49 protein-coding genes (1 of these 49 only partly in view) are annotated in these 56,711 nt (G+C 71.7%); 23 read left to right on the top strand and 26 right to left on the bottom strand.

Annotation, left to right across the window (positions count from 1 at the left end):
* Positions 1 to 84: 84 nt before the first annotated feature.
* The 5 genes from DES41_RS16005 to DES41_RS15985 all read right to left on the bottom strand — a co-directional run bounded on the left by DES41_RS16005 (position 85) and on the right by DES41_RS15985 (position 2,541).
* Positions 85 to 330, bottom strand: coding sequence for a hypothetical protein (locus DES41_RS16005; protein WP_147282868.1), 246 nt, complete (start codon positions 328 to 330; stop codon positions 85 to 87).
* 5 nt (positions 331 to 335) lie between these two features.
* Positions 336 to 1,088: a Crp/Fnr family transcriptional regulator gene (locus tag DES41_RS16000; protein ID WP_114469006.1), complete on the bottom strand. Its 753-nt coding sequence runs from the start codon at positions 1,086 to 1,088 to the stop codon at positions 336 to 338.
* A gap of 91 nt (positions 1,089 to 1,179) precedes the next feature.
* Entirely contained in the window at positions 1,180 to 1,593 is a 414-nt protein-coding gene (locus tag DES41_RS15995; protein WP_114468660.1) for a surface-adhesin E family protein, read from the bottom strand.
* Positions 1,590 to 1,796 carry a hypothetical protein gene (locus tag DES41_RS15990; protein WP_114468659.1) on the bottom strand — a complete coding sequence of 69 codons (207 nt, stop codon included), beginning with the start codon at positions 1,794 to 1,796 and terminating at the stop codon, positions 1,590 to 1,592. The genes DES41_RS15995 and DES41_RS15990 overlap by 4 nt, the downstream gene beginning before the upstream one ends.
* The gene (locus DES41_RS15985; protein ID WP_114468658.1) at positions 1,786 to 2,541 is read right to left on the bottom strand and encodes a Crp/Fnr family transcriptional regulator; all 756 of its coding nucleotides are present in this window, start codon (positions 2,539 to 2,541) and stop codon (positions 1,786 to 1,788) included. Before DES41_RS15985 ends, DES41_RS15990 begins: the two co-directional genes overlap by 11 nt.
* A 311-nt stretch (positions 2,542 to 2,852) precedes the next feature.
* On the opposite strand from DES41_RS15985, the gene DES41_RS39575 reads away from it, so the two are divergent.
* Positions 2,853 to 2,978, top strand: coding sequence for a hypothetical protein (locus DES41_RS39575; protein WP_281277206.1), 126 nt, complete (start codon positions 2,853 to 2,855; stop codon positions 2,976 to 2,978).
* A 6-nt stretch (positions 2,979 to 2,984) separates the two neighbouring features.
* Here DES41_RS39575 and DES41_RS15980 read toward each other — a convergent pair whose 3' ends face one another.
* On the bottom strand, positions 2,985 to 3,278 hold the full coding sequence (locus tag DES41_RS15980; RefSeq protein ID WP_114468657.1) for a thiamine-binding protein: 294 nt from the start codon (positions 3,276 to 3,278) through the stop codon (positions 2,985 to 2,987).
* Positions 3,279 to 3,515: 237 nt separating this feature from the next.
* Between DES41_RS15980 and yccS the strand changes: the two genes are divergently transcribed.
* Positions 3,516 to 5,648 carry a YccS family putative transporter gene (yccS, locus tag DES41_RS15975; protein ID WP_245965733.1) on the top strand — a complete coding sequence of 711 codons (2,133 nt, stop codon included), beginning with the start codon at positions 3,516 to 3,518 and terminating at the stop codon, positions 5,646 to 5,648.
* Between the two features lie 41 nt (positions 5,649 to 5,689).
* On the opposite strand, the gene DES41_RS15970 is transcribed toward yccS, so the two are convergent.
* The gene (locus tag DES41_RS15970) at positions 5,690 to 5,896 is read right to left on the bottom strand and encodes a dodecin (RefSeq protein WP_114468656.1); all 207 of its coding nucleotides are present in this window, start codon (positions 5,894 to 5,896) and stop codon (positions 5,690 to 5,692) included.
* A gap of 179 nt (positions 5,897 to 6,075) precedes the next feature.
* The gene (locus DES41_RS15965; protein ID WP_114468655.1) at positions 6,076 to 7,065 is read right to left on the bottom strand and encodes a LysR family transcriptional regulator; all 990 of its coding nucleotides are present in this window, start codon (positions 7,063 to 7,065) and stop codon (positions 6,076 to 6,078) included.
* A 122-nt stretch (positions 7,066 to 7,187) separates the two neighbouring features.
* On the opposite strand from DES41_RS15965, the gene DES41_RS15960 reads away from it, so the two are divergent.
* The 3 genes from DES41_RS15960 to DES41_RS15950 all read left to right on the top strand — a co-directional run bounded on the left by DES41_RS15960 (position 7,188) and on the right by DES41_RS15950 (position 9,021).
* Positions 7,188 to 7,577 (top strand): RidA family protein, encoded by a 390-nt coding sequence (locus DES41_RS15960; protein ID WP_114468654.1) that lies wholly within the window; start codon positions 7,188 to 7,190, stop codon positions 7,575 to 7,577.
* Positions 7,578 to 7,669: 92 nt separating this feature from the next.
* Positions 7,670 to 8,458 (top strand): SDR family NAD(P)-dependent oxidoreductase, encoded by a 789-nt coding sequence (locus tag DES41_RS15955; protein WP_114468653.1) that lies wholly within the window; start codon positions 7,670 to 7,672, stop codon positions 8,456 to 8,458.
* Between the two features lie 62 nt (positions 8,459 to 8,520).
* A complete protein-coding gene (locus DES41_RS15950; RefSeq protein WP_147282867.1) occupies positions 8,521 to 9,021 on the top strand; it encodes a GAF domain-containing protein in 501 nt (166 codons plus the stop codon).
* 63 nt (positions 9,022 to 9,084) lie between these two features.
* On the opposite strand, the gene DES41_RS15945 is transcribed toward DES41_RS15950, so the two are convergent.
* The 6 genes from DES41_RS15945 to msuE all read right to left on the bottom strand — a co-directional run bounded on the left by DES41_RS15945 (position 9,085) and on the right by msuE (position 14,127).
* The gene (locus tag DES41_RS15945) at positions 9,085 to 9,876 is read right to left on the bottom strand and encodes an alpha/beta hydrolase (protein WP_245965732.1); all 792 of its coding nucleotides are present in this window, start codon (positions 9,874 to 9,876) and stop codon (positions 9,085 to 9,087) included.
* Positions 9,877 to 9,967: 91 nt separating this feature from the next.
* A complete protein-coding gene (locus DES41_RS15940; RefSeq protein WP_114468651.1) occupies positions 9,968 to 10,624 on the bottom strand; it encodes a methionine ABC transporter permease in 657 nt (218 codons plus the stop codon).
* On the bottom strand, positions 10,605 to 11,684 hold the full coding sequence (locus tag DES41_RS15935; protein ID WP_114468650.1) for a methionine ABC transporter ATP-binding protein: 1,080 nt from the start codon (positions 11,682 to 11,684) through the stop codon (positions 10,605 to 10,607). Before DES41_RS15935 ends, DES41_RS15940 begins: the two co-directional genes overlap by 20 nt.
* Before the next feature lie 4 nt (positions 11,685 to 11,688).
* Positions 11,689 to 12,525 (bottom strand): MetQ/NlpA family ABC transporter substrate-binding protein, encoded by an 837-nt coding sequence (locus DES41_RS15930; protein WP_114468649.1) that lies wholly within the window; start codon positions 12,523 to 12,525, stop codon positions 11,689 to 11,691.
* Between the two features lie 9 nt (positions 12,526 to 12,534).
* Positions 12,535 to 13,350: a MetQ/NlpA family ABC transporter substrate-binding protein gene (locus tag DES41_RS15925; protein WP_114468648.1), complete on the bottom strand. Its 816-nt coding sequence runs from the start codon at positions 13,348 to 13,350 to the stop codon at positions 12,535 to 12,537.
* Between the two features lie 210 nt (positions 13,351 to 13,560).
* Complete coding sequence (gene msuE / locus DES41_RS15920; protein WP_114468647.1) at positions 13,561 to 14,127, bottom strand: FMN reductase; 567 nt, start codon at positions 14,125 to 14,127, stop codon at positions 13,561 to 13,563.
* A 213-nt stretch (positions 14,128 to 14,340) separates the two neighbouring features.
* Between msuE and DES41_RS15915 the strand changes: the two genes are divergently transcribed.
* The 6 genes from DES41_RS15915 (at position 14,341) to DES41_RS15890 (ending at position 20,241) form a co-directional block, all read left to right on the top strand.
* Complete coding sequence (locus DES41_RS15915) at positions 14,341 to 15,189, top strand: methionine ABC transporter ATP-binding protein (RefSeq protein ID WP_114468646.1); 849 nt, start codon at positions 14,341 to 14,343, stop codon at positions 15,187 to 15,189.
* Positions 15,182 to 15,844, top strand: a complete 663-nt coding sequence (locus DES41_RS15910) for a methionine ABC transporter permease (protein ID WP_114469003.1) — start codon at positions 15,182 to 15,184, stop codon at positions 15,842 to 15,844. Before DES41_RS15915 ends, DES41_RS15910 begins: the two co-directional genes overlap by 8 nt.
* Positions 15,845 to 15,867: 23 nt before the next feature.
* The gene (locus DES41_RS15905) at positions 15,868 to 16,050 is read left to right on the top strand and encodes a hypothetical protein (RefSeq protein WP_147282866.1); all 183 of its coding nucleotides are present in this window, start codon (positions 15,868 to 15,870) and stop codon (positions 16,048 to 16,050) included.
* A 16-nt stretch (positions 16,051 to 16,066) separates the two neighbouring features.
* Positions 16,067 to 16,651, top strand: a complete 585-nt coding sequence (locus tag DES41_RS15900; RefSeq protein WP_114468644.1) for a hypothetical protein — start codon at positions 16,067 to 16,069, stop codon at positions 16,649 to 16,651.
* Between the two features lie 286 nt (positions 16,652 to 16,937).
* Entirely contained in the window at positions 16,938 to 18,473 is a 1,536-nt protein-coding gene (locus DES41_RS15895) for an FAD/NAD(P)-binding protein (RefSeq protein ID WP_170168194.1), read from the top strand.
* Positions 18,474 to 18,621: 148 nt separating this feature from the next.
* Positions 18,622 to 20,241, top strand: a complete 1,620-nt coding sequence (locus DES41_RS15890) for a tetratricopeptide repeat protein (protein WP_114468642.1) — start codon at positions 18,622 to 18,624, stop codon at positions 20,239 to 20,241.
* A gap of 154 nt (positions 20,242 to 20,395) precedes the next feature.
* Here the strand turns inward: DES41_RS15890 and DES41_RS15880 are convergent, their stop codons facing one another.
* On the bottom strand, positions 20,396 to 21,370 hold the full coding sequence (locus tag DES41_RS15880; protein ID WP_114468641.1) for a LysR family transcriptional regulator: 975 nt from the start codon (positions 21,368 to 21,370) through the stop codon (positions 20,396 to 20,398).
* 113 nt (positions 21,371 to 21,483) lie between these two features.
* On the opposite strand from DES41_RS15880, the gene DES41_RS15875 reads away from it, so the two are divergent.
* The 9 genes from DES41_RS15875 (at position 21,484) to DES41_RS15835 (ending at position 29,910) form a co-directional block, all read left to right on the top strand.
* Complete coding sequence (locus tag DES41_RS15875) at positions 21,484 to 22,683, top strand: serine hydrolase domain-containing protein (RefSeq protein ID WP_114468640.1); 1,200 nt, start codon at positions 21,484 to 21,486, stop codon at positions 22,681 to 22,683.
* A complete protein-coding gene (locus tag DES41_RS15870) occupies positions 22,680 to 23,876 on the top strand; it encodes an MFS transporter (protein ID WP_114468639.1) in 1,197 nt (398 codons plus the stop codon). The genes DES41_RS15875 and DES41_RS15870 overlap by 4 nt, the downstream gene beginning before the upstream one ends.
* 334 nt (positions 23,877 to 24,210) lie before the next feature.
* On the top strand, positions 24,211 to 24,534 hold the full coding sequence (locus DES41_RS15865) for a hypothetical protein (protein WP_114468638.1): 324 nt from the start codon (positions 24,211 to 24,213) through the stop codon (positions 24,532 to 24,534).
* A gap of 10 nt (positions 24,535 to 24,544) precedes the next feature.
* Positions 24,545 to 25,549 carry an acyl-CoA dehydrogenase family protein gene (locus DES41_RS15860; protein WP_114468637.1) on the top strand — a complete coding sequence of 335 codons (1,005 nt, stop codon included), beginning with the start codon at positions 24,545 to 24,547 and terminating at the stop codon, positions 25,547 to 25,549.
* Positions 25,546 to 26,298 carry a PIG-L deacetylase family protein gene (locus tag DES41_RS15855; protein WP_245965756.1) on the top strand — a complete coding sequence of 251 codons (753 nt, stop codon included), beginning with the start codon at positions 25,546 to 25,548 and terminating at the stop codon, positions 26,296 to 26,298. Before DES41_RS15860 ends, DES41_RS15855 begins: the two co-directional genes overlap by 4 nt.
* A gap of 161 nt (positions 26,299 to 26,459) precedes the next feature.
* Positions 26,460 to 27,050, top strand: coding sequence for a class I SAM-dependent DNA methyltransferase (locus DES41_RS15850; protein ID WP_114468635.1), 591 nt, complete (start codon positions 26,460 to 26,462; stop codon positions 27,048 to 27,050).
* A 5-nt stretch (positions 27,051 to 27,055) separates the two neighbouring features.
* Entirely contained in the window at positions 27,056 to 27,751 is a 696-nt protein-coding gene (locus tag DES41_RS15845; protein WP_342769662.1) for a glycosyltransferase family 2 protein, read from the top strand.
* Positions 27,752 to 27,850: 99 nt separating this feature from the next.
* The gene (locus DES41_RS15840) at positions 27,851 to 28,156 is read left to right on the top strand and encodes a plasmid stabilization protein (RefSeq protein ID WP_114468633.1); all 306 of its coding nucleotides are present in this window, start codon (positions 27,851 to 27,853) and stop codon (positions 28,154 to 28,156) included.
* Positions 28,157 to 28,263: 107 nt separating this feature from the next.
* The gene (locus tag DES41_RS15835) at positions 28,264 to 29,910 is read left to right on the top strand and encodes a RecQ family ATP-dependent DNA helicase (RefSeq protein WP_114468632.1); all 1,647 of its coding nucleotides are present in this window, start codon (positions 28,264 to 28,266) and stop codon (positions 29,908 to 29,910) included.
* A 27-nt stretch (positions 29,911 to 29,937) separates the two neighbouring features.
* On the opposite strand, the gene DES41_RS15830 is transcribed toward DES41_RS15835, so the two are convergent.
* The 4 genes from DES41_RS15830 to DES41_RS15815 form a co-directional block, all read right to left on the bottom strand.
* Entirely contained in the window at positions 29,938 to 33,012 is a 3,075-nt protein-coding gene (locus DES41_RS15830; RefSeq protein WP_114468631.1) for an HD family phosphohydrolase, read from the bottom strand.
* 85 nt (positions 33,013 to 33,097) lie between these two features.
* Positions 33,098 to 35,260, bottom strand: coding sequence for a CHASE2 domain-containing protein (locus tag DES41_RS15825; protein WP_245965731.1), 2,163 nt, complete (start codon positions 35,258 to 35,260; stop codon positions 33,098 to 33,100).
* Positions 35,261 to 35,271: 11 nt separating this feature from the next.
* On the bottom strand, positions 35,272 to 37,098 hold the full coding sequence (locus DES41_RS39570) for a FecR family protein (protein WP_114468629.1): 1,827 nt from the start codon (positions 37,096 to 37,098) through the stop codon (positions 35,272 to 35,274).
* Positions 37,099 to 37,110: 12 nt separating this feature from the next.
* Positions 37,111 to 38,589, bottom strand: a complete 1,479-nt coding sequence (locus tag DES41_RS15815) for a surface lipoprotein assembly modifier (protein WP_147282865.1) — start codon at positions 38,587 to 38,589, stop codon at positions 37,111 to 37,113.
* A gap of 660 nt (positions 38,590 to 39,249) precedes the next feature.
* Between DES41_RS15815 and DES41_RS39565 the strand changes: the two genes are divergently transcribed.
* Entirely contained in the window at positions 39,250 to 39,381 is a 132-nt protein-coding gene (locus tag DES41_RS39565; protein ID WP_281277205.1) for a hypothetical protein, read from the top strand.
* 25 nt (positions 39,382 to 39,406) lie between these two features.
* On the opposite strand, the gene DES41_RS39090 is transcribed toward DES41_RS39565, so the two are convergent.
* From DES41_RS39090 to DES41_RS15800, 3 genes are all read right to left on the bottom strand, one after another.
* Positions 39,407 to 40,072, bottom strand: a complete 666-nt coding sequence (locus tag DES41_RS39090; protein WP_245965730.1) for a CsbD family protein — start codon at positions 40,070 to 40,072, stop codon at positions 39,407 to 39,409.
* Between the two features lie 92 nt (positions 40,073 to 40,164).
* Complete coding sequence (locus DES41_RS15805) at positions 40,165 to 40,701, bottom strand: PEP-CTERM sorting domain-containing protein (protein WP_114468627.1); 537 nt, start codon at positions 40,699 to 40,701, stop codon at positions 40,165 to 40,167.
* Positions 40,702 to 40,798: 97 nt separating this feature from the next.
* Complete coding sequence (locus DES41_RS15800; protein ID WP_170168193.1) at positions 40,799 to 41,923, bottom strand: SPOR domain-containing protein; 1,125 nt, start codon at positions 41,921 to 41,923, stop codon at positions 40,799 to 40,801.
* Between the two features lie 74 nt (positions 41,924 to 41,997).
* Here DES41_RS15800 and DES41_RS15795 point away from each other — a divergent pair, with 74 nt between their 5' ends.
* On the top strand, positions 41,998 to 45,441 hold the full coding sequence (locus DES41_RS15795; protein ID WP_114468625.1) for a bifunctional diguanylate cyclase/phosphodiesterase: 3,444 nt from the start codon (positions 41,998 to 42,000) through the stop codon (positions 45,439 to 45,441).
* Here DES41_RS15795 and DES41_RS15790 read toward each other — a convergent pair.
* Positions 45,390 to 47,483: a molybdopterin-containing oxidoreductase family protein gene (locus tag DES41_RS15790; RefSeq protein ID WP_114468624.1), complete on the bottom strand. Its 2,094-nt coding sequence runs from the start codon at positions 47,481 to 47,483 to the stop codon at positions 45,390 to 45,392. The genes DES41_RS15795 and DES41_RS15790 overlap by 52 nt on opposite strands.
* A gap of 32 nt (positions 47,484 to 47,515) precedes the next feature.
* The gene (gene argE / locus DES41_RS15785; RefSeq protein WP_114468623.1) at positions 47,516 to 48,673 is read right to left on the bottom strand and encodes an acetylornithine deacetylase; all 1,158 of its coding nucleotides are present in this window, start codon (positions 48,671 to 48,673) and stop codon (positions 47,516 to 47,518) included.
* A 264-nt stretch (positions 48,674 to 48,937) separates the two neighbouring features.
* On the opposite strand from argE, the gene DES41_RS15780 reads away from it, so the two are divergent.
* A complete protein-coding gene (locus DES41_RS15780) occupies positions 48,938 to 49,180 on the top strand; it encodes a DUF6429 family protein (RefSeq protein WP_114468622.1) in 243 nt (80 codons plus the stop codon).
* 10 nt (positions 49,181 to 49,190) lie between these two features.
* On the opposite strand, the gene DES41_RS15775 is transcribed toward DES41_RS15780, so the two are convergent.
* Entirely contained in the window at positions 49,191 to 49,439 is a 249-nt protein-coding gene (locus DES41_RS15775; protein ID WP_114468621.1) for a hypothetical protein, read from the bottom strand.
* Positions 49,440 to 56,711, bottom strand: partial view of a CARDB domain-containing protein gene (locus tag DES41_RS15770; RefSeq protein ID WP_114468620.1) — the 3' portion only. The gene runs 14,160 nt beyond the window's last position; the window shows 7,272 of its 21,432 coding nt (coding positions 14,161–21,432); its start codon lies beyond the right edge, outside the window; its stop codon occupies positions 49,440 to 49,442.

The following is a 56,711-nucleotide window of genomic DNA, read 5'->3' as shown; positions in this document are numbered from 1 at the left end:
TGCGCATATGGCGTCTCAGACTGCCGCGCGCGGCCGGGCGGCGGGCCCGGGCCGGATGGCCCGTGGACGCGGTGGTGCGCGGCGTCAGCCCACCACTTCGCGGTGGACCGCTGCACGCAGCGCCTGCACCGAGGCCTGCAGCCCGGGCACGAGTTCCAGCGAGTCCAGCGCCAGCAGGAAGACCGGCCCGTTGAGTCGCCGCGCGTCGTGCATGCCCATGAGCCGGTCCAGCAGGTCGTCGGCCAGCTCGCGCAGGTCGTCCGACATTTCGGCCGCCGCCAGGGCGTCGCGGCAGCGCAGCAGCTCCATGCGGGTGCGCGGACTGTGCATGCCGGTCAGGGCGTGGCGGGCGCGCCGCTGCCCACTGCCCGCGATGCCGTGGGCTGGTTGAGGTACAGGTAGTCGGGCCTGAACTGCCCGGCACGGGCCAGGCCCTGCGGGTCGAGGATCTGCACCTGCGCCGAGCGGATGCTGCACAGCTCGCGCTCGCGCAGCTGGCGCACCACGCGGTTCACGTGCACGTTGGTGAGGCCGCAGACATCGCCGATGTCGGCCTGCGTCATGGCCAGCTCGAAGCGCATGCCGTCGGAGCGGCCGATGGCCAGCAGGCGCGCGTTCATCTCGCACAGGAAGTTGGCGACGCGCTGCAACGCGTTGAGGTTGGCCAGCCGGACCACCCACTGGCGGTGCGTGGCCGCATCCAGCAGGGTCGAGAACCACAGCCGGCGCGTGAGGCGCGGGTGCTGCTTCTCGATCCGGCGCAGCGCCTCGTGCGGGAACACGGCCACCACGCAGTCGGTGAGCGCGCCCACGGCGTGGTCCAGCTGCCTGAGCGCATAGGCGTGCAGGTCGACGAAGTCGCCGGGGACGTGGATGGACACCAGGTGGCGCCGGCCATCGCTGGCGTCCACATGGCGTGTCATCAGGCCTTCGACCAGCAGGGTGCTGGCGCCCACGGTGGCGTCCTGGCGCACCACGGTCTGGCCAGCGGCGTAGCTGCGGGTGTGCGAGATGGCCTTTTCGAGAATGGCACGTTCTGACTCCGTGACTTCGGCAGTGCGGTTGCGTAAAACGTTCTGGGTCAGCATGACAAGTCTGGGCGCCGCGATGGTCGACCAGGAACCTGTGGTGCGCATTAACGTGGATTAATTTGCGCCGGATTTGTTGCAAGTCCGCCCGTCAAGGGCTGCACGCGGCCTGCACGACCCGGTCGCGCGGATTGGGCTGGAAGCCACGGAACTCCACCGGTCGCCACACCGTGAGCGGGTAGTCCATCTGGGTGCCAGGGCCGCGCCACAGCGGCGCGCTGTAGAACTGGCTGCTGACGAAGCGCGCGACACGCGCCTCGCAGTCGAACGCAACCAGGCCGTGGAACGAGCGGAACCGGATGCCGTCCGTGCTGGTCCGCTCCTCGCTGCGGCTGACGCGCACTTCCATGGTTCGCCGCGGGCCGTCCTTCAGCACGAACAAGGGGTTCACCTGGATCGTGTCGGCCAGCGGGTCAGCGGGGTCGCCGGCCACGGTCAGCCATGGCGTGGTGGTGGCCTGGGCCACGGAAAGAACGGCGCCCCAGGCCCAGGCGTGCAGCTTCAATCGCGCAGACCGTCCCGCTGTCGGGCGGCTTCCGCGCGGGCCTGCATGGCAGCGGCACGCAGGCTGTCGGCGGTCTGCTCGGCCGCATCGGCCGTCATCGTGACGGCCACACCGTCAGGGCCGTCCAGGATCACCACGCCGTTCTCGGCACTGGCCTGTCCGGGGTCTGTGCAGGGTTTGAGGAAGCGGGGTTCATCGGACATTCGCATCTCCCGTGTCACCGGCCACGCGCAGCGACATGGCTGGGTTCAGATACAGATAGTCCGGTGCGAACAGGCCTGCGGCGGCAAGCCGCACCGGGTCGTGCACCACCACCTGCGCGCCGCGCCAGCTGCACAGCTCCATCTCGCGCAGCTGGCGCAGCACGCGGCTGACATGGACGTTGGTAAGGCCGCAGACCTCGCCGACGTCCGTCTGCGTCATGGGGAGCAGGAAGCGCTGGCCGTCCGATTGCCCGATCGCCAGCAGCTTGGCATTCATCTCGCACAGGAAATGCGCCACGCGCTGCAAGGCGCTGAGGCTTGCCAGGCGTATCACCCACTGCCGGTGCATGGCGGCGTCGAGCAGCGTGAGGAACCACAGGCGCTTGGCCATCTGCGGATGGCGCGCCTGGATGGCATCGAGCGCAGCATGCGGCACCAGCGCCACCGTCACATCGGTCAGCGCGCCCAGGTCGTGGTCCAGCTGCTTGAGCACGTAGGCGTGCAGGTCGACGAAGTCGCCCGGCACATGCACGGCGACCAGGTGGCGGCGGCCATCGGCGGCATGCACGTGGCGCGTCATCAGGCCCTGGACGAGCACCGTGCTGGTGTCCACGACGCAGCGTTGGCGGACCACCGTCTGCCCTGCGGCGTGGGTCTGCGTGCGCCCGACGGCAGATTCCAACACCGAACGCTCTTCGTCCGTGAAGTCTTCGGTGCGGTTGCGCAGCACATTTCGGGTCAGCATGGCGGTACCTCCGGATCATTGGGCAGGACGGCGCGCGCTGCATTAACCTGGGTTAATCGCCTGGGCCAATCGCCCGGAACAATTCCCCTGGCCGATCGCGGCCGGTGCGGGCCAGTCTCGCGCGTGCGTGGGGCGCTGTCTGTCGGCGGGGGACCACGCGCCCGTCGCGCACGCCGGCCTGCAGGTCGCCTGTCGGATGTCGGCGCTGCCGGGTGCAGGCCTACGCACGCGCCGAAGGCACGGGTGCATGGTCACGTCACGCCCCGGTGCTGCCTGCAGGGCCGGTGGCCATTCCCAAGGAAGGAGATGCCATGCCAGACCTCGAGACACTCGCCGTGCAGATGCGCCAGGCCTTCGCGTCCGGCGTTCCGGTCAAGATGCCGCTGCTGCGCTTCCGCGACCTGGACATCCTGTTCGAACTGTTGGCGGAAGACTGAGCCGGCTCACTGGCGGACTTTGCGCACCAGGTCTTCGACGCGCGGCCCGCCTGCCTGCGCGCCGCTGGAGACCTTGATGATGCTGAGCGTGCGCTCGGCACCGGCCTCCAGCGTGGCCTGGTGCACGGCCTGCAGCAGCGGCCAGACCTTCTCCGGCGGGCCTTCGACCACCGTCCCCAGGCCGGGAACTTCGTAGCGCAGGCCCGACGCCTGGATCACGGCGATGGCCGCGTCCACGTGCTTGTAGCGGGCGTCCGCCGTGCCGACCGGCCGCGGGATGACCTGGATCTCGGCCAGCATGTGGCCGGGTGGGGTGACCGCGGCCGGCGCCGGGGGCGGGGCCTGCTGGGCCCAGGCAGCGCCGCAGGCCAGCAGCGAGAGCAGGGGCAGAGCCGTGGCCGGGCGCTGGGAGGGTTCGCGCTAAGCTCAGCGGCATTCCAGTGCCGTCCGCATGCCATCGTTTCACTGCCAGTCCGATGCCTTCGCCCCCACCTGGTTCCGCGCGCCCAAGCCCGGCTGCCCGGCGGGAACGCAGCCGTGAGCGCACCAGGCCTGGATTGGCGCGTCACCTGGAGCCGCACGCGCAACCACGAGGGCGTGGCCCGCGGCTTGCGCGCCTTCCTGGCACTGCTTTGCGTGCTGCTGCTGGGCTGGTGGGCCGGCTGGGAGCTGGCCTTCATGCCGGCCATGCTGGGGGTGATCGCCAGTGCCTTGGCCGAATCCGACGACGGCTGGCGCGGCCGGCTGCGCGCGCAGTTGCTGGCGCTGGCGGCGTTTGCGGCGGTCGGCCTGGCGGTGCAGGCCAGCCAGCCGGCGCCCTTGTTGCAGGCTCTGGTGCTGGCCGCCGCGGCGCTGGCGCTGACGCTGGTCGGCGCGCTGGGCGAACGCTACCGCGCGGTGGCGCTGGCGGTGCTGGTGTTCGCCATCTACATCGCGATGCTGGGACGCCAGGGCCGCACCGACCGGGCCCTGGTGCTGCTCCTGCTCGGTGCCGCCTGGTACGGCGTGGTGTCGGTGATGTGGGCAGCGCTGCTGCCGCGCGCCACGCTGCGCCACCGCATGTCGCGCCTGTATGCCCTGCTCGGCGAGCAGCTGCGCCTGAAGGCCCAGCTGCTGGAGCCTGTGCGTGACGTCGACCTGGCCGGACGCCGCATGGCGCTGGCCTTGCACAACGGCCGCGTGGTGCTGGCCCTGACGGCCACCAAGGAGAGCCTGTTCAGCCGCCTGCCCGAGGGGGATGGGCCGCGCCCGGTCTGGCTGCAGCTGGCGATGCGCCAGTACCTCGCGGCGCAGGACATCCATGAGCGGGTCAACTCCTCGCACGAAGACTACGGCTTGCTGGCCGAGGCCTTGTTCCATTCGGACGCGCTGTACCGCTGCCAGCGCGTGCTGACCCAGCTCGGTGCCCAGCTGCTCAAGTTCGCCGAGGCCATCGCGGCCCGTGGCCGCCCGGTCCACACCGGCAGCACCGCGCGGGCCATCGAGGACATGCAGGCCGCGATCGCGCACCTGCTGGCCGGCCCGCTGCCGCAGCAGCCCGCGGCGGCGCGGGCGCTGGGCGCGGTGCAGCAGCTGGGGCGCAACCTCACCGCGATGGCCGGCGTGCTGCCCGGGCTCGAGCAGCCGCTGCAAGGCGGGCCGAGCGATGCACTGCGCGACCGCGGTCCGCGCGACTGGCGTGCCGCCTGGCAGCGCGTGCTGGAGCAGCTGCACTGGCAGTCGCCGCTGCTGCGGCACGGGTTGCGGCTGGCGCTGACGCTGCTGCTCGGCAGCGCCATCGTGGCCATGACGCGGGATCCGCATGCCTACTGGGTGCTGCTGACCATCGTCTTCGTGAGCCAGCCGCGCTATGCCGACACGCGCCACCGCATGGTGCAGCGGGCCACCGGCACGGCGCTCGGCCTGTGCCTGGGCTGGGCGGCGATCCGCCTGTTTCCGGGTGCGGTGCTGCAGTCGGCCCTGCTGGTGGTGGCCGGTGGGCTGTTCCTCGGCAGCCGCCATACCCACTACACGCGGGCCACGGCGTCGGTCACGGTGCTGTTGCTGCTCAGCTTCCACCAGGCCGGCATGGGCGACGGCGTGATTCCCACGCGCATGCTGGACACGGTGGTCGGCGGCGGTCTGGCCTGGCTCGCCGCGTGGCTGGTGCTGCCGAACTGGCAGTCGCGCCAATGGCCGCAGCTGGCCGAACAGGCCTTGCGCACACAGGCCGGGTACCTGCAGGAGATCGCGGCGCAGGCGGGGGCCGGCAAGCAGGACCACCTGGCCTACCGGTTCGCGCGGCGCAGCGCCCACAGCGCCGACGCGGCGCTGTCGAACGCCTATGCGTCCATGCTCAAGGAGCCCGCCCATGCGCGGCGCCTGTTCGAGGCGAGTGGCCGCTTCCTGGTGCTGTCGCACACGCTGCTCAACTACCTGTCCGCCTTGGGCGCACACCGCGGCACGCTGGCGGGCGATGGGCAGGACCAGGTGCTGCGCCGCGATGCGGCCGCGCTCGGTGCGCAGCTGAACGCGATGGCCGAGCGCCTGCGCCAGCCGCAGCCCGAGGCGGCCACCGTGGCGGTGCCCGAACTCGTGCCGAGCGCAGCGACCCAGCCGCAGCTGGCACTGGCCATGCAGCTATTGCCGCAGCTGCACCGTGAAGCGCAGAGGATGCTGCCCGTGGCGTGAGGGCGGTCAGCCGTCCGGCATCGCCGTGCTCGGCCTGGTCGTCAGTCCAGCGTGAAGCCGACCTTCAGGCCCACCTGCCAGTGCGCCACCTTGCCGTCCACCACATGGCCGCGCGTCTCGGTGACCTGGAACCACTGGATGTTGCGCACGGTCTCGTGCGCCTTGGCGATGGCGGTCTGCACGGCGTCTTCGATGCCCGTGGGCGACGAACCCGTGAGCTCCAGCGTCTTGTAGACATGGTTGGACATGGTGGGTCTCCTGGTGGTGGTGGAAGGGCGTTCAGTGTGCGGCAACCGCCTGCGCGATGAAAGCACGGGCCTTCTTCGCCTGTGCCATCAGGGGGCAGGGGTGGCCGGGACACGCGGATCGTCCCTGGGGCCGGGCCACCGCGCGGTGGCCCGACCGCCCATGGCCCAGACAGCCCGCTTCAAGGGCCGGCACCACGGTCGCTGGGGCCGCGCCCCGGTGCTGGGGCGCCGGCCTGCCCGCGGCCCGGGGAAGGGTGGCCGCCGACCGGCGCATGCACGGCCAGCAGCGCCACCGTCCAGTCGATGAAGGCCCGCAACTTCGCGCTCACGTGCCGGTTCGGCGCGTAGGCCAGGTACAGCGGCATGGGGTCGAGCCGCCAGTCCTCGAACAGCGGCACGAGTTCGCCACTGGCGCGGTGCGCTTTGGCCATGTACTCGGGCAGCCACAGCACGCCCAGCCCGGCCAGGCCCGCCGCGAGGTAGGCGTTGCCGTCGTCGACCGCGAAGGCGTGGCGCCCCTGCACGCGAACCTGCTCGTCGCCGCGCTGCATCGCGTACGGGAAGGTCTTGCCACCGCGCGACCACAGGAAGCCGACGATGCGGTGGTGCGTGTCTTCCAGCATGCGCGGGTGGTCGGGGCGGCCGGCCAGCGCCAGGTAGCCGGGGGCGGCGTACACGCCCAGCTGCAGGTCGGCCACGTGGCGCGCCACGAGCGAAGGGTTGGCGATGCGGCCACCGCGCAGCACACAGTCCACGTTCTCGCCGATCAGGTCGACCACGCGGTCGCTGACGCCCATGTCGAGCTGGATCTCGGGATAGCGCGCATGGAAGTCGGGCAGCGCCGGCACCAGCAGCGTGCGCGCGAGCGGGCTCGGCACGTCCACGCGCAGCCGGCCGCGCGGTGCGGTGGCGGCGCTCGACAGGCTGGTCTCGGCGTCGTCCACATCGGCCAGCAGGCGCACCACGCGCTCGTAGTAGGCCGCGCCATCGGCCGTGAGGTGCACGCGCCGCGTGGTGCGGTTCAGCAGCTTCACGCGCAGCCGCGCCTCCAGCTGCTGCACCAGCTGGGTGACGCTGGTCTTGCCCATGTGCAGCGTGTCGGCCGCCTTGGTGAAACTGCCGGCTTCCACGACGCGGGCGAAGGCCTGCATCGCATCGAAACGGTCCATGCGCGCTCCAGTGGAATCGGGGATTGTTCGGAGTTTACGAACAGTGGTGGGTGGACTGGCGCGTTGATCGCGCGGCCGCCGTTTTCTACATTCCATCTGAACCCAACCCCCAAGGCATTCCCATGGCACAACGTGACGTCGTCTTTCCCGCCGGCCGCCAGGCGCTGTACGAGCGCAACCGCTACTCGCCGGCCGTGCGCTCCAATGGCTTCCTGTTCGTCTCGGGCCAGGTCGGCAGCCGCGAAGACGGCTCGCCCGAGCCCGAGCTCGAGGCCCAGGTGCGCCGCGCCTTCGACAACCTCAATGCGGTGCTGGCTGCGGCCGGCTGCAGCTTCGACGACGTGGTCGATGTGACCGTCTTCATCGTCGATCCCGAATCCCGCTTCGAGCGCATCTGGGCTGTCGTGCCCGAGTACTGGGGCCAGGCGCCGTTCCCGAACATCACCTGCGTGGGCGTGACCTGGCTGTACGGCTTCGACTTCGAGATCAAGGTGGTGGCCAAGCTGCCGTAGCCTCTGCGGGGCCCCGGCGCGGCGTGCCCCTCGCAGACGTGCGGCGCGCATCGGCCTAAGATCCGGCCGATCGCAACAGACGGGGCCATCCCATGCACATCCAATTCAACGGCCGGCGTGCGCTGGTCACCGGGTCGACCGGCGGCATCGGCTTCGCCATTGCCAAGGGCTTGCTCGCCGCGGGCGCCGAGGTCGTCGTCAACGGCCGCAGCGAGGCCAGCGTGGCCGCGGCACTGGCACGCCTGCAGGATCTGCCGGGCCGCGCCATCGGCTTCGCCGGCGACCTGGCCACCGAGGCCGACAGTGCCCGGCTGTTCGCCGCGCATCCGGACGTGGACATCGTCGTCAACAACTTGGGCATCTTCGGCCCGCAGGACTTCTTCGACACGCCCGACAGCGAATGGGAGCGCTTCTTCCAGACCAACGTGATGTCGGGCGTGCGCATGGCCCGGCACTACGCGCAGGGCATGGTGGCGCGCGGCTGGGGCCGCATCGTGTTCATCTCGTCCGAGTCGGCCATCAACATCCCCGCCGACATGGTGCACTACGGCTTTTCCAAGACGGCCCAGCTGGCCGTCTCGCGCGGGCTGGCCAAGCGGCTGGCGGGCACCGGCGTGACTGTCAACGCCGTGCTGCCTGGGCCCACGCTGTCCGAAGGCGTGGCCGAGATGCTCAAGGACGAGGTGGCGCGCACCGGCGAGAGCCTGGAGAAGGTGGCGGCCGACTTCGTCATGGCGCACCGCGGCTCGTCCATCATCCGCCGCGCCGCCAGCGTGGACGAGGTGGCCAACATGGTCGTCTACGTGAGTTCCGAGCAGGCATCCGCCACCACCGGCGCCGCGTTGCGCGTGGACGGCGGCGTGGTCGACAGCATCGTCTAGCCGCTGCGGGGCCTTTGGCCGGGCGGCACAATGTGCCTTCTCGACCTGTCGCGGCCGCCACGATGCTCTTTTCTCCCTCCACCTTCCACTCGCTTCCCCCCGCGTTGCTGCGCGAGCCGCCGTCTGCGCGCACCCAGGCGATCGCGCAGGCCTTCAGCGCCGGTGGTGTCGACGCGGGGCTGCGCGCCATGAATGCCGGCGTGGCGCACCGCTACAGCGGCATCTTCGCGCTGGACGGCGAGCTGCTGCGCAACACCCACATGTTCGACAAGCTGGGCGAGGTGAAGCCCGAAGCGCTGGAGGTCGTCGTGCTGAAGGACAGCTTCTGCCAGATCGTGCTGCGCGAAGGCTTCTTCCTGACCGACAACACGCAGCAGGACCGCCGGCTGGACTACAGCCCCTTCCAGGGCGTGGTGATGTCCTACCACGGCGTGCCGCTGTTGAACGACCGCGGCGACCTGCACGGCACGCTGTGCCATTTCGACCTGGTGGAGCAGACGATCTCGGACGAGGAACTGGCCTGCCTGCAGTTCACGGCCAAGCTCGTGCCTTCGTATCTCTAGCGGCGCGCGCGGAACGTCCAGGTACCGATGGACGCCAGGCGTGGCGCAGCCATCCCGCCCGCCCTAGCGCACCGGGTCGTTCATCCAGCGGGTGATGTCGCCCACAGCCGCCCGTTCCATGCCGATGAAGCCGTGCCAGTGCTGCGCGGCGCAGACATCGCCCTGGGGATCGGCGCCGCCGTCCACGACCATCAGTTTCTTGACCGGCGCCTGCGTCAGCCCCGCGAGGATGGCGGGCGTGTCGCCAGGCGGGCAATGCCCACAGGCATCCCGGGCGTGGTGGTAGACCAGCACCGGCACCGCGATCGCCGCCAGGTCCTGGCCCGGCACCGCCCCGGGCGTGCTGCTGCGCACCACGCTGGCGGTGAGCACCAGGCCCGCGATGGCCGGGTCGCGCAGCCGGACCGCGGCGGCCGTCGCCGAGACCGTGCCTCGGCTGGTCCCGACGAGCCACACCGGCAAGCCGCTTTTCGCTTTCACGGCTTCCAGCACCTTGGCGATGTCGGCCATGTGCGCGGGCCCCGTGCGCTCGGTCCAGCCCAGCTCCATGTCGCTGGGGCGTCCGAAGATCGCGACGTTGAACCCGTTCGCCAGGAAGTACGGCGCCGCGCGCACCAGGAAGTTGCCCCCGGTGGCCTTGCCGCCCTCGACCTTGCCGAAACCGCCGGCGCCGCCCGGGAACAGCAGCACCGTCGCCTTGGCCTCGGGGGCGGTCTCCCAGAACAGGGTGGTGACCACACCCTCGCGCGTGGGCAGCCGGGACACCGCGCCTTGCGCATGCGCGCCGCCGCCGCATGCCAGTGCGCAGCACAGGGTCAGCGCGCGCAGCGCGGTGTCGGCGGATCGGTGGTACATCGCGCAAGTGTGCGCGCGGGCCATGGTGGCGCGATGCGCCACCGCCAAAAAATGCAGGACCGCCGCAGCGCGACCCCGAAAGGCGGGCCGCTCAGCCCCGGTGGTCGGTGCGCCGCGCCAGCCACTCGCCCGCGAACTGCAGCAGCGAGACCAGCGCGATCAGGATCACGATGACCTCGAACATCACGCGCGTCTCGTAGCGTTCGTAGCCGTAGCGGATGGCCAGGTCGCCCAGGCCGCCGGCGCCCACCGCGCCGGCCATGGCCGAGGCGTTGACCATGGCGATCACGCTCACCGTCATGCCGCCGATGATGCCGGGCAGGGCCTCGGGCAGCAGCACGTGGCGCACGATGTGCCAGCGCTTGCAGCCCATGGCGCGCGCCGCCTCGACGAGGCCGGCGTCCACCTCGTTGAGGCTGACCTGCGCGATGCGCGCGTAGAACGGGATCAGGTTCGCCGCCAGCGGCACCACCGCCGCCCAGGTGCCCAGCGTGGTGCCGACGATGGCGCGCGTGACGGGCAGCAGCGCCACCAGCAGGATGATGAAAGGGATGGCGCGGCAGATGTTGACCGTGACCGACAGGCCCTTGTGCAGCCGTGGCCGCGCATAGACGCCGCGCGGCCCGGTCACGTTGAGCACGATGGCCAGCAGCAGGCCCGCGCCGATGGCGATGACGGCCGAGACGCCCACCATGGCCAGGGTTTCCAGGAGGGCCTGGAGGTAGCGTTCAAGCGGGGGCAGGGACATGGCCGAGCAGGTCGAGGTGGTCGGCGCCGAGGATCTGGCGCAAGCGATCTCCGGACGGGGCGGTGTCGGCCGGCAGGGACAGCAGCAGCCGGCCGTGCGCATGGCCGCGGATGCGGTCCAGCCCGCCGTGCAGCAGCTCGGCGCCGGGCCCCAGTGCGGCCAGTGCCGCCAGCGGCAGGCCCTGGGCGTGCGTGTTGCCGGTGAAGCCGGCGCTGTAGATGGCGCGGCCGGGCCGGCCCTGCAGCGCGGGCACGAGGGCCTGCGCGAGGTCAGCCGGCAGCCCATGCTGCAGCGGGCGCAACAGCGCGCGCGTGGCCTCGGCCTGCGGGTCGCCGAACACGCGCCAGACCTCGCCGAGCTCCTGGCGCTGGCCGGCGTCCAGCACCAGCACGCGGTCGCAGATGGCGCGGATCACCGCCATGTCGTGCGTGATCAGCACCACGGTCAGGCCCAGCTTCTGGTTGATCTCGCGCAGCAGCGCGAGGATGGACTGCGTGGTCTCGGGGTCCAGCGCCGAGGTGGCCTCGTCGCACAGCAGCACTTCGGGATGGTGCACCAGCGCACGCGCGATGCCCACGCGCTGCTTCTGGCCGCCAGAGAGCTTGGCGGGGTAGACGTCGGCCTTGTCGGCCAGGCCCACCAGGGCCAGCAGCTCCTGCACCCGCGCATGGATGGCGGCCGGCCGCCAGCCCGCCACGCGCAGCGGCAGCGCCACGTTCTCGCGCACTGTCTTGGCGGCCAGCAGGTTGAAGTGCTGGAAGATCATGCCGATGCGCCGGCGCAGCGCCACCAGTGCGTCCTCGTCGAGCGCTCCGACATCGATGCCGTCCACGGTCACGTGGCCGCCGCTGGGCGCTTCCAGCGCATTGATGGCGCGCAGCAGCGTGGACTTGCCCGCGCCGCTGCGGCCGATGATGCCGAACACCTCGCCGCGCATCACCGAGAAGCTCAGCGCGGCGAGCGCCTGCACATCGCCGTGCGGGCCGGCGAAGCGCTTGTGCACCTGCTCGAAGACGATGTGGGGCGTGGCGATGTCCACGGCGGGCGGGGGACCGCTCATGGCTTCAGAACGCCGGCACCACGGAGCCCTGGTACTTGCTCTGGATGAAGGCGCGCACCTCGGGCGACTGGTAGGACTTGACCAGCGGAGCGACCCAGGCGGCGCCGCGGTCCTGCTCGCGCACCACGATGATGTTGACGTAGGGGTTGTTCTCGCGCTTCTCCACCGCGAGGCCGTCGCGCGTGGCGATCAGCCCCGCCTGCCAGGCGAAGGTGTTGACGATGGCCGAGGCGTCCAGGTCTTCGAGCGAGCGCGCCAGCACCACCGATGCGGCCTCCACCAGCTGCACCTTCTTCCTGTAGCCCGTGATGTCGGCCAGCGTGGCCGTGCCCCTGGCCGGGTCGAAGCCGTCGCGCAGCGTCAGCACGCCCTGGTCGCGCAGCACCACGAGGGCGCGCGTCTGGTTGCTCGGGTCGTTCGGGATGCCCAGGCGCGCGTTCTCGGGCAGGTCGCCGAAGCGCTTGTGCTTCTTCGAATAGAAGGCGATGGGCGAGATGTAGGTGTCGCCCACCGCCACCAGCTTGTAGCCGCGCTGCTGCACCTGGTCGCGCAGGAAGGGCACGTGCTGGAACGAGTTGGCCTCCAGGTCGCCGTTGTTGAGCGCCTCGTTGGGGCTGGCCGCGCCGCTCACCACGACGGGCTTGACGGTGAGGCCGTTCTTCTTGGCCACCTGGGTCACCACTTCCCAGATCTCCTCGTCCGTGCCGCCGCGCACGCCCACGCGCAGCGTTGGGCTCTGGGCGCGGGCCGTGCCGAAGCGCGCGGCGGTCAGGAACACCGCGAGGCTGCCGAGGCGGCGCAGGTTGACGCGCCTGTCGTTGCGTGGGTTGTCGTCGTGCATGCGATGTCCTCAGAAGGCCGGCACCAGGGCGCCGTTGAATTGGGTGTCGATGAACTGCCTGACCTCGGGCGACTGGTAGGCCGCCACCAGGCGCTTGGCCCAGGGCTTGTCCTGGTCGGCGCGGCGCACCGCGATCAGGTTGGCGTAGGGGCTCTTGGGCGATTCCCTGATCACGGCATCGCGCGCCAGCGACAGGCCGGCCTTCTCGGCGTAGTCGTTGTTGATTGAGGCGATGGTCAGATCGTCCAGCGCGCGCGGCAGCTGGGCCGCGTCCAGCGCAATCAGCTTGAGCTTCTTCGGGTTGCCCACCACGTCCAGCGGCGTGGCGGTGTTGTTCTTCACGGCCTCGGGCTTGAGCGTGATGAGGCCGGCGCTCTGCAGCAACAGCAGCGCGCGGTTGCCGTTGGACGGATCGTTCTGCACGCCGACCGTGGCGCCCTCGGGCAGGGCGTCGATGGACTTGATCTTGCGCGAATAGAAGCCCAGCGGCGCCGTGACGGTGAGGCCCACCGGCACGATGTCGAAGCCGCGTGCCTTGTTCTGGTTGTCCAGGAAGGGCTGGTGCTGGAAGGCGTTGGCATCCAGGTCGCCCGCGGCCAGCGCGGCGTTGGGCAGCTGGTAGTCGTTGAAGACCACCACTTCCAGCTGCAGGCCCTGCTGCGCCGCGACCTTCTTGACCACCGCGAAGATCTGCTCGGCGTTGCCGACCGAGATGCCGACCTTCAGGCGCTGCTTGTCCTGGGCGATCGCGGGGCCGCAGAGAGCGAGCAGGGCGGCGGCGGTGCTGGCCAGCAAGGACCGTCGGTGGCGGAGGAATGGCTTCATGGCGCGCGGTGCGAGAGTGTTGGAGCCGGCACTGTCGCCGTGGCGCGCGCACAAGGGAACGAAGGAACGCGCATGTGCATATGCGCACCGTGGTGCGCCGGTGCCGCCACGATTTCGGCGACGCCTGCGCCCCGCCCAGGAATAAAGCCCCGGCGCGCACCGCGCACCGGGGCTGAACGGCCCCAGGAGGCCGGGAGACAAGGGTGAACTTCAGGCCGCGCGCAGCAGCGGGCGGCGTTGGCTGGCGTCGAACACCGGCACGGCGCGCTCGGCCGCCAGCTGCAGGCGGGCCTGCAGGGCCGGGCTCGTGACGCGGTAGTTGTCGAAATCGCTGTTGGCGCCGTACACGCCGATCGGCAGCGTCAGCGACTGGAAGAAGCTGAACAGCGGGCGCAGCTGGTGGTCCAGCACCAGCGCGTGGCGGTCGCTGCCGCCGGTGGCGGCCAGCAGCACGGGCTTGTCGATCAGGGCATCCTGGCCGACCAGGTCGAACAGGTGCTTGAAGTGGCCCGGGTAGGAGCCCCGGTACACCGGCGCGGCGGCGATCAGCAGGTCGGCCGATTCGATGGCCTGCAGGTAGCCCTGGATGTCGGCCGGCAGCTCGTCGCGCGACAGGGCCTGGCCCAGCGGGCGGGCGAAGTCGCCGATCTGCAGGATGCGCGTGCGCGCCACCAGGCGCTGCTCCAGCTCGGCGGCCAGCGCTTCGACCAGGGCGCGGGTGCGTGAGGGCTGGTAGGTGCTGCCGACGACGGCGACGATGTCCAGGGGCTTGGTCATGGGAAGGGGCTGAGAAGCGAAAGGAGCGGCCGACTCTAGGCCTGGCCCGTGGCCCCGCCAACGAACGAAAACCGATATGCATAGAAGCTTTTTCGCGGTGCCGCCCGGCGCCTGCTTCTGCGCTAACCGCATAAGCAGTGCGCGATTTCTTCGTTCACACGCGGCCCACGGCTGCCCACACTGGTGCCCTTTGTCGTCCCTGCACGCCGCACCATGTCCCACCCCACCGCCGCGCCGCCCGTGATCCGCCTGGAGGGCGTGCGCAAGTCCTTCCGCCTGCCCAACGGCGATGCCTTCGAGGCGGTGCGCCGCACCACGCTGGAGGTGCACGGCGGCGACGTGTTCGGCCTGGTCGGCCAAAGCGGCGCCGGCAAGTCCACGCTGCTGCGCCTGGTCAACCTGCTGGAGCGGCCCGACGCCGGCCGCGTGTTCGTGGCCGGCCGCGAACTCACGGCGCTGCCGCGCCATGAACTGCGCGCCGCGCGCCAGCAGATCGGCATGATCTTCCAGCAGTTCAACCTGGTGCAGAACGCCACGGTGTTCGACAACGTGGCCTTCCCGCTGCGCATCCACGGCCGGCACACGCGCGCCGAGATCGGTGCGCGTGTGCGCGAATGCCTGGCTCTGGTGGGCCTGTCCGAGAAGAGCGACAGCCACCCGGCCCAGCTCTCGGGCGGGCAGAAGCAGCGCGTGGCCATTGCGCGTGCGCTGGCGCCGCGGCCGCAGGTGCTGCTGTGCGACGAGCCGACTTCTGCGCTGGACAGCGAGACCACGCGCGCGCTGCTGCAGCAGCTGCGCGAGATCAACCGGCAGATCGGCGTGACCATCGTGATCGTCACGCACGAGCTGCCCGTGGTGCAGGCGCTGTGCCGCAACGTCGCCATCTTGGAGAAGGGCCAGGTGGTCGAGCAGTTCGCGGTCGATGGCCCCGTGGCCGAGCGCAAGACCGTGCTGGGCCAGGAGATCGATGCGCTGGTGCGCCAGCGCACGCGCGATGCGCACGAACGGCAGCCGCAGCAGGCCGCTGCCCCCGTCCAGCTGCGCGGGGTGGCCCATGCCTGAGAACATCGCCGCCATCCTGCCCGAGCTGTGGCTGGCCACGGGCCAGACCTTCCTGATGCTGGCCATCGGCCTGTCGGCCGCGCTGCTGCTGGGCGGGCCGCTCGGCGTGCTGCTGTTCCTGCTCGGCCCCGGCCAGTCGCTGGAGAACCGCCCGCTGTTCCTGGTGCTGAACTGGGTCGTCAACACCGTGCGCTCGTTCCCTTTCATCATCCTGCTGGTGGCGCTGGTGCCGTTCACGCGGGTCATCGCCGGCACCTCCATCGGCCCGCTGGCCGCGGCCGTGCCGCTGTCGTTCGCGGCGATTCCCTACTTCGCGCGGCTGGTCGACCAGTCGCTGCGCGAGGTGCCGCGCGGCGTGATCGAGGCGGCGCACGCCATGGGCGCGTCGGAGTTGCAGATCGTGCTGCGCGTGCTGCTGGTCGAGGCCCGCTCGGGCCTGGTGCTGGCGCTGACGGTGCTGGCCGTGAGCTTTCTGTCGTACTCGGCCGTGGCCGGCGTGGTGGGTGGCGGCGGCATCGGCGACCTGGCGATCCGCTACGGCTACTACCGCTTCCAGACCGACGTCATGGTGTTGACCGTGGCGCTGCTCGTGGGGCTGGTGCAGATCCTGCAGTTCGCCGGCAATGGCCTGGCCGCCAGGCTGGACAAACGTTGAACACCTTCCTTCCCCTGCACACCATGACCCAATCCATCCTGCGCCGCAGCGCGCTGGTCGGCGCGCCCGGCGTATTCGCCCCGTCCGCCGCCGAGAACGCGCTGGTCGTCGGCGCTGCCGTCGGCTCCAACGTCGACGTGCCCAAGCTGGCCATCCAGGCCCCCCGGCACTTTGCCGGCCACGCGCGCGCGGCCTTCCGGCCGTAAGAGGAGGCAGGCCGCCATGGTCGCGCTCGCACGCTTCGACACGCAGGGCCAATGGGAAGAGACCTGGGTCTGCGACGGCCTGGTCCGCCAGCACCTCGCGCCCACGGGCGTGCAGTTCGGCCGCTGGCCGCTGCGCCCGCTGCAGCTGCAGGCCGGTGATGGCCTGGCTGCCGTGCAGGCGGCCTACGGTGAAGAGCTGGCGGCCTTGGGCTCCCACTTCCCGCTGCACGGCGCCGATCGTTTGGCACTGGCGCCCGGCGACGCGCACTGGCCCGCGCTGCGCCGGCAGTTCCTGGCCGAGCACCGGCAGGGAGGGGCCGAGGTCCGCTTCTTCCTGTCCGGCACCGGCCTGTTCTACCTGCGCAGCGCGGATGGCTTCCTCGGCCTGCTGTGCGAGGCCGGCGAATGGGTGGCGCTGCCCGAGGGCCTGGCGCACGCTTTCGACGCGGGCGATGCGCCGCACGTCGAGGCCCTGCGCCTGTTCGTCCAGCCGCAGGGCTGGGTGGCCGAGCCCACGGGCGCGGTGCTGCCGGCGCTGCCGCTGTACGACGACTTCGTCGCGCAGCTGCTGGAGCAGGTGGGCGAGGAACTGGAGGAGTGAGGAAGCGCGCCCCGCCGCATCCTCGGTTTCCGATGAAGCAACTGCCGATCCCTTCGTTCCATCCGCTGGCAGGCGCCTGAAGAATGCACGGCACCCACCATGCTTCTTTCTTGCAGGAACCGCTTCAGGACGTGGCCGGTGTCGCGGCGGGCGTGGGGCCCGCGGGGACCGCGTCACCGGCCACGGCCCTGGACTTGGGCGACGTGACTGGATGGCGCCCTTCTGCGACCCGTCAGCCTGGGCCTGCCATGGCCGCCAACCGTTTCTTTGCCACCTGAACGCCACCATGCCTTCTCCCGACACGCGCCCCCATGTCCTCATCGTCGGCGGCGGCCTCGCCGGCACCGCCGTCGCACTGCGCCTGCTCAAGGACGTGGAGCAGCCGATCCGGCTGACCATCGTAGAATCGCGTCCCACGCTGGGCCTGGGCATCGCCTACGGCACCCCGCACCCCGAGCACTTGGTCAACGGGCTGGCCAGGCTGTTCAGCCTCTACGACGACGCACCCGACCACCTGGTGCACTGGCTGCGCGCCGGTGCGGCCGCGGGCGGCTGGCAGCCGCCGCCCGGCGTGGCGATCGAAGACAGCATGCCGCCGCGCCAGGTCTACGGCGCCTACATCCTGGCCAGCCTGACGGCGGCCATCTCCAGCGCGGGCCCGGGCGTGGCGTTCCGCCACCTGCAGGCCCGCGCCGTCGACGTGGTGGCGCAGTACGACACCGGCCGCCCGCGCTACCGCGTGGTGCTGGACGATGGCCGCGAGGAGGTGGCCGACGAACTCGTGCTGGCCACCGGCATCTTCACCAAGCCGCTGGCGCGCCAGGCCTTCGCGGTCGGCGCGGGCGTGGCGGATTCGCCGCGCTATGTGGGCGACGTCTGGCATGCCGAGGCCTGGGACGGCGTCGCGCAGGACGCGCAGATCGTCTACCTGGGGTCGGGTCTCAGCGCCGTGGACAGCCTGATCGTGGCCGAGAAGGCGGGCTTCAAGGGCCAGCACCTGGTGCTGAGCCGGCGCGGCCAGGGCGTGCGCGTGCGCGAGGACGTGCAGCCCTGGCCCGACTTCCTGCGCTACCAGGGCAGGGCGGTGTCGCTGCGCGATCTGCTGGCGCAGATCCGCGTGCAGCGCCGCGCCATCCGCGAACAGGGCGAGCCCTGGCAGCGCCTGGTGCCCGCCATCCGGGCGCACGTGCCGCAGCTGTGGGCGCTGGCCAGCGCGCGCGAGCGCCGGCGCTTCCTGGGCCGGCTGCGCGCCTACTGGGAGGCTGCGTTGCACCGCAGTGCCGCGGCACCGCTGGCCTGGCAGGCGCGCGTGGACGCGGAGGGCCGGCACCGCCACGAGGCCGGTCGCGTGCAGTCCATCGCGCTGCAGCCCGATGGCCGGCTGGCCGTGGCCTGGCAGCCGCGCGATGGCCGGCCGCTGCAGACGCTGGTGGCCGACCGCGTCGTCAACTGCCTGGGCTTCGATTTCGACTGGCGCCACATCGACGACCCGCTGGTGCGCCAGCTCGTCGCGCGCGGCCTGGCCCTGCCCGATGCGCTGGGCTTCGGCGTGCAGGCCACGCGCGAGACGCATGCGCTGCGCGACGCGGCCGGCCAGCCGCAGCCCGGGCTCTACGCCGTGGGCCATGCGCTGCGCGGCCTGGTCTGGGAATCGAACGCCATCGGCGAGCAGGTGCCCCAGGCCGGCACCGTGGGCCGCGCCATCCTGCAGCGGCTGGCGCCGGCGGCGGCGGCCGAGGCGCTGGCGCGCGCGGCGGCCTCCGCGGACGAGGCGTTGCGGCGCGAGCGCGCCGATGAACGGGTGCGCAGCCCGCAGGGCTGACGTCGGTCCGCGTGGACCATGGCCCCGCCCGGAGGCGCGGCGCGCGCTGCCCGGGCGCACGCACCGCGCGCGCACTGGCTACGATGCCGGCTCTTTCCCGAGTCCGTCGGCTGGCCGACGTCGCCCATGACCTGTTCCACCGCCCCGCATGGCGATTGATGCGCTGGACCGCGTGCTCGACGCGCTCGACAGCGGCGACCCGGCCCTGGCCTGGCGGCTGGGCACGCAGGCCCTGCAGGCCGCACCCGACGACGCAGCCCTGTGGAGCGCCTGCGGCATCGCCGCCCGGCTCGGCGAGCGCCCGGACGACGCCGAGCGCTGCTGGCGCCGCGCGCTCGCCCTGCAGCCCGATGCGCTGGCCACCCACCACCTCGCCAGCCTGCTGCGCGCGCAGGGCCGCGACGACGAGGCCCTGGCCTGCTACCAGGCCGCCGCCGCCTACCGCAGTGCGCTGGCGCTGCAGCCCGACGACGTGGCCGCGCTCACCAACCTGGGCCTGGTGCTGGAGCAGCTGCGCCGGCTCGACGAGGCCGAGGCCTGCCAGCGCCGGGCGCTGGCATTGGCGCCCGGCCTGGCCGACCTGCACAACCACCTGGCCGGCGTGCTGGCGCGCCGGCCGGACGCAGGCCACGAGGCCGAGGCCGAACGGCACTACTGCGAGGCCATGCGCCTGGCGCCGCAGGACGCGCGCCACCGCTCCAACCTGGGCGCCCTGCTGTACGACCTGGGCCGCGTGCAGGAGGCTGAGCAGATGCTGCGTGCCGCCGTGGCGCAGGCGCCCGGCCTGGCCTCCGCGCAGATCAACCTGGGCCACCTGCTGTTGTCGGTGGGCCGGCTGCCCGAAGGCTTCGCCCATGCCGCGCAGAGCTACGCCTTGCTGCCGCCCGCTGCCGTGGTGCCGGGCTTTCCCGAGCCGGTGCCGCCCGGCGTGGCGCGGCAGTGGACCGGCCAGCCGCTGCAGGGCCAGCGCCTGCTGGTGTGGCCCGAGCAGGGCCATGGCGACCAGCTGCAGTTCTGCCGCTACCTGCAGCTGGTGCGCGCGCAGCACGGGCCCGCGCAGATCACTTATGCGAGCACGGCTTCGCTGCTGGGGCTCATGCGCAGCGTCGCCGGTGCCGACCGGCACATCGCGTTGCAGGAGGCGCCGGCCGCGTTGGCCACGCACGATTTCTGGGTGCCGCTGCAGAACCTGCCGCTGCTCTGCGGCACGCGCCTGGAGACCATCCCCGCCGAGACGCCCTACCTGTGGCCAGCACCCGCCGACGTGGCGCGCTGGGCGCCGCGCCTCCCGCCGGCCCCGCTCCGGGTCGGCCTGGTCTGGCGCGGCAACCCGCGGCACGACAACGACGCCGAACGTTCGCTGCCCGGCCTCGCCACGCTGGCGCCGCTCTGGCAGGTGCCGGGCGTGGCCTTCGTGAGCCTGCAGAAATGGGCCGGCGAGGAGGAGGGCCGGCAGCCGCCGGCCGGCCAGCCGCTCGAGCACCTGGGCAGCGCCATCGTGGACTTCTCCGACTCGGCCGCCATCCTGGCCCAGCTCGACCTGTTGATCTCGGTGGACACGGCCGGCTGCCACCTGGCCGGTGCGCTCGGCCGCCCGTGCTGGGTGCTGCTGCCCGCCTACCGCGTCGACTGGCGCTGGCTGCGCGGGCGCGCCGACACGCCCTGGTACCCACGCACGCGGCTGTTCCGCCAGGACCGGCGCGGCGACTGGGCGGGCGTGGTGGAACAGGTGCGGCAGGCGCTGGTGGACTGGCGGCAGCGCCGGTAGGTCGCCGCGCGAGGCCACCGCCGTCGATCCATCCCGACGACGACATGGGCCAGGACGACCTGGCTGGTGCGCGCGGCCGCCGCGGTGCTGGCCTCGCTGCGCAAGTGCCAGGCGCTCGGGGCCACGCACTTGATGCTGTCGGACACGCCGTACCTCACGGAGATCGAACGGCAGGGGCAGCGACTGCTGCCCTTGTTGCGCGGCTGAGGCCAGCGTTCGACGCACGCTGCACGGGCGAGGCCTGCCGCGCGAACACATGGTCGGCCAGGAAATCGACCAGCGCGCGCACCTTGGGCGTCATGTGCCTGCCGGCAGGCCAGAGCACGTGGAACACGCCCCGGCTGTGCACCTGCGCCGGCAGCACGGGCACCAGCCGCCCGGCCGCCAGCGCTTCGCGCACCGCGAAGTCGGGCAGCCAGGCGATGCCGCGCCCCTGCAGGGCGAAGCACAGGCGCGTCTCGATGTTGTTGCAAATCATCGAGGTCGGCAGCACGGTCTCGCGGCCGTCGGGCGCGGCCGGCAGCGGCCAGACTTCCAGCTTGCCGCTGTGGGCGTAGCGGTAGTGCAGGCAGCGGTGCTGCGCCAGGTCCTGCGGCGTGGCGGGCGTGCCGTGCCGGGCCAGGTAGTCGGGCGACGCCACCAGCATGCGGCTGAACGCGCCGAGCAGCCGCGCGCTGAGCCGCGAGTCGGCGGGCTGGCCGGTGCGCACCACGGCGTCGAAGCCTTCTTCGACGATGTCCACCAGGCGGTCGGAGAAATCCAGGTCGAGCTCGATCTCCGGGTACTGGCGCATGAAGTCCGCCAGCACGGGCAGGACCAGCGAACTGACCAGCGGCAAGCCCACGCGCAGCCGGCCGCGCGGCGCAGCCGTCGCCTGCGACAGCTCGCCTTCGGCGGCCTCGATTTCGTCGAGGATCCGGCGGCTGCGTTCGAGGAACAGCCGGCCCTCGGCGGTCAGCGCGATGCTGCGCGTGCTGCGGTGGAACAGGCGCACGCCCAGGCGCTGCTCCAACCGTGCCACGCTCTTGCCAACCGCCGAGGGCGACACGCCCAGCAGCCGGGCGGCCCCGGCGAAGCTGCGCGCCTGCGCCACCTGCACGAACACCACGAAGCCGTTGAGGCTGTCCATCGCCACTCCCATTGCGGACATCCCTGTCCTGGCAGCGCGGAACTCTACCCGGCTTTTTCTTTGATCGCGGGGCTTCTAAGGTCCTGGGGTCATGTCAAGAAAGGACAGATTCCGTGACTTTCCCTCTTCCCGCACGGCCCGCAGAAGCCCTGGCGCACCCGCTTGACCATCGTCTCGCATCCGGCATCGACGCCGTGCTCGCCAGTGCGCTGCAGGAGCAGCGCCTGGTCGGTGCCGTCGTGCGCGTGCACCAGCACGGGCAGCCACGCTACGGCCGCGCGATCGGCTGGGCCGACCGTGAGACGCGGCGCCCCATGGCGCTGGACACCGTGTTCCGGCTGGCCTCGGCCAGCAAGCCCATCGTGAGCGCCGCCGCGCTGGTGCTGTGGGCCCAGGGCCGCCTGGCTCTGGACGATGCGGTGACGCGCTGGCTGCCCGCGTTCCAGCCACGCCTGCCGGATGGCACGGCGCCCACGCTGACGCTGCGCCAAGTGCTCAGCCACACGGCCGGTCTGGGCTACCGCTTCTTCGAGCCCGACGGCAACGGTCCCCATGCGCAGGCCGGTGTGTCCGATGGCATGGACGCCAGCGGCATCGACCTCGCGGAGAACCTGCGTCGCATCGCCCGGGTGCCGCTGCTGTACCCGCCCGGAAAGGGTTGGGCCTACTCGCTGGCCACCGACGTGCTGGGCGCGGTGGTCGAGCGCGTGACGGGGCAGACGCTGCCCGATGCCGTCCGTGCGCTGGTGACGGAGCCGCTGCGCATGGTGGACAGCGGCTTCTTCTGCGACGCGCCCGGGCGCATGGCCACGGCCTACGTGAACGGCACGGCCGGCCCGCACCGGCTGCAGGAGGCGGAGGTCGCAGCGCCCTTCGATGGCACGGTGGGCATCGCCTTCAGCCCCGGCCGGATCTTCGACCGCCAAGCCTACCCGTCCGGCGGCGCCGGCATGGCGGGCACGGCCGGCGACCTGCTGCGCCTGCTGGAGGCGCTGCGCACCGGCGCCGACGGCTGGCTGCCCGAGGCCGTGCTTGCGGAGATGGGCCGCGACCAGACCCAGGGCGCGGAATTGGCCGCCGGCCCGGGCCTGGGCTTCGGCCTGGGCTTTTCCGTGCTGCGCGATCCCGCCGCCGCCGCGTCGCCCGAGTCGCGCGGCACCTGGCGCTGGGGCGGCGCCTACGGCCATTCCTGGTTCGTGGACCGGCCCAGGGCGCTGACGGTGGTGGCCCTGACCAACACCTTGTACGAAGGCATGCACGGCCGCTTCGTCAACGACCTGCGCGACGCCGTCTACCAGGGGCTGCGCGCATGACGGCCGCCACCGGCGCCGAGCGCCTGCCCTGGTCGCCGCTGCTCGCCTTCGCAACGGCCGCGTTCGTCACCATCCTGACCGAGGCGCTGCCCGCCGCGCTGCTGCCGCAGATGGCTGCCGATCTGCAGGTCTCGCAGGCCTGGGTGGGCCAGACCGTCACCGCGTACGCACTGGGCTCGCTGCTCGCCGCGATCCCGCTCGTGGCCGCCACGCGCGGCATGCGCCGCCGCCCCTTGCTGATGGCGGCCATGGCGGGCTTCGTGCTCGCCAACAGCGTCACGGCCTGGTCGGCCAGCTTCTGCTGGACCATGGTGGCGCGGCTGGTGGCCGGCATGTCGGCCGGCCTGCTCTGGGCTTTGCTCGCGGGTTACGCCGCCAGGCTGGTGGGCCCGGGCCTGCGGGGGCGCGCCATCGCGGTCGCGATGGCGGGCACGCCGCTGGCCCTGTCGCTGGGCGTGCCCGCGGGCGGCTGGCTCGGGCAGTGGGCCGGGTGGCGCGCCTGCTTCTGGGCGGCCAGCGCGCTGGCGCTGGGCCTGCTCGCGTGGATCCGGCTCAGCGTGCCGGACTTCGCGGGCCAGCAGGCCGGCCAACGCCGGCCACTGGCCGGCGTGCTGCGCATGCGCGGTGTCCGGCCGGTGCTGCTCGTGGTGCTGGCCTATGTGCTGGCGCACAACCTGCTTTACACCTACATCGCCCCCTACCTCGCCGCACGCGGCCTGGGCGCGCAGGTGGACCGGGCCTTGCTGGTCTTCGGCCTGGCGGCGCTGCCCGGCATCGGGCTGACCGGTCTGCTGGTCGACCGGCACCTGCAGCGCCTCTCGCTCGCCAGCACCGCCGTGTTCGGCGCGGCCGTGGCGGTGCTGGCGCTGGCGACGCAATCCGCGCCATGGATGTTCGCCGCATTGGCGGCCTGGGGCCTGGCCTTCGGCGGTGCCGCCACCTTGTTCCAGACCGCGCTGGCCGACGCGGCGGCCGAGCAGGCCGACGTCGCCCAGTCCATGCTCGTCACCACCTGGAACGCCGCGATCGCCGGTGGCGGCATCGCCGGCGGGGTGTTGCTGCAGGTCGTCGGCGTCGTGGCCTTCGCGCCGGTGCTGCTGGTGCTGCTGGCTGGCGCGTTCGCACTGCAGGTCCGCGCTTCGGGAAGCGGTGGACGGCGGCCTGCGGAAGGGCTGCCGACCGGCTGCCCGTGAGGGCAGGGCGGCCTCATCTGGCGCAAAAGAATGTGTTTTCCGAAGCGTGCTTGGTTCATGCCAGAAGGCCAGACTTCATTTCGCTAGGCTGATGCTGTATCCGCTCCCGCATTCTCTCGACGCGAAAGCAAGCGATGGAGAACGAATGCCCCAACTGCTGCAGCGGCGACCGCAGCAGGCCAGGCCAGCGCAGGGATGTCCGACAGGCTGTGAACTGTCGCAGCGGAGCCGCGTCAGCCATTGCCTGACACGCGCTAGGGCCCGCGTCGCGCACCGAGGCTCCCGGGCCCATGGGATGGTATTTGTTCCTCACATCAACCCCAAGGACATCACCATGGACGCACAAACACTCCAGCAAGCCATCGACGGCATCGAATCCGCAGCCGACAAGGCGATGGCAGCGCTCAAGAACGGCCAGGCCGACGCCAAGCTGCAGCAGGCCGTGCAGGACCTGCACCAGCAGGCCCGCACCAAACGCGCGCTGACCGACAAGGCCGAACTCACGCAGGCCGTCAAGGACATCGAACAGACCGCCGACCGCGCCATGGAAGCCTGCCGCAACGCCGGCCAGGTCGACCCGGCCCTCAAGCAGGCCGTGCAGGACGCGCACCAGAAGGCCTCGCAGCTCAAGCACAGCGTGGAAAACGAGACCGCCTGAGCGCGCGGCGATGAACGCCCGGCCCGGCTTTGGCATGGACGATGCGCTGGCCGGTACGGAGCATGGCTCCCTGGCCCGCGCACTGCAGGCCTTGGTCGCCGCCGGAGCCGAACCCCTGCCGCTACCCGGTGGCGGGCAGACGCTGGAGCGCTGGCGGCGCCTCGCGGCCGTGGCCGGGCGCGATCTCTCGCTCGCCAAGCTCTACGAGGGCCACACCGACGCGCTGGCCATCCACGAGGAACTGGGTTGCGGCCCCGCCCGCGCCGGTGCCTGGGGCACCTGGTGTGCCGAGCCGCCACAAGCCCGGCTGAGCATGCTGCCCCGGAGCGACGGGCGGCTGCGCCTGCGCGGCCGCAAGGCTTGGTGTTCCGGCGCGGCGCTGCTCGACCATGCGCTGGTCAGCGGCTGGAACGCGGCCGGTGAGCCCTGCCTGGCCGCGGTGGACTTGCGCCAGCCCGGCGTGCAGATCGGCAACGAAGGCTGGGCCGCTGTCGGCATGGCGGACACCTGCAGCGTGGACGTGCTGTTCGACGACGCGCTGGCCACCCCGGTCGGCCCGCCCCACGCCTATGTGCGCCGGCCGGGCTTCTGGCACGGCGGCGCCGGCATTGCCGCTTGCTGGTGGGGTGGTGCCGTGGGCATCGGCCGCGCCGTGCAAACTGCCCTGGCGCAACGCGAACCCGATGCGCACCAGCGCGCGCACCTGGGCGCCATCGACGTGGCGCTGGGCGCCTGCGCGGCCCTGCTGCGCGAGGCCGCCGCCTGGATCGACCGCCACCCTGCGCAAGACGCACAGGCTTGGGCCTTGCGCGTGCGCCTGGCCGTCGAGCGGGGCGCCGACGATGTGCTGCGGCATGCCGGCCGCGCGCTGGGCGCCGGCCCGCTGTGCAAGCAGCGGGCTCTGGCGCGGGCGATGGCCGACCTGCCCATCTTCATGCGCCAGAGCCACGCCGAACGCGACCTTGCGGCGCTGGGCCGCGCGCTCGAACGCGAGGCCGACCCTTGGCCGCTGTGAGCAGCCGCCGCATCGACGCCGGCGATGGCACGCCCGAGCTGCAGTGGCAGCGCTGGCTGCAGGCGCGCGCGCTGCCGCATCTCGCACCGCAGGCGCTGCTGCCGTCGGGCGCACGCGCCGTCGTGGTGGCGCCGCATCCGGACGACGAAGTGCTTGCCGTGGGCGGCCTGCTGGCGCACGCGGCGGCCCTGGGCCGCAGTGCCCTGGTCGTGGCGGTGACCGATGGCGAGGCCAGCCATGCCGGCTCCCCGCACTGGCCGCCACGCCGCCTGGCGACGCGGCGCCGCGCCGAGACCCGGCTGGCCCTGGCCCGGTTGGGCAGCAACGCGGCCGTGTTGCGCGCCGGCCTGGCCGATGGCCGCGTGGCTGCGCAGGCCGACGTGCTGCACGCGCTGCTGCTGCGCACGCTCAGGCCGTCGGACCGCGTGTTCACCACCTGGGCGCTGGACGGCCATCCCGACCACGAAGCCACGGGGCGCACCGCGCGGGCCGCCGCCGCGCAGGTGGGCGCCCGCATCTACGAGGTGCCGGTCTGGGGCTGGCACTGGGCGCAGTGCGGCGATGCGCGCATGCCCTGGGCGCAGGCCCACCTGGTCGCTCTGTCGCCGCAGGCGGTGGCGCGCAAGAGCGCGGCGCTCCAAGCCTTCGCCTCGCAGTGGGAGCACGACCCCGCCTGCCCGCACACGCCGATCCTGCGCGCCTCGATGCGCGCGCGTGCGCAGCGCCCATTCGAGGTGGTGTTCGCGTGAGCACCGCCGGGCCGCCCCAAGGTGCTCAGCACCGTAGCGCGCAGCGCGAAGGTACTCCAGTGAGCACCGCCGGGCCGCCCCAAGGTGCTCAGCACCGTAGCGCGCAGCGCGAAGGTCCTCCAGTGCGCACCGCCGGGCCGCCGGAAGCCGCTCCGGAGAGCATGCGCCGCTATTTCGACGGCCTGTACGCCGCCGCCGACGACCCCTACGGCACGCGCGATCGTTGGTACGAGCGGCGCAAGCGCGCGCTGCTGGTGGCCAGCCTGCCGCGCCAGCGCTTTCGGCGCTGCTACGAGCCCGGCTGCGGCACGGCCGAACTCACGCCCGGCCTGGCCGCGCGCTGCGACAGCGTGCTGGCCGCCGACTTCTCCGCGCACGCGCTGCGCGCAGCGCGCCAGCGCACCGCCGCGCTGCCACAGGTGCGGCTGGCGCAGCACCGCTTGCCCGAGGACTGGCCCGTGGGCGAGCGCTTCGATCTCGTGGTGCTGTCCGAGGTCGGCTACTTCCTGCCCGCGGCGCAGGTGCAGGCGCTGGCCCGCCACTGCGCGGACAGCCTGGACGCCGACGGCGTGCTCGTCGCCTGCGACTGGCTGGCGCCGTTCGCGCAACGCGCCTGCCCCACGGAAGAAGTGCACGCCCTGCTGGGCGCCATCGGGCTGGCGCCCCTGGTGGTCCACAGCGAGGACGATTTCTGCCTGCGCGTGTGGGCGCGCGATGCACGCTCGGTGGCGCAACGCGAGGGCATCCGGTGATCGGGGTGGCGATTCCCGCGCATGAGGAGCGCGCCCACATCGCCGCGGCCGTGGCCGCCGTGCAGGTGGCGGCGGGCCATCCGGCCCTGCAGGGCGAAGCGGTGGAGATCGTGGTCGTCGCCGACGCCTGCAGCGACGGCACGGCCGCCTGCGCTGCCGCACAGGGCGCCCACACGCTGTCGCTGCCGCACCGCAACGTCGGCCGGGCGCGCCAGGCCGGTGCCGAGCTGCTGCTGGCCAGGGGCGCGCGCTGGCTGGCCTTCACCGATGCCGACACGCTGGTCGCCGACGACTGGCTCGCCGCCCAGCTGGGCCTGGGCGCGCAGGCCGTGTGCGGCTGCGTGTGGGTGCGCGACTGGAGCGCCCATGGTGCGCTGGCCGAGCGGCTGGCGCGCGCCTTCGAGAGCGAGTACGTCCCGGTTGACGGCCACTGCCACATCCACGGCGCCAACCTGGGCATGACGGCCGACGCCTACCGCCTTGCCGGTGGTTTCGCGCCCTTGTGCACCAGCGAAGACGTGGCCCTGGTGCACGCGCTGCAGGCAGCCGGCGTGGCCGTGGCGTTCAGCGCGCAGCCGCGCGTGTGGACCAGCGCGCGGGTGGACGCGCGGGCACCGGCCGGTTTCGGCGAGGCCCTGCGCAGCATGTCGCGGGCGCTGGTGCTGCCGGGGCGTGGCGCGGGCGCGCCGCGCGCCGTCTGACGCGCAGGCGTGCCGCTGTCGGACACGGCACGCGCCGCTGCGCACCAGACTGGATGCGATGCGGACACGGGGTCCGCACAGCCAAGCAAGGAGAGCACCATGCCAAGAGGCGACAAGTCGTCCTACACGGACAAGCAGAAGCGGCAGGCCGAGCACATCGAGAAGGGTTACGAGCAGCGCGGCATGGCCGAGGGCGAGGCCGAGCGGCGCGCCTGGGCCACGGTCAACAAGGAAACCGGCGGCGGCAAGAAGAGCGGCTCGGGCCGCGGCCAGGCCGTGGACAAGTCGCCCTCCAAGAAGGGCGGGCGCGCGGGCGGCCATGCATCGGCCTCGCGCACGGCCGAGGAACGCTCCGCGTCGGCCAAGAAGGCAGCCGCCACGCGCAAGCGCAACGCGGAGCGCTGAGCCGGGCGGCAGAGCGGGAGCCGGCGCGCCTTCGGGCGCCCCTCCTACGTGGCCGGCGCGGCGGCCACGCCAAGCTCGCCGCATCGTCATTGCCGCCAAGGAAGCGCATGCTGCAAGCCCATCCCGTGCCGGAGCCTGTTCCGGTCCCTCCGGTCGCTGCCACGGTGGTGGCGCCGCCGGCCGAAGCCGAACCGCGCCGCAGGCCGCACCGCAGACGCGCGGCCACTGCAACGCCGCTGCCACAGCGCAGCGCCCGCCAGATCGAGCGCCTGTTGCACGAGGTGTTCGGGCTGCAGGACTTGCGCCCCGGCCAGCAGGAGGTGATCGCGCGCGTGCTGGCCGGCCAGTCCACGCTGGCCATCATGCCCACGGGCGCCGGCAAGTCGCTGTGCTACCAGCTGCCGGCGCTGATGCTGCCGGGCTGCACGCTGGTGGTCTCGCCGCTCATCGCACTCATGAAGGACCAGTGCGAGAAGCTGCGCGCACATGGCCTGGCCGCCGTCGAGTTCAACAGCAGCCTGGATGCCGAGGCCCTGGCCGCGGCCGAGGCGGCGTTGGCCGATGGCAGCGCACGCATCGTCCTCGTGACGCCCGAGCGGCTGGCCGACCCGGACTTCCTCGCGCTGGTGCGCCGCTGCCGCATCGCGCTCGTCGTCGTCGACGAGGCCCACTGCATCGTCGAATGGGGCCATGACTTCCGGCCTGCATTCCTGGAGATCGGCGCGGCACTGCGCGCGCTCGGCCAGCCGCCGCTGCTGGCGCTCACCGCGACGGCGCCACCGGAGACCGCGGCCGAGATCGCCCGGTTGCTGGGCATCGCGCGCAGCGGCACCGTGGACGCCGGCATCTGGCGCGGCAACCTGCACTACGCCGTGGTGCCGCTGACCGAGGCGGACGACAAGCTGCAGGCCCTGCAGGACACCCTGCAGCGCTGCGAGGAGCCGGGCATCGTCTACACCGCCACCGTGCGCGCGGCCGAGGAGGTGCATGCCGCGCTCGCTGCCCAGGGCCTGTCCGTGGGTCTGTACCACGGCAAGTTGCGCGCCGCCGAGCGCCATGCCGCACAGGATGCGTTCATGGAGGGCCGCACGCGGGTGATGGTGGCCACCAACGCCTTCGGCATGGGCATCGACAAGGCGGACCTGCGCTTCGTCGTGCACTACCAGATGCCCGCCGGCCTGGACGCCTACTACCAGGAGTCGGGCCGCGCCGGCCGCGACGGCCTGCCCGCGCGCTGCGTGCTGCTGTACCAGCGGCGCGACCGCTCGGTGCAGCACTTCTTCCTGGGCGGCCGGGCGTACACGCAGGCCGAGCTGGCGCGCGTGCTGGCCGCGCTGTCGCCCGACACGCCCACCGACCTCGCGCAGCTGCAGCAGGACACCGGCCTGCCGCGGGCCCGCATCGCCGCCCTGCTGGCGCTGCTGCTGCAGGCCCGCCATTGCCGCAAGGCACGTGCGGCCGAGGGGCGCGCCGGCTGGCTGGCGGCGACGGCGCCGCGCGGCGCGCCCACGCTGGAAGCCCTGGTGCAGGCCGAGCAGGCGCGCCGCCAGGAGAAGCAGCGCAAGCTGCAGTCCATGGTGGACTACGCCGAAAGCGGCGCCTGCCGCTGGCAGGTGCTGCAGGAGGCGCTGGAGGGTGAGCGGCGGGCCGAGGGCTGCGGCCAGTGCGACAACTGCGCACGCATGCTGCGTCTGGCCGCACCCGATGTGCTGGTGCCGGCCATGGCGGGTGGTGCGCCGCCGTTGCGGCACTGAGGAGGCACGGCCGGGAGCCGCGCGTCTTCAGATCTTTCCGAGATAGGCCGACACATCCACGTCGTCGATCAACTCCGGGCTCATGAAGCGCCGGGCGTAGCGCAGATGCGTTCCACTCGCCAGGAACAGGTCGAAAACGTCCGGGTCGATGTGACCGCGCCGCTTGAAGCCCCACAGGATCCGGACGGCTTCGGACAGCGGCTTCGATTTCTTGTAGGGGCGGTCGGCCGCCGTCAGCGCTTCGAAGACATCGGCGACGGCCATGATGCGGGCGGGCACGCTCAGCTGTTCGTGGGTCAGCCCCCTGGGGTAGCCGGTTCCCCTCAGGTTCTCGTGGTGCGTTCCAGCGATCTCGGGCACCCGGCGCAGGTTTTTCGGGAAGTTCATGGCTTCCAGCATCTCGATCGTCTGGATGATGTGTTCGTTGATCTTGTAGCGTTCCTCGGGCGTCAACGTGCCGCTGCGGGTGGCGAGGTTGTGCAGCTCGCCGCGGTTGTAGAGCAGCTCCGGGGCTTTTAGGTTGAACCGATCGGGCGCAGTGTTTGCCCGGGTCGGAGGTCTCGGCACCATGTGTTGCGGTTTGTCGTCCAGCAGGTGTTCGACGGCCGGCAACCCGGTGGGCGGCAGCGCCTCGATGGCCTGCGCCGCCTGCGGACCCAGTCCGAGCCGGTCGTCGAAATGCCGCATCCAGGTGCGCTGTCCGATCTCCCGCAGGCGGGCCACTGCGCCTTCTTCCATGAGTTCGGAGCCGACGTTGCAGCGCGCGACGAACGCGAACTCCTCCTCGAGAACGGCGCACTGCTGCTCGAAGCGTTCGCACGCCGCGGCCGCATGGCCCCCGCCGATGAAGGTCCTGAGCATGTCGATCTCGGCATCGCGCCTGAGCACTTCGAAGCGTGTGCGGACCTCGTGGATCCGGTCGTGGATCGTTTCGAGCTTCGTCGCCTTGTCGACCACGTACTCCGGCGTCGTGATCTTGCCGCAGTCGTGCAGCCAGGCACCGATCCGGAACTCGCGCCATTGCTCTGCGGTGTCGAAGCGGAAGTCGGCCAGCGGCCCGGTGTCCACGCGCACCGCCTCCTCGGCAATCATGACCGCCAGCTCCGGCACCCGGTCGCAGTGGCCACCGGTGTAGGGGCTCTTGGCGTCAATGGCACCGGCCAGCAGCTTGACCATGGAATCCACCAGGTCGGCCTGGGCCTGGACCAACTGGTGGTTGTCCAGCGACACCGCGGCCTGCGCCGCGAGCGCCGAGGCGATCTGCACGTCTTCTTCGCTGAAGGGAACGGCCTTGCCGCTGATGGGGTCGAGCGCATTCATCAGCTGCAGGACCCCGATGACCTCTCCCTCGCGCGGTGCCAGCGGAAGCGCCAGCATGGACACCGTCCTGTAGCCCGTGCGCTCGTCGAACCTGCGCGTGCCGCTGAGGTCGAACCGCGTCTCGGCATAGACGTCGTCGATGACCACATGCGCATTGCGCAGGGCCACGTAGGTGGACACGAACTGGTCGTTGTCCGATCCATCCGGACGGACCAGGGGGATCTCTTCCTGCGGCAGCGAGTCGTCGCGCGTGCGCAGGGCAAAGCGCAGCGTCCGGTTCTCCGTCACGATATACAGCGTGGCCGCATCGCAGCGTGTCAGGCGCTTGGCACCCCACAGGATCTGCTGGAGCAGGTTGATGCGGTTGCGCTCGCGCGACATCGCCAGCCCCGCTGCGATCAGCTCTTCGAGCCGCTGGCGTGAGCCCCGCAACTCCTCTGTCCTGGCCCGGATGGATTCGCGCATGACCGAATGCGCGTCGGCCAAGGCGTTGAACTCCTTGAGACGGGACTGGATGCGCGGTGAAGGACCGAAGTCCAGGGTGCAGATCCGGATGGCATCGCGGGTCAGGTCGTCCAGGGCGCCGACGATCCTCTTCGTGACCCACCAGGCCGCGCACAGCGCGGTCGCCAGCACCAGCACGCCGATCAGCGTCATGCGCTCGCGTGCGGCGACCATGAAGCTGGAGAACGCCAGCAGTGGGGCATAGGCCACCACCCGCCAGGGCTCGCCCGGGCCGACCTCCACGCTGGATTGCGCGAGCACGAACTTCTCTCCGTGCACCGGAACCGTCGCCACGTGCGGGTGGACACCCCTGCCGGTCCATTGCGCCAGCTCGCGCAGCACGCCCAGCGTGTCCTCGTCCGCAGCGGCGGCGGCGGCGGCGCCGTGCTTGCTGGGTGGAGCGACCGCGCCGCTGCCGGCGCCGGACACCAGCAGCTCGCCCGACGGGGCGATGAGGCCCCCGGCGACGTGCGGCGGGTAGGGCAGCCCCCGGAACAATTGGTCGAGGCCGCTGGTGGCGATTTCGGCCAGCACGACGCCCGATCCGTCGTGCAGGCGCGCAGCGACCGTGATGCCGGCTTCGCGCGTGCTGAAGAATGGCGCGGGGCCGCTGACCAGGGTCCCGGTCTGTGCGGCAGCGGCATTGGCGGCCCGGTCCTGCCAGGGGTCGAGGCGGGTGGCGTCGCGGCGCTCCGCGAGCAGGTGCCCCGTCTCGTCCAGCAAGCGCCAGGTCTGCAGCCGCGGCGCGTCGCCTTCGCCCGGCTCCACGGACCGGGCGGCAAACCGCGCCGCAGGCGGTGCGTGCAGCGACGCGGCCAGCGGACCGGTGTCGCGCAGTGCAACGACCTCGAAGTACCTGCCGTCGTTCAGCACCGCCCGCAAGGCGTGCAGGCTGGGCTCCACCGCGAGGGCCGCGACCCATTGCCGTTGCAGCGGGTCGCGCTGCGATGGCGTCAGCGCCAGGCCGGCCGATGCCTCCATGCCGACCAGGGTCTGCACACGGTCGATCAGCCCGCGCAGGAGCGCATTGCCGCGCTGGACGTGCTGCGAGAAGACGACCTGGGCGTTGTCCTGCGCCATCTGCTCGAACTTGACCGAGGCGATGGAGGTGAACGCGACGGTGACCAACAGCATGAGCCCGGCGAGCGGCAGGCCGAGCGCGAGCTGCACGCGCCACAGCTTGGACTGGCTGGCTCCGAGGCGCTGCGCCAGATGGTCGGACGCGCGACGGCCGAAGACGGAGGCGCGTGAAGAAGGGGTCTGGGGTTCAGGTTGCACGTGATGCTGTCCATCGTTGGCACGCACTGCAGCGCAGCGCGGCCGGCGGAAGGGCGATGGCCGGTCGGGTCGTCACCTTCGGCGACTACTTGGCGGTGAAGGTGACGATGTCGCCATCCTCGCCCTTGCGCAGCCGCTCCAGGTGGAAGCGGACCAACGGTTCGGCGCCCTGCGTCTGCGCCAGCCGCTCGAACGCCGCGAGCGCCTGGGGGTCGCGCGCGGCCATCAGCGCGTAGGCGCGTTCATAGTCGGCGATGGCCTGCAGGTCGACGGGATGGTCCAGGCCGTCGTTGGCGGGCTGGAAGACCAGCAGTGGCCTGGTCTTGCCCTTGAAGACCAGCTGGCCGACCCGCCGAACGGCCGGCGTGGCCGGTTGCCTGCCCAACACCGCTTCGGAAATGCACATGCGTGTGCCCAGCAGGGCGTTGGCGCTCTCCAGGCGCGAGGCCGTGTTGACGGGGTCGCCCAGCGCGCGGTAGTCGAAGATGGTTTCGCCGCCGAAGTTGCCGACGATCACCTCGCCCGCATGCACGCCGATCCGGGTGTGGCCGAAGCGGATGCCGGTGCTTTGCTGCGCCTGCGCGAAGGCCGCTGCGAAGCGCTGCAGTTCCAGGGCACAGGCGACGGCGCGCTCCTTGTGGTCGGCCTGTGCGATGGGGGCGGAGAACATGATGGCGATGCTGTCTCCCACGATCCGGTCCAGGGTGCCCTGGTGCCGGAAGGCGATGTCGATCATGCCGTCGAGGTAGCGGTTCAGCAGCAGCACGGCTTCGGCGGGATCGATCGCTTCCATCAGCGCCGTGAACCCTTCCAGGTCGGTGAAGATGAAGCTGCAGGTCTGCCGCTTCCCGCCCAGCACCAGCTCTTCGGGGTTCTGCACGATGTGGCTCACCAGATTGGGCGACACGTAGCGAGAGAACGCCTGCGACACCCAGCGGCGGCGCTTGTCGCTCATGTGGTGGCGCTGCACGCTCGGAACCAGGAAGGCGCAGGCGATGCCGATGCCCGGCGTCAGCGGGTCGAACAGCATCTGGTGCAGCGAGAACAGCCACCAGGACACGCCAGCGACCGCGACCAGTGCAACGGCCGACACGGCCGCGGCCACCGCCGGACGTTGGGACAGCGCCACGGCGCAGGCCAGTGCGGCGCCTGCCAGCAGCACCAGCGCCTCGACCACCCGCGCCCATGCAGGCCGGTGCAGGAAGTGCTTGCCCAGGATCTGCTCGAGCGCCTGGGCATGCACTTCCACACCCGGCACCAGATGGCCCTGCGTTCCGAAGCGCAGGTCCAGCAAGCCCTGGGCGGAGCTGCCGACCAGCAGGATCCTTCCCTGCAGCTCGCTGGCCGGGACCTGGCCGGCCAGCAGCTTCCACGCCGGAATCGCCCGGTGCGCGGACGCGGCAGCGTAGTGCAGCCACATCTCGCCGTTGCGGGTCGTCGGAATGGAGAACTCGCCGATCCGCACCTCCTGGATGCCCTCGTCGGTGCTGCGCACCAGGAGGTTCTTTTCGCCCAGGGCGGTGCGCAGCAGCTCGGAGACGAGGCTGGGCACGGTGCGGTCTGCCACGCGCAGCAGCAGCGGCACCCTGCGCACGACGCCATCCGAGTCCGGCAGGAACGCGAGCGCCCCATGGCCGGTGGCATGCGCTGCCAGCGCAGGCACCGCCGCGACCGCGGCCGCGAACGGCTGCAGATGCGGCGCCGCGCCCGGACCGAACTCGACCAATCCGGCCGTGACGGGGACAGGCGCCGCCGCGCCGCCAGGCTGCGGCGCTGCCTGGCGGATGGCGAAGCCGAGCACGACCTTGCCCCCATCCATCGCCTGCGCGAACAAGGCGTCGTGGTCCTGCATCGCCATGAAGGCCGCACGTTGTGCCACCGTCAGGTCCCAGTGCCTGGCCACCTCCAGCGGCGAGCTGCGGTCCGGTTCCGCGAAGACGATGTCGAAGCCGAGCGCAGCTGCGCCCCCCGCCGACGCGGAGGTGACCAGATCCGCCATGTAGGTGCGCGGCCACGGCCATTGCCCGATGCGCGCGAGGCTCTCTTCGTCGATGTCCACGATGCGCACTGCGGCGTCCTCGTACTGGCGGGGCTGCCAGCGCTGGTACTGGTCGAAGACGGCGTTGCGCAGGGCCTGGAGCCACAGAGGCTCTTGCAGGAGAAGGCCGACGAGCACCAGCAAGCCGGCCGTCCATCCCAGAAGCCGGGCGACCGAGTTCCAGTACGAAGCAGTCGGGGCGGGGCTCAACGCGGCGCGGCTCAAGGTTTGAAGACGACCGCTCCGGTGACCGTGCCCAAGCCGCTGTTGAATCCGTACAGCAGACCGGCCCGCGAGCTGCCCGCTCCACCCACCATGCCACGCACGGCAGCACCGTTGCCGAGAGCGCCGGTGCAGCCGGCGGAGCATCCATTGCCCGTGCTCCTGATCGCCGCGCCGCCGGCGAAACCGAAGGTGCCGGTCTGCGCGGCGGTGCCGCTCAGCGAGAAGGTCTGGTCTGCGACCGGAACCGACAGGCTGAAGGTCGCGAACCCTCCGGTCGCACCGGGGAACGTGACGCGCAGGCTGCCGGTCGCCGCGTTCTCGGTGCCCGTCGCCACGAGTTGCCCACGCGCCGAGGTGACCGTCGATGCCGTTGCGCCGAACGAACTGAACGAACGGACGACCGGGAGCGTCGGGGTTCCCGCGAAGGTGAAGTAGTGCAGCGCGCGCGTCCTGCCCTTGCCGTTGTCGTCATCGTCGTCGTCGTCGGATCCGGCCCGGTAGCGGCCGTCCGTCCATCGGCCCCAGGCCACATTGCCGTCCGAATGGGCCTGGACGGGGGTGCCTGCGTGCAGCAGCCGCTTGCCCGAGCCGTCGCGCTCGCGCACCTCGGCCAGTGCGCTGCCTGCGAAGGTGCGGTAGCCGGACACCGCTCCGGCCTGCGTGCCGCCCTCGCGGTCGGAGCTGACTGCCATGACGGTACCCATGCCTGGCGGCAACGGCGACTCCACCACGGGCGCCGGGGCGGGTCCCGGAGCAGGACCGGGCGCGGGTGCGGGTGGGGGAACAGGTGCTGGTGCTGGTGCCGGCGACGGCGACGGCGACGGCGACGGCGACGGGGACGGCGATGGCGATGGCGATGGCGACGGACCGGGAGCAGGGCCAGGTGCCGGGACCGGGGCAGGCGCAGGAGACGGCGCAGGAGCTGGCGATGGCGCAGGCGGATCGACCAATTCCGGCGCAGGCGCTCCGGGCGGTGGAGAGAAGTTGCCCGGCGGCCGGGCAACGACCGTGCTTTCGGGTGCGGGAACCTCCGCTTGCCCATCGCCCGGGCTCGGTGCGACGAGCGTGCGCAGGTAGGTCTGGACTTGCTCGCCGGATGTCCGCTGGGCCGTGGTTGCACTCGCCACCTGCGTGGCGCCACCGGCGGCCTCGGCGGCTGCTTCTGCCATGGGCGTTTTTGCAGCGCCGCCGTTGGCGGGCACGACCGCGGAGACCAGCTTGGACACGACAGGTGCCGCCGATCTGCTCGCGGCGAACGCCGACATGCCACGGGACACATCGGTGCATCCCGTGTCGTTGCACAGCGCGATGCGCCCGCCGATGACGTTCACGGTCAGCCCGTCGCGCAGCGCCGCGGTGTACTCCGTGCCGCGGATCCCGATCAGCCCTGCCGGCGTGTCGAGCCGGTAGTCGTCCGGCCGGGCCTTGCCGATGAAGCCGCTGATGGTCCGCAAGCTTCCTTTCACGAGGCTCATGAAGCCTTTGGCGCCTTCGGCCCCGCCGCCCTGGCCCAGGTGGTAGGCATCGAGCCGCAGCACCGATCCTGGCTGCAACGCCACCATGCCCCCGTCCACCATCTTCAGTTGGAGCGTGCCGTGGCCCGTCTCGACCGTATCGCCCGAGGAGACGGCCATGCCGCGCGTGGCAGGCCGCCGTTGGCCGCTGGCGTCGATGAGTGTGGCGCCGTCCGCCGCGAACACGATGGTGGCGGATGGCAGGGACTGTGCATGGCCGTGGCCCGCTGCGAGCAGCGCGGCACAAAGAAGGCTCAGGCGCGCGTGTCGGCCCCAGGCGGCGTCATGGGAATGGTGGAATCGTGGCATGGAAAAACAGGTTCAGTTGAACTCCCGCCGTACGGCGAACTGCCATACCACGCGGCGATAGTCGTAGAGCACGACGGAGGAGTCGGCGCGAACGTAGGACACCTGCGGCGACAGGCGCCATGGCGCAGAAGGCGTGATGTGGACGCCCAGCGATGCGTCGAGCTGGCGATCCACCCGCCGGGTATCGAAGAACGGCTCCGCGCCGCCGTACCGGCGCTTCTCGTACTGCACGGCAGCGAAGGCGACGATGGTCTCGTCCAGCGCACGTTCGCCGCCCAGGCGCACGCCCGCCGCGTGGTGGCCGTAGTTGGCGACACCATCCAGGCGTGGCTTCTCCTTGGCGCCATAGACGCTGGCATACACCAGCTGTGCATCGGACAGCGCGCGCGCGAAGCCGGCGCCGAGCACGGCGCGGTCCGCATCCCGCGCGCGATCCTGCGCATAGCGCAAACGGCTCAGCTGCGTGAACGCGCTCAGTTGCGACCGGCCATCCAGCGTGCGCTGCCACTGCGCGCTGAGGCCCGAGGCGCTCCGGTAGCCACGGTCGTCGATGTCGTACTGCAGTGTTTGCAGCGCGGCGGAGAACCTGTCCACCCCGCTGGTGTAGGACGCGCCGAAGCTGCCGTCGTACTGCCGGTTGTTCATCGCATGCACATTGCGGTGGAACGTGCCGCGCAGGTTCGCCGCGGCCTCGAGTTCCCATGCGGGCGACAGCGGCTTTCTCCAGGCGGCTCCGGCGCCGAGGCCTGCAAAGGCATCGCCCCGCTTGCGGTTCTCGCGGTCCAGGTTGAAGACGATGCCGCCGAAGGCCGGAAGCGCGAACTGGCCCGCGGCCGTCGCGCTGTTGACGTTGCTGTCATGGCCGACGACGCCTTCGAAGTAGGCGCGCCAGGCTGCGGACGACGTGCTGGCCGGGGCCACATCCAGCCCGCCGAGCACCCGGTCGATCGCAGCCGCAGCTTCGAGCGGCATCTCGCCACGTCTTGCAGCCTGCAGTTCGGTGCGCGCGCGGTCCGGCTCTCCGGCCAGGAGATAGGCGCGTGCAAGTTCTGCACGTGCCAGGTTGTCGTCGGGCGCGACCGCCACCGCGCGTTCCAGCGCAAAGATCGCACGGGTCGCATGCCCCGCATCCAGGGCCGCGATGCCGAAGAGGTAGCTGAATGGTGCGTCGTCGGCACGCTCCAGTTCCCAGGGCTCGAGCAGCCGGTAGGCCGCTTCGGCCTGGTTCTCCGCCATCAGACGGTGCGCCTGGGCCAGCACGGAATCGTCCGGCTGGGCTGCAGCCGACAGTGCGAACGCAGCACAGCTGAGCAGCACCGCCTTGCGGATCGCGACAAAAAGGGCAGCGGTGATCGGGTTCTGCGCGCTGTTCAGCACATGGTTCATGGATCGGAAAGGTGTGCTTGAGCGCTGACATCGAGCGCGTGAATTGGTCCTTTTTCTGGACAGAAAAAGACTGCTTTTAGTTACAAATCTGGTCAAACGGGCCAATGCTCGGTTGCCGGGCCGCAGCCCGCATTAACCTGGGTTAAAGGCGCCGACGTTTCCGCTGAGCGGAGCTTTTAGGTCGGCGAACGGCGCCGTGTCCCAACCACGCTGCGTGGCGACAACAGCCTTGGATGGGGGCCGCGTGGCGGTTGGTGCTGGAGGCGCACGGCTGTCTGAAGCCGCGCAGAAGAGCGTGGGCGGCGCGCACGGGGCCCAGCGAGAAGCGTCAAGAAGGCGGCATGCCTTGCAGCATCTGGCGGCCTCAAGATCGACGCGGCCCAGTGCCGGCCGCCCGAGCCCAGGCTCACGACCGCGCTCGGCGCATCGACATGGCGTTGCCTACAGGCAGGCTCCCTTCGGCGACCGTGACTTCTACCGGTGCGGGCCGGCGGACTTCATCCCGCAGCCCTACGACGGACTGCGCGCGCTGTAGGTGCTTGACGCACGCATCCATGCAACGGCATTCGGCAGTTCGGCCCTGCGGCGCACGGGCACCATTGCTGCGCCCGCGATGCGGGTGCCGGCTACGCAGCCGGTGGGCATCGTCTTGGCGGCATCGATCGAGAAAGCGTGCCGGCAACCCGGCGACGGCAGCCTGCTCGACGTGCCCGAGGCATATGGCTGGCCGGGTGTCGGGGGAGTTGCGGCAGGTGCAGCACGCGGGTGCTGCAGCGCGGGGGAACCTACGCCGAGGCGCCGGCGTTCCCGGTGGCGGCTGGCGAGGCACTGCTGTGCTGCGCGCTGCCAGCGCGTTCGGCGCAGGCCGTGGACCTGGCCCTGCACCTGGCCGTGTGACAGCGCGGCAAGGCCGCGCAGGCCTTCAGCGCCGGCTGCAGAGCAGGCCGACCACCAGGCCAAAGCCTGCCGCGATCGCGATGGTGCCCAGCGGGTTCTTGACGGCCGATTCGCGCACATGGTCGAGCGCGTCGCCATACACCTGCTGCGCCTTGCCCATGGTCTCGCGCGCCTGGCCTTCCAGGTGGGTTGCGGTGTCGTCGGTGGCGCGTCCGAATGCGCCTTGCACCTTGCCGGCGATTTCGTTGACGGTGCCTTGTGCCTGTTCCAGCATGTTGTGTCCTTTGAAGTTGGGCCACCGCGGGGTGCGAGCGGCCTGCAGCCGTCTGAAGAAGAACGACCTGGCGCCATCATCCGCCGTGGGCAGGTCTTGTCTGTCAGGCAGCGCCGCGACCGTGCGCCAGCGGAACGCAGTCCACGGCGCCCGGGCGGCCGGGCGGGCCATGCGGCGGGGCAATGGCAGCGGCGGCTTGGCGGCCAGGGTGCGCCGCAGCAGCACGGCCCCCGCCTGCGTGAGCACCGCGGCACTTGCGGCGGCCAGGACGGCGGCCAGCACCGGTCGCTCGGCGATGGCGCGGCGCAGCCGCCGGTCGACGGCCCGCAGCCGTTGCTGCAGCGTCGGTGGCGCGGGGGGCGCGGGGGGGCGCGGGCCTTCTGGGCGGGCCGGGAGGGGGGCGGGGTCTTCGTGCATCGTGCCGGCAGCATAGGCCGCAGCGCAGCTGCACGGCGTCGGACGTGGCCCCATCGTGCGGCTGCCGCGGCGCAGGCCGCGGCAGCCTGGCCTCAGGCCGGCACACCCCCGCGGCGGCGGCGCGCACCGGTCCAGCCCGCCGCCCCCAGCCCTGCCAGCAGCAGCAGGATGCTCGCCGGCTCGGGCACGACCGAGGCCGTGAACGCGACGGGCAGCTCCTCGTAGCTGGAGGCGGTGGTGAACACCTCCATGTAGATGGCGGGATCGAAGAAGTCCGCGTAGAAGGGGTTGGCGTAGCCCCCCGCGGCCGTGCTGAAACCGAAGCCGTGCACCGTGATCTGGCCCTGCGGGCCGAAGCGGATCAGGTTGTCCAGTGCGAACGGCTCGTTCCCGGGGATGGCTGTGCCCGTGGGATACAGGCCCGTGATCTGCTCGCCGTTGCGCGTGCCGCTGATGGCGGTGATCAGGTGGAAGCCATCGGCATCGGCTGCGTCCTCGGTGGTGAGGGTGCCGCCGGCCTGGATGCCGGTGCCGCTGTAGCTCCAGTTCCAGACGATGTCGGCCCAGGCCTGGGGTGCGGCGAATGCGCCGGCCAGCGCGATGGCGGCGAGCGCCTGCTTTGCTTTCATGTGTTCTCCGGGAGGTGGCAGGAGCGGACAGCATACTGAGCACCGCTGCGCAAGGCAGCCCCACGGTCCGCCAAACGGAGGACGTACGCGGGTGCCGTCACGGTTCGGCCGGTCCGGCTTGGCGGGCGGCCGGCAGCCGCACCAGCACGGCGGGGAGCCCCAGGGCCTGGATGCGCTCGCCTGCGCGCTGGGCCTCTTCCCGTGTCGCGAAGGGACCGGCCCGCACGCGCAGCCGGCCCGGTGGCCCCGCCGCATCGCCGCGCGCCGGCAGGCCGGCCGCGCGCAGCCGGTCCAGCGCCGCCTGGGCGTTGGCGGGCTCGGCGAACACGCCGATCTGCACGGCGTAGCGGCCCGCCGCGGGGTCCGGTGCGGCCTGCGCTGCGCGCCCAGGCCGCGCCGCGGAGGCCGCCACGCTGGCCGCCAGCGGGGGCGCTGCTGGCGCTGCGGTGGCGGCCGCGGATGCCGCCTGCGCCGGTGCGGGCGGGCCGGCCGGCTCGGCGGGTTCCGCCGGCGCGGAGGTGCTGGCCAGGGGGGCCGGGGCGGGCGCAGGCTGGCCTTCGGTGCCGGGGTTCGGCATCGGCAGCAGGGCGGCGGTGGGCGCTGCGGACGTGGCGGGTGCGAGCGCGGCGGCCTGCGGGCCTGGCGCCAACCGCTCAGATGGCGGCTGTTGCGGCAGCGGCCGCATGGCCAGCACCAGCCCGGCCAGTGCGGCCAGCACCGCGCCGTGCAGCGCCAGCAGCGTGGCCCAGCGCGCCGCCCGGCCGGGCTGCTGGCGCTGCAGCGCGGCGCAGGCGGCGCCGATGCTGGCGTGCGCCGCCACCGCGGCCAGGATGCGCCGGTTGCACAGGCGGTGGTACAGGCGTTCCGCGCCCAGGCCCCAGGCCAGCGAGGCCGCCAGCGTGAGCACCGCCAGCAGCCAGGCCAGCGGCGCGGCACCGGCCCCGAACACGAGCCGCGCCAGGCCCAGCGCCAGCACGGCGCCCAGCAGTGCGGCGCCGGCCCAGAGCGCGGCCGCACCGATCAGCCCGCGCCAGGCCAGCCAGGAGAGCGCCGAGACGAAGCCGCCCCAATGCCAGCGGGGCCAGCGCGGCGCTTGTGTGTTGCCGCCATCGCGTGCCTGGAAGCGCCGCAGATAGTGGTCGCCGCGGTCCGGGCCGATGGCGGCTCGGTACAGCATGGCGGAGACGTCCGCCGCAGGCTGCGGCTGGGGGGAGGGGTGCACGGCGCGACTGTCGCACAACTACACTGTGTCCCCCCCCGCCGTGACTGCGGCGCCGCTGGAGAACCACCGCTTCCATGAGCTCTGCCCCACCCCGAGTCGTGCCTGCGGACGCGCGCATCGTGCTCGATGCAGGCGGTGCGGTCCGCGAGGCGAACGGCAAGGCGGTGCGGCTCCTGCGGCGCTCGCTGGCGGCCTTGCGGGGCCAGACGCTGGCGGCCTTGTTCCAGGCCCCCGGCGAGGCGGCGTTCGCGGCCGAGTGCAACTGGGCCCTGCGCGAGTCCTGTGCCGTGGCCTTCGAGTCCTATTCGACCAGCCTGGGCCGCTGGATCGAGGTGCAGGCGCAGCCGCTGCCCGAAGGCCGGTTGCAGGTGGTGCTGCGCGATGTGTCCAAGCGCAAGCAGGCCTCGGACGTGCTGCGCGAGGGCGAGGAGCGCTTTCGCCACCTGCTGCGCGCCATGGCCGATGCCGTGTGGGATTGGGACCTGCAGGCCAGCACGGTCTGGTGGAGCGAGGGCGCGCAGCGCCTCATGGGCCCGCAGGCGGCCCGCTGGACCGAGGCCGGCCGCAGCTGGCTGGCCGACCTGCATCCGGAGGACGCCACACGCATCCGCGCCGCGCTCGACGCCGCGTTGGCCGGCACCGAAGACACCTGGACCGACAGCTTTCGCCTGCAGCGCGAGGATGGTGTGGTGGTGCCGGTCAGCAGCCGCGCCTACCTGGTCCGCAACGCCGCCGGGCGGGTGCGCCGCGTGGTGGGTGGGCTGGCCGATGTCACGCTGCGCCTGCAGGCCGACCGCGAACTGGCGCGGCTGAGCCGGGCCCAGCGCATGCTGAGCGCCTGCAACGAGACGCTGATCCGGGCCGAGTCCGAGGAGACTCTGCTGCGCGGCGTGTGCCGCATTTCGGTGGACATCGGCGGCTATGCGATGGCCTGGGTCGGCTATGCGCACGACGACGCGCGCAAGACCATCGACGTGATGGCCCACGCGGGCGACGACGCGGATTTCATGCGGGGCATCCCGATGTCCTGGGCCGAGGACGGCCCCAACGGCCACGGCCCGGCCGCGCGCACCGTGCGCGACGGCGAGGTGGTGATCGTGGAAGACATCGCCGAGGACCCGACCTTCGCGCCCTGGCTGGCCGATGCCCAGGCCAGCGGCTTTCGCGGCGTCGCCTGCCTGCCGCTGCGCGACCGCCAGCGCACCTTCGGGTTCTTCTACCTCTATGCGCCCGACGTGGTCCAGATCGGCCGCGACGAGATCGCCTTGCTGCAGGAGCTGGCCAACAACCTGGCCTTCGGCATCGGCAACCTGCAGACCGAGCAGCGCCAGCGCCGCCTGCATGCCGCCGTGCTGCAGGTGGCGGCGGCGGTATCGGCCTCCACGGGCGACGCGTTCTTCCGCACCATGGCGCAGCACATGGCGCAGGCGGTCTCCGCGCGGGCTGCCTTCATCGGCCGCCTGCACACCGCCGAACGCCAGACGGTGCGCAGCATCGCCGCCGTGGTCGATGGCGTCTTCCGCGAGAACGCGGAGTTCGCGCTGGCCGGCACGCCGGCCGAGCCGCTGCGGCACCAGCCCAGCTGCTACACGGAAACGCTGCCGCAGCCCTCGCCGGCCATGGCACGCGCGCTGGGCACCTGGCGGCCCGCGGCTTATGCCGGCGTGCGGCTGGAAGACTCGGCCGGCGAACTGGTGGGCATGCTGGTGACGCTGTTCGATGCGCGCCCGCCCGATGTGGAGCTGGTGCTGTCCACCATGCAGATCTTCGCCGCGCGCGTGGGCGCCGAGCTCGAACGCCAGGAGCAGGACCGCCGGCTGCGCCGCCAGGCCTCGCTGCTGGACCTGGCACAGGACGCCATCGTCGTCTACGGCATGGAGCACCAGGTGCTGTTCTGGAGCCAGGGCGCCGAGCGCCTGTACGGTTGGCGCGGCAGCGAGGTCGGTGCGGACTTCCGCGTGACGCGGCTGCAGCACGACCGCGGCGCCTTCGACCAGGCGCTGCACGACGTGCGCGCGCGCGGCGAGTGGACAGGCGAACTCGTCCAGACGCGGCGCGATGGCAGCACGGTGACCGTGGGCGCACGCTGGACGCTGGTGCGCGACGAAGAGGGTGCGCCCGAGTCGGTGCTGGCCATCCACACGGACATCACGGCGCGCAAGGCGGCCGAGCGCGAGATCCAGCAGCTGGCCTTCTACGACCCGCTCACCCAGCTGCCCAACCGCCTGCTGCTGATGGACCGGCTGCAGCATGCGCTGGCCACCGAGCACCGCAGCGGCCGCGGCGGCGCGCTGATGTTCATCGACCTGGACAACTTCAAGACGCTCAACGACACGCTGGGCCACGGCATGGGCGACCTGCTGCTGCAGCAGGTGGCCGGCCGGCTGCAGGACAGCGTGCGCGAGAGCGACACCGTGGCGCGCCTGGGCGGCGACGAGTTCGTCGTCATGCTGGAAGACCTGGGCCAGGATGACCAGGCCGTGGTCCAGCATGCGCGCCAGATCGGCGAGAAGATCCTGTCGGCGCTGAACACGCCGTTCGCGCTGGCCGGCAACGAGCACCTGTCGACCTGCAGCATCGGCGTGGCGCCGTTCCACGGCCACACCGGCGGCGTGCTGGAACTGCTCAAGCAGGCCGACATCGCCATGTACCAGGCCAAGGGCGCGGGCCGCAACACGCTGCGCTTCTACGACCCCGGGCTGCAGGCCGCCGTGTCGGCGCGCGCGGCGCTCGAGGCCGACCTGCGCGTGGCGCTGGCGCAGAACGCGCTGACGCTGCACTACCAGCCCCAGGTGAATGCCGACGGCGAAGTGACCGGCGTGGAGGCCCTGGTGCGCTGGCAGCATGCCGAGCTCGGCAACATCACGCCGGCCGAGTTCATTCCGCTGGCCGAGGACACGGGCCTGATCATGCAGCTGGGCCGCTGGGTGCTGCGCCAGGCCTGCTTCCAGCTGGCGCGTTGGGCGCAGAACCCCGCCACGGCGCGGCTGGACGTGGCGGTGAACGTGAGCCCGCGCCAGTTCCGCCATCCCGACTTCGTGGCGCAATGCGGCAGCGTGCTGGCGCGCACGCGGGCCGACGGGCGGCGCCTGAAGTTCGAGCTGACCGAGGGCCTGCTGGTCGAGGACATGGAAGGCACCGCGGCCAAGATGGCGGCGCTCCAGGCCCACGGCGTGGGCTTCGCGCTGGACGACTTCGGCACCGGCTATTCGTCGCTGGCCTACCTGCGCCGGCTGCCGCTGGACCAGATCAAGATCGACCAGTCCTTCGTGCGCGCGCTGGGCGGCGATGCCCACAACGACGCCATCGTGCGCACCATCATCGGCCTGGCGCGCAGCCTGGGCCTGCAGGTCATGGCCGAGGGCGTGGAGACGGCGGCGCAGCGCGACTTCCTGCTGCGCGAGGGCTGCAGCGACTACCAGGGCTATCTGTTCAGCCCGCCGCTGCCCGCCGCTGCCTTGCCGGCCTACTTCGCGGCGGCGGGGCTGTCGGCTTCGACTTCCACCAGGCAGTCGTAGAAGGTCGGCGCACGGCCCAGGTCGGTCAGGCGCTGGCTGGTCAGCTCGTTGACGTTGCGTCCGTCCAGGCCCAGCTTGCGCCACCAGATGCCCAGGCCGTTGACCACGCCCTCGCGCGCCCGCGTGCTGACCTCGGCCCGGCAGCGGTAGCTGCCGCGGCCATTGAACACGCGCACCGTGGCACCGTCGACGATGCCGCGGGCGGCCGCGTCCACCGGGTGGATCTCCAGCAGCTGCTCGCCTTCGATGGCGCGCAGGCTGGTGACGTTGACGAAGCTGGAGTTCAGGAAGTTGCGCGCCGGCGGCGAGATCATGGCCAGCGGGTAGTCGGCCGAGCTGCCGATGGCCTCGTGGTTGGGCAGGTGGTCGGGCAGTCCATCCAGGCCCTGGGCCACGAGCCGCGCGCTGAAGAACTCGCAGCGGCCCGAGGGCGAGGGGAAGTTGCCCTGCGCGAATGGCGCATCGGGCAGGGCCAGCGTGGCAAAACCATCGCGCAGCAGCGCACCGAAGTCCACCGCATCGCCGAAGGCCTGGCGGCTGAGCGCCTCGTCGTCGTCCTGCAGGCAGGGGTCGGTCAGGCCCATGCGCGCGGCCAGGGCACGGAAGATGGCGGTGTTGGGCCGGGCCTGGCCGAGCGGCGCGATGGCCGGGCGGTTGAGCAGCACGTCGGTGTGGCCATAGGCCGAATGGATGTCCCAGTGCTCCAGCTGGGTGGTGGCCGGCAATACGTAGTCGGCATGGTCGGCCGTGTCGGTCTGGAACTGCTCCAGCACCACGGTGAAGAGGTCTTCGCGCGCGAAGCCACGCACCACCTTGGCCGACTCGGGCGCCACCGCCACGGGATTGCTGTTGTAGACCACCACGGCCTCGATGCGCGGGCCGAAACCGGCATCGCCCGGGTGCAGCAGCGCATCGCCGATGGTGCTCATGTTGACCGTGCGCGGCCGCCGGCCGGCCAGCAGGTCGGGCCGCTGCAGGGCCGCGCGCTGCACCGGGAACTGGCCCGAACTGCTCAGCAGCATGCCGCCGGCCCGGTGGCGCCAGGCGCCGATCAGCGCGGGCAGGCTGGCCACGGCGCGCACGGCGTTGCCGCCACCGCGCGTGCGCTGCATGCCGTAGTTCAGGCGGATGGCGGCGGGGCCGGCCCCGTCCAAGCTCGCACGGCAGGCACCGTAGTCGCGCGCCAGGCGTTCGATCTGCTCCACGGGCACGCCGCAGACCTCGGCCGCGCGTGCGGGCGGCCACTGCAGCGCGCGTTCGCGCAGCTGCTCCCAGCCCAGCGTGTGATCGCGCAGGTAGTCGTGGTCCAGCCAGTCGTGCACGATCAGTTCGTGCATGAGCGCCAGCGCCAGCGCGGCATCGGTGCCGGGCCGCAGCGCGATGTGCTCATGGCATTTGTCCGCCGTCTCGGTACGCCGCGGGTCGATGCACACGAGGCGCGCGCCGCGGCGCTTGGCCTCCTGCGCGTAGCGCCAGAAGTGCAAACTGCTGGCGATGGCATTGCCGCCCCAGACCAGGATCAGCCTGGCTTCGGCGAAGAACTCCACCTTCATGCCGACCTTGCCGCCCAGGGTCTGCGTCAGGCCCTCGGCGCCGGCCGAGGCGCAGATGGTGCGGTCCAGCAGCGAGGCGCCCAGCGTGTGGAAGAAGCGCGCGGCGATGCTCTCGCCCTGCACCAGGCCCATGGTGCCGGCGTAGCTGTAGGGCACGATGGCCTCGGGCGCGCGCGCGGCGATGGCCGAGAGGCGGGCGGCGATGTCGTCCAGCGCTTCGTCCCAACCGACCGGCTCGAAGCGGCCCGCGCCCTTGGGGCCGACGCGCCTGAGCGGCTGCAGCACCCGCTCGGCGTGGTAGCTACGTTCCACGTAGCGCGAGACCTTGGTGCACAGCACACCGCCCGTCTGGGCGTGGCCAGCGTTGCCCTGCACGCGGGTGGCGACGCCATCGACCACGGTGGTGACGAGCGCGCAGGTGTCGGGGCAGTCGTGGGGGCAGGCGCCGCGCACCTGGCCGTTGCGGGGGAGGTCGAGGGCGAGGGACATGGCGTGGGGCGTTGTCGTCGTTCGGGCGAAGATCAGGCGAGGGCGCTGGTGCCGGCCAGGCCGCGCACGAAGGCCTCGGCGCGTGCCAGCTGCTCCAGGCTCACGTACTCGTCGGGCTGGTGGGCCTGGGTGATGCTGCCGGGGCCGCAGACCACGGTGGGGATGCCGGCGCTTTTGAAGAGGCCGGCCTCGGTGCCGAAGGCCACGAGCGTGGTGGCGCGCTCGCCCGAGAGCTGCAGCGCCAGCCGCGTGACGGCGTCGTCGGCCGAGCCGAGGAAGCTCGGGATCTCGCAGATGGTCTCGAAACGAAAGCCCGCCTCGGGCGCCACCTTCTGCATCGCCGGCTCCAACGCGCGTGCGTGGGCCAGCACCCGGGCCTGCATGGCGGTGGCGTCGGCCGTGGGCAGGTCGCGGAACTCGTAGCGGAACTCGGCGTCGCGCGGCACCACGTTGTCGGCGATACCGCCGTGGAACTGGCCCACGCTGGCGGTGGAGAAGGGCACGTCGAAGCCGGCGTAGCGCGGCTCCTCGCGCTCGAAGCCTTCGGCCATGTCGCGCAGCTTGCCGACCAGGCGCGCCGCCATCTCGATCGCGTTGACGGACAGCGGCGTGAGCGAGGAGTGCGCCTCCTTGCCGCGCACGCAGCACTTGTAGCGGTACACGCCCTTGTGGGCGATGGCCGGCACCATGCTGGTGGGCTCGCCGACGATGCAGGCCATGGGCCGGATGCCGGCTTCGCGCAGGTCGGCGATGAGCTCGCGCACGCCGAAGCAGCCGACCTCCTCGTCGTAGGAAAGCGCCAGGTGCACGGCGAATGGCGCCGTGCCTTCGGCCAGCCGGCGCGCATTGGCCAGCGCCACGGCGATGAAGCCCTTCATGTCGGCGCTGCCGCGGCCGTAGAGCCTGCCGTCCTGGACGGTGGCCGAGAGCGGGTCGACCGACCAGTCCTGCCCATCCCAGGGCACGGTGTCGGTGTGGCCCGAGAGGATCACACCGGCCGGCCGGTGTTCGCCCAGCGTGGCGAACAGGTTGGCCTTGGTCCGGTCGGCGTTGTAGGTCAGCCGGCTGGCAATGCCGAGGCCGGCCAGGTGGTCGCGCACGAAGTGGATCAGCGGCAGGTTGCTGACATGGCTGCGGGTGTCGAGCCGCACCAGGGCTTGGGCGAGCTGCAGGGATTCGGTGGAGAGCATCGGCGCATTGTGCGCAATATGCACGTCGATGTGGGCTCTGCCTTTGAGATCCTCGGCATGCTGAGCTGTGCGAATCTTCGATGCGGAGTACAACGATGCATGGTCAGGCGAGTTCGGCAAGCTGGAAAAATGGAGCAGGGCTAATGATGAAATGCTTGGATTTCAAGGCCGACGAAAGGCTGGCCATGCGCTGCAGCGGACGGCTTGCGCCCCGCTGAGTTGGCACGCCAGCCATCACCGGATTGCATGTAGCTCGGAGGAAGCATGGACTACGATGAAAAGCGGATCGAGGAAGCGGTGCTGGCCCTTCTCGCCGCATTCAATTTCGACGGCGGCCGGTCATGGAAGGGTTTTGACTTTGGCGTCCTGGACCGCTTGCATATACAGGGTCTTGTCGAGGATCCCAAGGGCAAAGCCAAGTCGATATGGCTCACGCAGCAAGGCCTTGAGCAGGGCCTGCGGCATGCGGAGCGCTTGTTTGGCCGGAAGTCCTCGAATGGCGGCTGACAGTGGACGGTCACAGGCCCCGCCACCACCGCCACCCCAGCCAGCAGCACCCCAGCGCCAACCCCACGCCTACCAGCGTGAGCACGAGGTTGGTGGCGTAGGCTGCCTCACCCGCCTGGTAGACCGTGCCCAGCTTCCCCGCCACCTGCCCGGTGCGCCAGGCGCGCCACAGGTGGCGCAGGCAGTAGGCCAGCACCGCCAGGCCGCCGGTCAGCATCAGCAGGCCGGCGAGGCGGTTGCCGCCCGGCGGACTTGCCAATCAGGCCACCACGCCCTGCGACACCACCGACGGCACCACCTTCAAGGCCACGGTCGGCAGGGCCGCGTCGCGGCTGGCCGCCGCGCTGCGGCCTGAGGCATCGCCCGAGGCCGTCGCCAGCCCGATGCTGCCGCCGCTGGCCAGCGCGAAGTTCGCCAGTGCGCCCGAGAGGTTCAGCACCGGCGTGTCGGGCTGCACCGGCTGTGCCGGGATGGCCGGGATCGTGGCCGTGGCGGCCGCGCCCGCCGCACGGCGCTGCTGGATCATCGCGGCGTCCATCGAGTTGAAGGCACCGTCGCCCGTCACGTCGCCCACCACCACGAAGTCGATGTCGTTGGCCCAGGGGAGGTGGTTGTCCAGGCGCACGATCAGGCGCTGGGCGGCGGTCACGTCGTTGGCCTCGTACTTGCCGTTGCCGTCCATGTCGCCGGCATAGCCGACGAAGACCAGGCCGGCATCGGCCGCCTCGGGCCGGGCCGCGCCGTTCACCATCAGCTGGTCGACCACCATCAGGCCCGCGCTGCCCAGCGTGGCCGTGGCGCTCACGGTGCCCACCACGCCCAGCAGCTGCAGGGTGCCGGCAGGCAACGCGGTGGCGCTGGTGATGGTGATGCGCACGCCGCCTTCGGCTGCCTGCACGCTCAAGGTGGCGCCAGCAGGCAGCTGGCTGCCGCGCCGCACCTCGGTGATGCGCAGCAGCGCCGGATCGGCCCGGAGCAGGAAGCTCAGGCTGGTCACCGTGCCATCCGTCGTCAACGTGATCGGCATGCCGCCGTTGGCGGTGGCCGGCACGGCCTGGCCCGGGCCCCGCGCGAAGTCGGGCAGGCGCAGCCGCACGGCGGGCAGGGTGCCCACCTGGAACTGGCCGCCCCAATCGCCGCCGGCCGCGCCGTCGCCGTCGCCGTCCAGGTGGCCGCGCTGCGTGCTCGTCAGTGCCTGCGCGCCGGATTTCAGCTGCAGCGTGTAGGCATCGGCCTCCAGCGCCGCGCCGGTGCGCACCCAGGTCAGTCCCTTGCCGTCGGCGTCGAACACCACCGAGCCGAATACCTGGCCCACGCGCGCGCCCGTGACCGTGAAGTCGGGGTTGGCGCCATAGAGGTTGAACTGGCTGGCGTCGATGGCGTCGTTGAAGCGCAGCGAGAAGCCCCAGGCGAACTGCTGCACCGCGCTCACGCGCAGCGTGCCCATCTGCACGCCGATGCTGAAGCTGCGTTCGGCCGTGCCGCCCTGGCCGTCGCTGACCTGCACGCGCACGGTCTGCGGGCCGGGCAGCGCCACGGCGGTCCAGCGCAGCTCGCCCGTCGCCTCGTCCAGCGTGGTGCCCTCGGGTGCCTGCAGCAGCGTGTAGCGCAGCGCGTCGCCGTCGACATCGCTGGCCTGCAGCTGCAGCACCATGGTCTGGCCTTCGGTCAGCTGCTGGTCGGGCAGCGCGGAAAGCAGCGGCAGGTCGTTGACCGGGCGCACCGTGATCTGCACGGTGGCGCTGCTGCTGCGCCCGCCGGGGCCGGCGATGCTGTAGGCGAAGCTGTCGCTGCCGTGGAAGTCGGCGTCCGGCGTGTAGACCAACTGGCCTTCGACCAGGGCCACGCTGCCGTGCGCCGGGCCGTCGCCGATCAGCGAGAGCACCAGGCCCTTGGCGTCGGCGATCTGGTCGTTGGCCAGCACGTTGACGGTGACCGAGCCGTCCTCGTCCAGTGCGGCCTCGTCGGCCACGGCCTGGAAGGCGCCGGCGTCCACGCTGCGCAGGCCCAGCGCGATGCCGGCCTGGTCCAGCCCGCTCGTGACGGTCAGCGCCACGCTGTTGCCCGCCACCTGGCCGGCCGGCGCCACCGCGCGCAGCGTCACGCTGCCCGGGCCCATGTTGTGGAAGGCGAAGCGGCCGTCGACATCCGTCGTGGCGGCCTGCTCGCCCTGGTCGAGGTTGCCGTTGTCGTTGGTGTCCAGGTAAACCTGGATGCCGGCCTGCGCGGCCTCGCCGGCGTCCTGCACGCCGTCCTTGTCGTCGTCGGCGTAGACGACGCCTGCCACCTGGCCCAGCTTGAAGTTGCCGAAGTCCTGCCCGCTGGCCGTGGCGCCCGGCGCGACCTGCAGCGTGCGAGCGCTGTAGGCCGACAGCGGGCCGTCGGTCGGCGTCTCGCCCTGGCCGCCACCGCCCTCGCTGCCGCCGCCGGCCGCCGCGTAGGCCTGCAGGCCGCGCAGCAGCTTGGGGATGTCCAGCTTGTTGTAAGACGCGCTGGTGTTGACCACGTTGTCGCTCTCGTCGTCACCGTCCACCGCACGGTAGGTGTTCTTGGCCAGCAGGTCGGCGAATTCGCCGGTCGTCAGGTAGCGGCCCATCAGCAGCTTGGCCGCCTGCTGGACGAGTGCCGCCGCGCCGCTCATGAAGGCCGCCGCCTGGCTCGTGCCCTGCATGGTCGACAGCCCGCCATTGAGGCCGGCCGAGGTGAAGCGCGCGCCCGGCGCCATCACGTCGATCTGATCCGGATCGCGCTGCGTGAAGCTGGCGATACGGCCGTAGGCCGTGGTGTAGTCGGTCGAGCCGCTGGAAAAGCGCCACGGCCCACCGAAGTTGCCGGCCCACATGGCGCCGACCGACAGCACGGCCGGGTCGGCGCCCGGGTAGGCCACGCCCATGGCGCCGCCGGTCTGGTAGTAGTTGTTGCCGGCCGCGGCGATGGTCACCAGCCCGCGCGCGGCCAGGCGCTCGAACAGTTCGCCCATGCCGTAGCGGCTGATGGCCTCGCCCCAGTTGCCACCGTCGCCCAGCGACATGTTGATCACGCCGATGTTGTAGGCCTCGGCATTGGCCTCGACCCATTCGAGCGCTGCCTTGAGCTTGCTGAAGTAGCCCTGGCTGTTGGCGTCGAACACCTTGAGCACGACCAGGTCGGCCCCGGTGGCGATGCCGCTGTACTGCGCATCCTGCCCGGCGATCACGCCGGCCACGTTGGTGCCGTGGCCGATCGTGTCGTTGGCGTCCGCATCGCCGTCACCGAAGTCGTACTGGTACACGATGCGGTCGGACACGCCGTCCCCGTCGCTGTCGGGGCCGAAGAAGCTCGAATCGGTGTCGACACCGGTGTCGATCACCACCACGCGCACGCCCTGGCCCGTCAACGAGGCCAGCAGCGGGTCGGTCAGCGTGTCCATCTTGGAGAAGTGCGAGGCCGCCTGGCCCTGCGTGTACTTCTCCAGCACGAAGGTGCCGCAGCCGCAGTCGTAGTTCAGGCCGGTCTCGTTGAGGTAGGCCTGCAGCAGGTCTTCCTCCACGTCGGCCACCATGCCGGGCAGGCTGAGCAGCGCGTCGAGCGCCTGCTCGTGGCCGCCGCCGGCCTCCACCGTGCCGGGCGCGGTCTGGATCCAGCCGGTGCGCGCTTGCTCGACCACGCGGAAGCTGCCGGGCAAGAGGCCCGTGAACACGTAGTGGCCGTCCGCGTCCGTCAGCGTAGAGCGCTCGCCGGCGTCGAGCGCGTCGTTGCCGTTGTCGTCCAGGAAGATGGTCCAGCCGGCCACGCCCAGCTCGCCCGCGTCGCGCTGGCCGTTGCCGTTGGTGTCTTCGTACTTCACGCCGCTGATGCTGCCGGGCTGCACGGCCGCGATGTCGCGCGTGAAGGCCTCGCCCGACTTGGGTGCGTACACGGCCGAGGCCAGCAGCGGCAGGTAGCCGTCGCCGGCGAACAGCACCACGCGCAGCGTGGCCGGTGCCAGGTCCTGGAAGCTGTAGCCGCCTTGCGCGTCGGTGGTGGCGGTGGCCTCGCCGGCATCCGCCACGCCGTTGTTGTTGGCGTCCAGCAGCACCAGGCGGCCGGCCAGCGCGGCTTCTTCGAGGTCGCGCACGCCGTTGGCGTTGGCATCGTCGAACACTGTGCCCGACAGGCTGGCCAGCGCGAAGGCGCCGAAGTTCTGCGTGACCTCGGGCGCATCGGCACCGACCGTCACCTGCACCTCGGTGCCGGGCGTCATGGTCCAGCCACTGGGCGCGACCACCACGATGCGGTGGGTGCCGATGGACAGGCCCGAGAGCGTGTAGCGGCCGGTGCCTTCGGCCGTGACGGCCGAGACCTCGCCCGCGTCGAGCTGGCCATTGTTGTTGGTGTCGTCGAACACGGTCCAGCCGCCCTGGGCCAGCTCGTCGGCCTCGCGCGTGCCGGTGCCGTCGATGTCGTCGTACACCACGCCGCTGATGGTGCCGGTGCTGGCCAGCTGGCCCGCGAACTGCAGCGCCACGTTGCGCTCGCCCGCGTTGCCCACCTCGTCGCGCACCTGCGGCATGGCCACGCTGAAGCGGTAGCTGCCGGCGTCCGCCGTGCGTGCGGCCAGGCCGCTCAGCACGTACTGGGTGGCGCTCACGCGGGTCAGCGTGGCGCCGGCCAGCAGGTTGGCGCCGCTGTCGCGTGAGAGGCCCAGCGCGGCCAGCGTCATGCTGGCCGGGTCGATGGCTTCGCTGAAGTTCAGCGTGATGGTGTCCACATTGCCGTCGGCGTCGCGGTGCAGCACGGGCTCGGCCAGCGTGGGCTTGACCACGTCGACGAACACGCTCACCACCGCATCGGCCAGGTTGCCGGCCGTGTCCACGGTGCGCACGCGCAGCTCGTGCACGCCCGCGGCGTCGAGCTTCACGGCGATGCTGAAGTTCAGCCCGTCCACCGTGGCGTAGCCGATCTCGTTGCCCGTGGTGCGGTCGGTCACGCGCACCGACAGGCCGGCCTCGCCGAGCTGCCCGGTCAGCGTGAAGTTCAGCTGGTTGCTGCGCTGGTCGGTGCCCGAGACGCCGTTGTCCGGCGCGATGGCCAGGTCGGTGGCGGCCACCGGGTCGTGGAAGTCCATGACCCAGCTCTGGCCGGCCTCGCCGGTGCCGCCGTTGCCGGCCTCGTCGGCCAGGCCCGCGCCGCTGACGCTGAACGCGTAGGTGCCTTCCAGCCCGCTCACCCAGTTGAAGCCCGTCACGCGGTAGGTGTTGCCCGAGACGTACTCGACCTTGGTCTGCGCGTCGACGAGGTTGCCGCTCTGGATGCCGGCCACGGTGCGCGTGAGCACGATGTCGCGGTAGTCGAAGGTGGCCAGGTCCACGCGTTCGGACAGTTCCACGTCCAGGCCCAGTACCACGGTCTTGCGCACGGTGTCGACGAGGTCGACCACGTCGAGCACGCGCGGCGCCACGGTGTCCATGCGCCAGCCGACCGACTGGCTGCCCAGGCCGGCCGCGCCGCTGGACGACAGCAGGCCGGTGGACAGCAGCGTCAGCGTGTAGCTGCCGTCTGGCACGGTGGCCGCAGCCAGCCCGCTCAGGCGGTACTGGTTGCCGGCCAGCGGCGTCAGCGCGAGCGTGGCGCTGGCCAGGCTCTGCACCACGCCGTCGCGCTCCAGGCGCAGGTCGCTGGCGCTGAAGCTGGCGGCGTCCAGCGCGGTGTTGAAGGTGATGTCCACCATGTCCAGCGGCGTGTGGCGCGCGGCCGGGCCGGCCGCCATGCTCAGCACGTAGGGGCCGATGTCGCCCATGCCCCAGGTCTCGGTCAGCGCGCCCTCGCCAGCGTTGCCGGCGTAGTCGGCGATGCCGGTGGCGTTGACCGTGAGCCGGTACAGCCCGCTGCCGGCCGTGACGCTGGCCAGGCCACCGATGCGGTACAGGTGGTCGGCCGCGGCGCCGATCTGCGTCACCGTGATGCCGCTGGCGCCGGCCAGCAGGTTGCTGCCGTCGCCGCCTTCGCGCGTCAGCGCCAGGTCGGCCACCGAGAAGCTGGCCAGGTCCAGCGCCTCGCTGAAGCGCACGTCCACCGTGTCAACCGGTGCCGTGGCCGGGTCGGGCGAGACCGGCAGCACCTCGACCAGGCGCGGCGCCACCGCGTCGTCGATCTTGTAGTAGGCGGTGTAGCTGCCCGTGGAGCCCTCGTCGATGAAGTGCAGCAGGTTCTCGCGCACGGCACCGGCCAGCGATTCGGGGAAGCTGCGGTCGGTGCGCCAGACCTCGCGGCCCAGGCTCAGCACCTTGCCGTCCGAGCGCACGATGCGGTCCAGCGCGTAGCCCACGCCGGGGTCGGCGATCTTGAAATAGCCCCAGCCCGCGGCCGCGTCGGCCGTCAGCGTGACGGACAGCGCGCCCGGCGATGCCGCGCGGTTCGCCGCGGCATTGGCCAGGGTCTTGACCACGTGCTGCGAGCCGTCGTTCATGTACAGCCGGTCGGGCGTGTGGTCGCTGTCGGGGTCGTCGTTGGCCAGGAAGTCGGGCGCATCGCCCGCATTGGCCTTGACCGAGCGGATCAGCTCGTGGATGTTGACCGACTCGATCAGCGACAGCCGCGTGTCGCCCATGCCGTCCAGGTGCTCGAAAGTGGCCGTGTAGTCGATGAACTTGCCCTGCAGCGTGGAGGTCATGTTCCACTGCGCCACCTGGGTCTGGCCGGCGGCGATGTTGCCGAGGTTGGCCGTCAGCGTGGGCGCCTGGGCCTGGTCGCCGACCTGGGTGCCGACGATCTTGAAGTCGATCAGCAGGCCCTTCTCGTTCTCGATGATCTTGGGCTGGGCCGAGGTGATCGTGAAGTTGCGCGCATCGCCGGCGCCGTCGTTGTACGCCAGCAGGCCCAGCGCGAACTCCTCGCTGGGTTCGACCACGTCGTCGGTGAACGGGTCGTCGCCGTAGACGTCGCGCTGCTGGAAGTAGTGCAGGTTCAGCCGCGCCTCGGGGTAGACCGTGATCTGCGCGGCCACCAGCGGCACCGTGATCTTCTGGCCGCCTTCCACATAGCTCAGCGTGCCGCCGATGGTGTAGCGCGTCGGCTGGTTGCGCGCGGCGTCCACGGTGGGGATGAACAGGTACTGCGCGCTGCCGGTGGCACCACCGGCCAGCACGCCGCTGCCGTCCAGGGCTGTGAGGCCGCTCAGCGTCGGGCCGCGCGCGGCGAACAGGTCGTTGACGGCGTTGCCGGCCTCGTCGCGGATGTCCAGCACCAGCTGCACGCCGGTCAGCGGCACACCGGTGTTGCCGTTGACGATCTGCAGCGTGCCCTGGAAGGCCGTGCGCGTGAGCACCGCCTGCTGCTCGATGCTGATGCGCACCTGGGCGCAGATGCCGGCCTCCTCGGCGTTGAGGACGCCGTCGCCGTCGGCGGCGAGTGCCGCCAGCTGCTCGGTGCGCGATTCGTTGTGCGCCTCCACCGCCGCCAGCGCCTCGGGCGCCACCGCGCCGGAGGCCACGGCCGCCATCAGGCCCTCGTCGGCGCGCTGCTGCTCCAGCGCCGAGACGGGCTCGCCGCGGCAGTTCACGTACTGGATGTC

The organism is Pseudorhodoferax soli (assembly GCF_003337555.1).
GTDB classification, from domain to species: domain Bacteria; phylum Pseudomonadota; class Gammaproteobacteria; order Burkholderiales; family Burkholderiaceae_C; genus Pseudorhodoferax; species Pseudorhodoferax soli.
Note: the sequence above shows the minus strand (reverse complement) of the source record. Positions and strands in the feature narration are given on the sequence as shown.

Bases quoted from the DNA above. Each gene is read 5' to 3' on its own strand.
- DES41_RS16000 (WP_114469006.1), bottom strand. From the start codon at position 1,088: ATGCTGACCCAGAACGTTTTACGCAACCGCACTGCCGAAGTCACGGAG.
- DES41_RS15960 (WP_114468654.1), top strand. From the start codon at position 7,188: ATGGCACAACGTGACGTCGTCTTTCCCGCCGGCCGCCAGGCGCTGTAC.
- DES41_RS15915 (WP_114468646.1), top strand. From the start codon at position 14,341: ATGTCCCACCCCACCGCCGCGCCGCCCGTGATCCGCCTGGAGGGCGTG.
- DES41_RS15970 (WP_114468656.1), bottom strand. From the start codon at position 5,896: ATGTCCAACCATGTCTACAAGACGCTGGAGCTCACGGGTTCGTCGCCC.
- DES41_RS15905 (WP_147282866.1), top strand. From the start codon at position 15,868: ATGACCCAATCCATCCTGCGCCGCAGCGCGCTGGTCGGCGCGCCCGGC.
- DES41_RS39570 (WP_114468629.1), bottom strand. From the start codon at position 37,098: ATGCCACGATTCCACCATTCCCATGACGCCGCCTGGGGCCGACACGCG.
- DES41_RS15780 (WP_114468622.1), top strand. From the start codon at position 48,938: ATGGACTACGATGAAAAGCGGATCGAGGAAGCGGTGCTGGCCCTTCTC.
- DES41_RS15840 (WP_114468633.1), top strand. From the start codon at position 27,851: ATGCCAAGAGGCGACAAGTCGTCCTACACGGACAAGCAGAAGCGGCAG.
- DES41_RS15835 (WP_114468632.1), top strand. From the start codon at position 28,264: ATGCTGCAAGCCCATCCCGTGCCGGAGCCTGTTCCGGTCCCTCCGGTC.
- DES41_RS15980 (WP_114468657.1), bottom strand. From the start codon at position 3,278: ATGCTGGCCGAGATCCAGGTCATCCCGCGGCCGGTCGGCACGGCGGAC.
- DES41_RS15790 (WP_114468624.1), bottom strand. From the start codon at position 47,483: ATGTCCCTCGCCCTCGACCTCCCCCGCAACGGCCAGGTGCGCGGCGCC.
- DES41_RS15865 (WP_114468638.1), top strand. From the start codon at position 24,211: ATGGACGCACAAACACTCCAGCAAGCCATCGACGGCATCGAATCCGCA.
- DES41_RS15950 (WP_147282867.1), top strand. From the start codon at position 8,521: ATGCTCTTTTCTCCCTCCACCTTCCACTCGCTTCCCCCCGCGTTGCTG.
- DES41_RS15910 (WP_114469003.1), top strand. From the start codon at position 15,182: ATGCCTGAGAACATCGCCGCCATCCTGCCCGAGCTGTGGCTGGCCACG.
- DES41_RS15945 (WP_245965732.1), bottom strand. From the start codon at position 9,876: ATGTACCACCGATCCGCCGACACCGCGCTGCGCGCGCTGACCCTGTGC.
- DES41_RS15925 (WP_114468648.1), bottom strand. From the start codon at position 13,350: ATGAAGCCATTCCTCCGCCACCGACGGTCCTTGCTGGCCAGCACCGCC.
- DES41_RS16005 (WP_147282868.1), bottom strand. From the start codon at position 330: ATGCACAGTCCGCGCACCCGCATGGAGCTGCTGCGCTGCCGCGACGCC.
- DES41_RS15940 (WP_114468651.1), bottom strand. From the start codon at position 10,624: ATGTCCCTGCCCCCGCTTGAACGCTACCTCCAGGCCCTCCTGGAAACC.
- DES41_RS15860 (WP_114468637.1), top strand. From the start codon at position 24,545: ATGAACGCCCGGCCCGGCTTTGGCATGGACGATGCGCTGGCCGGTACG.
- DES41_RS15935 (WP_114468650.1), bottom strand. From the start codon at position 11,684: ATGAGCGGTCCCCCGCCCGCCGTGGACATCGCCACGCCCCACATCGTC.
- DES41_RS15870 (WP_114468639.1), top strand. From the start codon at position 22,680: ATGACGGCCGCCACCGGCGCCGAGCGCCTGCCCTGGTCGCCGCTGCTC.
- DES41_RS15895 (WP_170168194.1), top strand. From the start codon at position 16,938: ATGCCTTCTCCCGACACGCGCCCCCATGTCCTCATCGTCGGCGGCGGC.
- argE (WP_114468623.1), bottom strand. From the start codon at position 48,673: ATGCTCTCCACCGAATCCCTGCAGCTCGCCCAAGCCCTGGTGCGGCTC.
- DES41_RS15795 (WP_114468625.1), top strand. From the start codon at position 41,998: ATGAGCTCTGCCCCACCCCGAGTCGTGCCTGCGGACGCGCGCATCGTG.
- DES41_RS15990 (WP_114468659.1), bottom strand. From the start codon at position 1,796: ATGTCCGATGAACCCCGCTTCCTCAAACCCTGCACAGACCCCGGACAG.
- DES41_RS15930 (WP_114468649.1), bottom strand. From the start codon at position 12,525: ATGCACGACGACAACCCACGCAACGACAGGCGCGTCAACCTGCGCCGC.
- msuE (WP_114468647.1), bottom strand. From the start codon at position 14,127: ATGACCAAGCCCCTGGACATCGTCGCCGTCGTCGGCAGCACCTACCAG.
- DES41_RS15965 (WP_114468655.1), bottom strand. From the start codon at position 7,065: ATGGACCGTTTCGATGCGATGCAGGCCTTCGCCCGCGTCGTGGAAGCC.
- DES41_RS39575 (WP_281277206.1), top strand. From the start codon at position 2,853: ATGCCAGACCTCGAGACACTCGCCGTGCAGATGCGCCAGGCCTTCGCG.
- DES41_RS15805 (WP_114468627.1), bottom strand. From the start codon at position 40,701: ATGAAAGCAAAGCAGGCGCTCGCCGCCATCGCGCTGGCCGGCGCATTC.
- DES41_RS15890 (WP_114468642.1), top strand. From the start codon at position 18,622: ATGGCGATTGATGCGCTGGACCGCGTGCTCGACGCGCTCGACAGCGGC.
- DES41_RS15985 (WP_114468658.1), bottom strand. From the start codon at position 2,541: ATGCTGACCCGAAATGTGCTGCGCAACCGCACCGAAGACTTCACGGAC.
- DES41_RS39090 (WP_245965730.1), bottom strand. From the start codon at position 40,072: ATGCACGAAGACCCCGCCCCCCTCCCGGCCCGCCCAGAAGGCCCGCGC.
- DES41_RS15900 (WP_114468644.1), top strand. From the start codon at position 16,067: ATGGTCGCGCTCGCACGCTTCGACACGCAGGGCCAATGGGAAGAGACC.
- DES41_RS15850 (WP_114468635.1), top strand. From the start codon at position 26,460: ATGCGCCGCTATTTCGACGGCCTGTACGCCGCCGCCGACGACCCCTAC.
- DES41_RS15880 (WP_114468641.1), bottom strand. From the start codon at position 21,370: ATGGACAGCCTCAACGGCTTCGTGGTGTTCGTGCAGGTGGCGCAGGCG.
- DES41_RS15955 (WP_114468653.1), top strand. From the start codon at position 7,670: ATGCACATCCAATTCAACGGCCGGCGTGCGCTGGTCACCGGGTCGACC.